Consider the following 47,578-nt stretch of genomic DNA (forward strand, 5'->3'; position numbering starts at 1 on the left):
CGCCCGCCACCGTGCTGAGCCAACATCCCGGGCGCAGCCGTTCCCATTGAGTGGCCCTGCCGGATTCCACGTCCCACATCGCCGTACGCCGCCCGCTGCCGCGGTAAATCAGGGCGCCTTCCGTGGCCGCGTAAGTTGCGCAACCTTCGTGGCGGGCCATCTGGTCCGTAACGCGCGCTCCCGTGGCCAGGTCATAGCCGCACGGCTCGAGGAATACCGTGTTTGCAACCACTACGGGATGCTGCATGTGACCGCTGTGGTCCTGCCCTGTCCAGTCATGTTCTGCGTGCCAAAGCTGTGTTCCATCGGCGGCATTGAAGCCGTAAAGATGGTACTTCTGGTTTGACAAGGCGATGACCAGCGTGCCGTTTGCATGGATAAGATAGAACACAACCGTACCGTCCTCGGTGTCAATCGGCTGCTCCCACACCACCCCGCCCGTGAGTGCATCGAGGGCAACCAGATACTGGTCCTTCCAGAGTTCCGGCGCGCCGACGCGGCGCTCGTCGCCCGCCACAACATCTTTGTTGCGGCACTCGACGAAGAACATACGGCCGTTGGCGATGGTAATCGTCGTGTCGAGAATAGTCCCGACTCCGTAACTCCAGCGCATCTCGCCGGAGGCCTTGTCCAACGCGAAGACGGCGTCGCTGCACACTTTGTGCGTTACGTCGCCCACCGCGGAATCGTACCAGCCCGACGTGGCGCCGCCCCAGTAATTGGTGTAGTGCGCGCCATCCTTGACGGAGCTGCCGTAGAGCACGTCGTCGACGTTGGCCACATACCCCCACGAGAACCCCCATCGCCCATGCGGAGCGATAACCGGATAGACCCTCGAAATGCGGCCCGCCGCCCCGTCAATCCGCCAGCAGGCATCCTCGACGGCGGCATAGACCGCCTCGCCGTCCACACACCAGTTGCTGCAGTCGCGCGGCATGTTGTAGCGCTTGAACGGCGGAACTTCCAACGACCACAGGATGGCGCCGTTGTACCCGTCCTGGGCAATGATCCGCTGCAATCCCTGCGTGAAAAGGCGGCCGTTAGCGTAGAGCGGCGCGGGAGTTCGGGGGTTTCTGTCCACCATGGCGCGCGAGCCGGGCCGCCCTATCCACTGCACCTCGAGCTGGTCGGCGCCCGTCGCGCCCAACAACGTGTCGTGGCTCCGCGCCGAGTTGTCCGGCGTGCCGTACTGATGGGTCCAGGCTCCCGCGCCGTCCAACGGAGGCCGCTCGACACGGACCCATCCGCCAATATCCTCTTCCGTAATCTCGAAGATCTTGCCGCCATCGGGACGCAGCACACGCGCGAGCTCATCGGCCATGCCCTCGGGCGAGTCACCCATGAGCCCGCGGTCAAGAACGACAAGGTTTGCGAAGAATTTCGTAAACGGCAGCTTCGCGTACGATTCCACCGCGTGCAGCGTGAGGCGCGGACCATACAGACCCGCTTCCTGAAGCGTTGTCCGGGCCGCCTCGACCTTTTCATCCCCCAGTTCCACCCCAAGAACATTTAGCTGCGTCCGCCCGGCGAGTTCACACGCTACGCCGCCATCGCCCGCGCCCAGGATGACCGCATATCCCGAGGTAATGCCGGTCTGGTCAACGATGCGCTGCGCAACCTTGGCGTTCCGGGCCGCGGCCTCCCCGTTGCCGCGCGGACCACGGGCATCCGGCAGGGATGGCACGCTGTAATTGAACATCGTGTCGCATTCGTACCATTCGGTCGCCGGCCCCTCTGCCGAGCCATCAACCGCGATACGGTACCGGTAGACGGTGTTTCGCTTGACACCCGCCACCTCAAGCGTGTGCTCGGTCCCGGGGACCTCGTCAACGATACGCTCGACCGCGTCCCCATTGCGCCACTCAAGCGCGGACGGCGCCGGTTTCGAGGTTCGCCATCCGATCCGAGCCTTCAAAGCACCTTCAAACTGCAAATAGGGACCAAGGGCGAGTCGAGTCACCCCAGGAACCAAATCGGAGTGTTCCGCGAAGTTAGCCGCAATCTCCGGTTCGGCCAGGGCCCGCTCATAGACACGCACCGCAAGCACACTGCCCTTGGTGCGAAAAAACTCGTTGTCGTCGTGATAAGCCCCGATTTCGAAAAAGGCCTTCTCGGGATACAGGACCGGTCCCGATTGTTCCCGCGACGACGCAGACAGCGAGCCGTCGACGTACAGCCGCATCTCTTTGCCATCGTACACGCCCGCGACGTGATGCCATTCGCCGCCTATAAACGGTTTCGCGGCCATCAAATACGTAAGTTTGCCGTTGCCGTCGTCCGCCCCTTTGGTCGATAGAGCCAGACAGAACCGGTCGTCGCGGAACCCGAGCATCCAGCCGGATTCCTCGGGCCCGTTGTCGCGAATAACGCCAATGAACGCCCCCCACTCCTCGGGGACATTCACTTTGACCCAGGATTCTACCGTAAACTGAGTCCGCGGCAGTCGGGCTGATTCGAGGTTTTCCGTAATCAGAAGCTGGTTCGTCTCTCCGTCCAGCCGCAGGGCCGCGGGCATATCGTCGAACTGAATGGGGCCGGCAATGGTGATGTCCATGCCGCCGGCCAGTGCTTTGGCGCGCTCGAAGTCGAGGTGCTCGGGCGTAAACTCCCAATGATGGATCAAGCCGGTCGTGACTGGCGCCGCCCACGCGGAAACACCCGCCACAACACTGGCCGCGATGACGGCAAAGATGTGCTTCATGTTCTCTCCGTTACACGTAACTTCTTCTTCAGCGCGCGAACACGCTCGTTGCCGCGCATCCCGCCGCACGGCCAACGCGGGCGCTCAAGCAAGTATCGCCGCACGAACCGCTCAGATCAAGGCCGCCCTGACTGCCCCTATCCGGATACTGTGAAGCAGGGCGGCAGGGGCACTTTGCCGTTCGGGGGGCAGTCGAGGATTTCGAGACCCCCATCGGCTGAAATAAGACCGGCGCGCCTGTATCGGGCTACAGCGCCGACGGCGCGAAACATACCAGCCCAGACCGAAGGTCTGGGGAAGCAAATCCCTCATACCACCCGGGCTGAAGGCCAGGCACATCGTTAAACCATGCGTGGAGACATTCGCATTTTACGTTGACGGGGCTGAGCGGCTTTGGCACGGTGATGTTTCGGGCCTTCAGCCCTTCCATTTTGGATTGCCGTCTTCCCGGCCCTTCGGGCCAGGCTGGTATGGGACGCGCCGTTGGCGCTGAAGAAGGCCGGGCAGTCGGGTCACATGAGCCGTGTGGTGCTGCAGCCCATCTTTCCCAGCGCTTACCGGCCGATTAAGGCGACTGCCCGGGGGCTCCGAAGAGCATTACTGCCTTTCCCGAACATCCTCCTGCCTGCTATTCTTGCATTCGCGGCATTGCATCACTCGAAATAGCAGAAGGAGCAACCAGTGATACAGGCGCGGGGAATACTGTTTTTGATGGGGGCCTTCGCGGCCGCGGCATGCGCTGAAAACCTTACCGTCACGCTCCAGCGTGGCGCTGAATTGTATGACGGCGTCGACGACGTGTTCCTATACTCGCCGCCGGTCGTGGCAAACGTCAACTACGGCGGAAATTCATCTCTCCAGGCTGGCATAAACCGTTGGAACGAACGCTATGCCGGGCTCATTCGTTTCGACCGCGGCCCCATACCCCCGAATGCCAAGGTGCTGAGCGCTTCCTTGTTTCTCTACGAACATTCCGGAGACTACCCCTCCGAAGACGTGACCATTCACGCCTGCGCTATTGCTCCCGCAAACGCCGGGTGGCTCGAGGGCGAGAATACCGGTGACCGCGTCCCTGTAGCGGGCACGCCTTGCTGGACCTTCCTGAGCTACGACGACAGGCCGTGGGCGGGGGCGCCGGGCCTCGACCAAGAAGGCGCCGACTACCTGGTTCCGCCCGCAGGAAGCGCCACCCTTCCAAAAGGCCATGACGGCTGGGTCGAATTCAAGCTCCAACCGGGTGTTGTGCAGCAATGGATCAGCCAACCCGAGACCAATGCGGGACTGCGCCTCTATCCGCTCGAAGACAAGGCACGCGGCCAGTGCATCGTGGCGTGGAGTTCTGACACCGCGGAGAACCCGTCTCTGCGGCCCAAACTGGTCGTCGAACTGGCGTTGGACGACAACGCCTGGCGCGAGTACGAGCGAGCCAGGGGCAAACAGCGGCTTGCGGCCATCATGAAACGGGCGGATGCGCTCCATGGAAAAGCAGCGGCATTCGGCTCCCCTCCCAGAACGAAAGCCGCTCTCGGCCAGCTGGACGCATCGCTTGCGAAGCTCACACAGGCTTTGAACGCGCCGGATGCCTCCGTCGACGCATTGCGAACCGCGGCCCAGGACCTACAGACCCTGGAAGAAGCCCTCAGCCGTGCTTACGACAACCTCACTGCCGCCCGCGCTGCAGCTGCCAACCAGAAGCGCGGCCTGGCAACCGACTACGCGCTCGGAGTCGCCGACAGCATGACCAACGTGCTGCGCTTGCCCGGGATGTTCGAGGGAGAATTCCCGGACTCGGCAACGATTGCCATGGCCAGAAACGAGTTCGAGCCGCTCCAAATCGTGCTCGTGCCGATTGACGACCCGCTCGAGATTGTGCGGTGGTCGGCAACGCCTTTGCAGGGGCCGGATGGAGCGGTTATCCCGGCGGAAGATGTAGCCATTTCGGTCATGGGTTACGCCAAGAAGATAAAGCCCGCCATCAACACCGAAGTCGAATGGTGGCCCGTGCCCATTCTCGATTTCATGGCGTCCGTGGATGTGCCCGCCGGCGAAGTTCAGTCCCTGTGGGTTTGCGTTCGCACGCGCGAGACCACCCCGCCGGGCGTCTACCACGGGGCCATCAAAATCGCGCCCGCGAACGTCCCCGCCAAAACCATTGGGCTGGAGGTGGAGGTATGGGATTTCGACGTGCCCAAAGAACAGCACCTGCTCACGGTCTGGGGAAATAACGAGAAGACGTTTCGCGGCATATACGGTGACCGATTTGATGATGCAATGGCACACGCCATGTTCCGGTTCTTCCTTGACCATCGTCTCGCCGTAAACACCCTGTACATGCCCCAATCCGCGGGCAAACCCATCGTTCTCGACGTCGGCTATCCCACACTCTCCGAGCCCGCCGAGTTGCGCGCCTTGTGGGACGCCGGCTCGCGCTGGTGGAACCTCGGCTACCTGCATCCCACGTTCGCAAAGGAAGCCGGTCTGTCCTTCGACGACTACATTCCCCGATTCATCGAGATGATGCGCGAATCGTTGCGCGTCGCCCAGGAAGCCGGATGGCCCAAGACCAATCTGGCCATCTATTGCTTCGATGAGGCCAAGGAGATGGACGCTGTCGCCAAGGCCGCGGCGAAACTAAAGGAGGCGTTTCCCGACATCGCGCTCATGACCACGGCCTATGACCGCAGTTATGGCGTAAAGGGAGGGCCGCTCGACGCGGCCATGGACATCTGGTGCCCTCTCACCCCGCGCTATGCCGAAGACTGGGAGCTCATCAAGGAGGGCCGAGCAAAGGGCAAGAAAGCCTGGTGGTATGTGTGTTGCGGTCCCGCCGGAAGCCATCTCAACTTTTTCAGCCAGTTTCCCGCCATTCGGCCCCGGCTCCTGATGGGCGCCGCCACATGGAAGTACCAGCCCGACGGGTTCCTTTACTACCGCGTCTCGGGATGGCGAAACTACGAGAAACCTATCGGGAGCGGGCCGCTCGCTAACGATTACAGACCGTATTACCTCCCGGGTCCAGACGGCGACGGCGAGCTGATTTGCCCCGGCCCCAACGGCCCCCTGAGCACCCTGCAATTCGAGAACATCAGGGACGGCATCGAGGATTATGAATACTACTGGGTGCTCCAGAACCTCGTGAGCAAAGTCCAAGCCACGGGCCGCACGGCCGAATCGGAAGCGCGGTTGTTGACGATCCCCGAAGATCTTCTGGCGTCGCTCACCGAGTATACCGGAGAGCCCGCGCGGCTGCGTGCCGAACGCCGCAGCATAGCCGAGGCTATCGTGCGTCTGAAAAACGCATTGAATCAATAAGCGCCGAATTCCTCGAGCGCTTCGTACATGGCGATGATGTTGCCCGGCGGCACGTCGCTCTGGATGTTGTGGATAGTGTTAAACACGTATCCGCCGCCCGGCGCCAGCGCCTCGACGTTGCGCCGGACGTCATCCTTCACTTCCTGTGGCGTCCCATGGGGCAGGACGTGCTGGGTGTCTACCCCTCCGCCCCAGAACGTGATCGCATCCCCAAAATCCCGTTTCAACGCCTGCGGCTCCATGCCCGCGGCGCTCACGTGGACCGGGTTGAGAATGTCCACGCCCGCTTCGATAAACCCCGGCAGATAGGGACGGACGTTGCCGCACGAATGGAAGAACAGCCGTGCATTCGGCGCGGCTTTCTTGATGGCCGCAAATACTCGCTCAAGATGAGGCCGGATCGTGGCCGAATACAGCTCGAACGAAATGAGCTGCGAATGCTGGGTGCCGTAGTCGTCATTTTCAACCACGATATCCACCTCGCCGCCCAACTCTCCCAGCGCCATCTGCCAGAAAGCGATTTTGAGATCCGCGAGCCTGCCGTACAGACGGTCAGCAAACTCGGGGAACATCATCGGGTCCGTCAGGGCGTTTCCCATGCCGCGAAGCCGCTGCGCCATCTCGAAAATGCCCGCGCAAAGGCCTTTGATCATCACCGCCTTGCCCTTCTGATGGAATTCGGCTGCCCGTGCGCGCAACCCCCGCACGCGAACCGGATTCCCCGCATCGGGCCAGGGATACGCCTCAATGGCCGCTGTTTCCGCAGGACGAATCCCGAGCGGGTGCTCGACTATGCTGAACCATAACCCATCTCGCTTGGGGAAATGCTGCGTCATGCCCCACTCATCGCGATAGACCCAGGTATTTCCACCATCTTCAAGTTTCTCGAACACGTCCCAATTATGACTCGTCAGCGGGAAAAGACCACGGGTATCTACGCCAAAACGATCCAGAAAATCGTCCGAGGGAATCACGGTCTGCTGCACCACATCCTGCCAGCAGGGCGCGTGCGACGGCATACCCAGATACGCCCGTACCGCTTCGTAAGCAACCCTGCTGATCCCCGTCACATGCGTGCCCGCAAGGTCCAGGGGCACTCGGTCCGGCTCGCGGTGTTCAATAGCGGTCAGAATCCGCTCGCGAGAGGTCATGTATCGCATTCTCCGCTTTCAGAACGATTAAACCCGGACAAACCAGAGCCGCCGCGGACCGCGAGAGCTCCCCGGCACATGAACCGGTTTCCTTCACCCGGATCGTACCGACCTGCCCGGGATTCCGCAACTCGCCCATCCGGGTTTCTTTCCTTCGGGTAGAGGGAACCAAACCCGCAGTTTGGAGATAGACATGTGCGTCCGGTTGTGCTTGGTTTGCTGAGCGAGTACTATGAGAATACGTGTCCAACCGGCGGCTGGGCGCATCAGAGGAGCGGGCTGCCCGGGGAAATCTGATGAGCGGCCGGTGCTAATGAAGGGGACAATCCCATGAAGACAACTGCGGGCCTTTTGGTTCTGGCAACAATACTGGTTCTCTCTCTCCCAGCCTGGGCGAAACCCAACGAGGTGCCGTTACCGTTGGGCAAAAAACTCATTGAATACGGTTGGGACGTGCCGACGGCCGAACAAGTGCGCAAGAATATCGACAAGATGGAAAAGCGCCCCTTTGATGGCGTGATTTTCCGGCTTGATGGCGGCGGCAACGTCCTTGTTCCAGAGCCCTGGACCGAAGAACGCTTCAAAAAGGATTACGAAAACGCCGAGCGCATCAAGTGGGAACGCTTCACGGACAATTTCGTCATCATGTGGGCGGCCTCCAATCAGGACTGGTTCAACGACAACCAATGGACCGTCATTATCAACAATGTTCAGCTGGTTGCTCGGGCTGCCCGGCTCGCCCGGTGCGCCGGGATCTGCTTTGACGCCGAGCCTTATGGGGACAACCCATGGGATTACGGCAAGACCGCCCACCGCGACACGCGTTCGTTCGAAGAGTATCAGGCCAAGGTGCGCCAGCGAGGCGCTCAGTTCATCCGCGCGGTCGAGACCGAGCTGCCCGACCCGCAGATCCTCACATTCTTCCTGTTGAGTTACTTCGCGGACCTGTGCCTTCCCATGGACCCGGCGTTCCGGCAGGAAAAACTCTCGAAGGAGCATTATGCGCTGCTGCCGGCATTCCTCGAGGGGATGCTCGAAGGGTCTCAGCCCGGCACCCGCATCGTTGACGGAAACGAGGGCGCTTACTATTACAAGGATTGGCAACAGTACTTCGAGAAATACCACCAAATGACCCAGCGGGGCCTGTATCTCATCCCCGACGAACTTCAGGCCCTGTACCGCGAAAAGGTGCTTGTGGGTCAGGCCCTGTACGTCGACCAGTATTTCGGATTGCGTGAACAGAAGGTGCTGGGACATTTCCTGACGCCGGAACAGCGCCCCCTCTGGTTCGAACACAATGTGTACTGGGCACTCTATACCAGCGACAAATACGTCTGGTGCTATAGCGAGCGCATGAACTGGTGGGAAGACGGGAATGTGCCCCAGGGATGCGAGGAAGCCATCCTTTCGGCGCGGCGCAAACTTGCCAACGGCCAGAATCTCGATATCGACCTCGTCCCGATCATCGAAACCGCCCAGAAACGCGAGCAGGACGCCATTACGGGAGACTTGGCCATTCGAACCGCCGAAATCAAGGCCATCGAGAACGGCGTGTCCAGGCCCAAGATAGACGGCAACCTCGAGGACGAAGTGTGGCTCAAGACCGAACCGTTGGACCCCTTCGTGCCGATGAAAGCCGCCCAGGAAACGGTATCCGCGCAAACACAGACCAAGGTCACGTATGACAACGAGTATCTTTACATCGCGTTCCGGTGCGAAGAGCCCAAGGCCGCTGAACTGCAGGTCGTCGGCGAGAACCGTGACGACTACGTGTTTACCGGCGACGTGGTCGAGGTATTCATCAAACCCAGTGAACAATCGGCCTCGTTCTACCATTTCGCCATCAACCCCGCAAACGTGGTGTGGGAGGGGCTTCACATAGACGTGCTGCAGACCGAGTTCAGCCCCGTATGGGAACATGCCGCCCAGCGGGGGGCCGATTTCTGGTCCGTGGAAATCGCCCTCCCCTGGAAAGCCATCAACATGGAAACGCCCAAGACCGGCAGCCAGGTCAAGGTAAATCTCTGCAGGGAACGGTACACCGAGCGCGAATGGACCTTGTGGTCGCAGACCGTTTACCATTTCCTCGAGCCCGAACATTTCGGCACGTTCATCTTCAAGTGACGAATTCAGCAAGCAACCGGCGCCGGCGCAATGCCGCAGCCCCGATTTCCAGGCGTGCTCACGAAAGGATTTGCCCCAACTCGCATGCGGCTCAGGCACATGCTATGATCGTTCAGTGATTGCATCGAAGGCGCCGGCGTTTTGTGAACAAACACCTCTGACTCGAAGTGAATCATTCCTGATGTACCGGGTCCTGACACCGCTGTTCCGTCCCCTGGGCGCATGCGCCCTCATGGCCCTCATTTTCGCTCCTGCGGCCTGTGCATGGGCCTGCGAGGGGCTTACCGTGGGTTTGGCCCTGTTCCAGAACCGTCGGGACATGCATTCCCTGCTGGTTATAGGACCGGAGAAAGACCCACAGACCCAGGAACTCTACGATAACCTGGTCTCCTGGTCCCGCGGCGCCGCAGAAGACCTGAATCTCTCACCTCTGCGGATTGCGTCCGGCGACCCGGCCGTTGTGTGGAGCGATCACGGGTTTCAGGAGCCGCCGGACGCAGCGCGGGCGGTCTACCTGGTCGCGCGGCATCCCGCCAGCGGTCTGAGCCTTATCGTGGACCGCTGGGACCATGCCCCTACGGCGGAGGACCTCGAGGTCCTTCGCGAATCGCCGCTGCGAGAGCGTCTGCGCCACGAAACAGTCGCGAACCTCGCTGTTATTGTCCACTCGCCCGGAGCAGACACGCAGGCCGCCGCGAATACCAGGGCGCTCCTCCAGGAAATCGTAGCCGCCTGGAAAAACGAGCAGGGCCAGAACATCGCGCTCTTGACTCTGGACCGTTCCGATCCGCGCGAACGGACCCTGGTCCACTTCGCGAAACTCAACGAAACGGATGCCGAATGGGCGGCCGTATTCGCCGGACGGGGCACCATGCTCTTCCCTCCCCTCGAAGGCGAGGCCCTGACGCGCGAGAACCTGAGCCGCCTGTTGGAAAAACTCGCCGGACCCTGCACCTGTATCGAGAATCCCTATGCGCTTGGCGTCGAAATCCCTACTCTGTGGACGGACGCGGACGATAAACGTGCGTCTGAACTCGCACCGCCTCTTTACACCGAGCAAGTCGTCGGGGAACCGCGCGAGGCAACCGTTACCGGTTCCGAAACACCTGCTGTGCCCTCCGTTCTGGCCCTTGGGGGAATCGCGGCGGGCATCATGTGTATCGTGTCCCTGGGCGCCGTCGCCGCCGTATTGTGGCAGTATCGCCGGCGCTCTCACGCGCCTACGGAGGAAGCATGAAACGCAACCTGACCCTGTACCGCATGATCTGGCGTGAGATTCAACGCTCGAAATGGAGCACCCTGCTGTGCTTCGGCATCGTCGTCCTGGCGACCGGCCTGCTGGTTGTCATGATCGCCGTCGGACGAAGCTCCGTGGACGCTACGCGCATCCAGATGAAAGACATGGGGTTCAACATTCTGATCACCCCGCCGGACGCGGATCTCGCGCAGTACCAGGCGCTCAATTTCGATGGTCCGGACATGCCTGAAAGCTATGTCGAAAAGCTCGCCGGCAGCACCGTATTGGCCCAGCATTTCGTCGGCAAGTATCAGAAGACCCTTCAAGTCGAGGGCAAAACCATTGTCCTGACGGGACTCAGATCCGAGCTGCCGCGCCGGGGTTCCTCCCGCCCACCCATGCCGACAGCCTACGTTGTGCCGGCCGGCAAAGTGTTTGTAGGCGCTGCCGCCGCTAAAGCGCTTGACCTTGAGCCCGGCGATGAAGTGGCCATCCTCGGGAAATCGTTCGAGGTCGCCAAGGTGATCGAACCCAAAGGAGCCATGCCCGAAGATATTCGCGTGTTTACGCTTCTCAGCGATGCGCAGGCTCTCCTGGGCGCCGAGGGCCGTGTCAATGCCATAGACGCGCTCGCCTGCCTCTGTCCTGTCGAGACAACCGACATTCTCGGCGCGCTTCAAAAGAGCATTCGCACGGTCCTTCCCGACGTTGGCGTACAGCCTTACCGGGACATCCTTCTGGCCCGCCACGAGCAACGCAATATGGTATACCGGCTGCAATTGGCGACCGTGGCCATCGTAATCGCGGGCGCCGCCACTGCAATCTGGGGGCTGACCTATCTGAATGTCCGGAACCGCCGTTCGGAGATCGGCGTGTTCCGCGCTTTGGGAATCCCCGGCGCGCGCATCGCAAGCCTCTTCGTCGCGAAGGTCGCCCTGTACGGTCTCGCCGGCGGTATTGCCGGCTGCGCGCTGGGCTACCTGCTTGCGCCCGCCATCGTCGTAACCGAAGGCATCGTGATGCCGGATATCTGGGCGCTCGTTCTCATCGCCGGCGCTACGCCGCTCGCGGCGATTGTGTTTGGCCTACCGCCCATCGTTGCGGGCCTGCTTCAGGACCCCGTCGATGTGCTCCGGGAGGCAGCGGCATGATTCGGTTCAATGGCGTATCCAAGCAGTTTCGCAAAGGGGACACAACGGTGCGCGCCCTCGACAATGTCACCTTCGAGGTCGAGCCGGGCCAACTGGCTCTCGTACGCGGACCATCGGGAAGCGGCAAGACGACCCTGATCAATCTTGCGGCCGGACTCAGTCGCGCATCGCTCGGAAGCATCCACGTGGCCGGAACATGTATCGATGAGCTGTCCCTTCGCGAGCGCGCGGACTTGCGGGCCCGTGAAGTCGCGGTAGTCTTCCAGTTGTTCCACCTCGTGCCTTACCTCACCGCGCTCGAGAACGTTCTATTGCCGACATTGGCAACACCAGGCGCCGGCAACGCGCCTGAGCGCGCCCGGGGTCTACTGGCGGAGCTGGGCCTGGAATCTCGTGGTAATCACTATCCGGACGAAATGTCGGCGGGCGAGCGGCAACGGTGTGCTCTGGCAAGAGCATTGCTCAACGAACCCGCGGTCATTCTGGCCGACGAACCCACCGGAAACCTGGATCCCGCCAGCGCGGAAACCGTTCTGGCGCATCTGGACAACGCACGAAAGCGCGGCGCCACTGTGCTCCTCGTCAGCCATCAACCTGTCGACAGTATTCGCCCGGACGTCGTTTTCGAGCTGCGTGAAGGCAGGCTCCTCCCCTGAGTCTCCGTCAAACCGCCATGAACGCTTGGACGGGCGGTCGTACGGAGCTGCTGAAAGAGCCTGACGTCGATAGCGCGACCTCGATTTGTCCTGAGATTGCGGGGTCGGGCGTGTGGTTGGCGGCAACGTCCGGCACAAGGCCGGACGCTACAGCCGGAATCTCCATTCCTGTCCTCATCGCAATAGCTATACACCAGCGCGCGCCCCAAAGAACCCAAAAGCCGCTCCCCGAATCTTGTGGGGAACGGCTTGGGAAAACCCAGAAGGGCTCCTGATTAGCTTTCGCTCGTCTGTACAACAGCGCCAACCCAACTGCCGAAGTTCTCACCGTAGGTGCCTGCGGGGCCATTGGCAATCGGGTATTCACTCGGATAGCGCAGAAACGCCACATGGCCATCCATAAAGAGCACGTTTCCGCCGCCCGGCACGTGATTGTATGCGCCGATCGCGGGGAAGGGGTCGGGAAAGACACCCAACTTGAGCGAGTCACCCCACGCGTCGAACATCACCGGCAGCTCGCTTTGTGCCATGGCACTTCCCGCGGGATTGTTGATATCCGTAACGAAGAACCGTTCAATACCCTCACGAAGGTGCTGGTATTCTTTGGGCAACGCGGCGCCGTCATCATCAACAGGGCTGGTGGTGGCGCCGTCACCGCCAAGAAGGAGAGGCGTGATGCCGTTGCCCGCCGTGTCGCTCAGCGTGGGGGGATTGACCCAAGTCTTCGACTTCGTGATACCCCACGGGCACCCGTAGCCTATCACTGACGATTCAGAGTATGCGACGAAACCACCCCCAAAGTACGCGTCGTAAAACTGGCTGTACGTGAGGCCAAAAATGATGTCTTTCCCCTGAGCGCAGGACTTCGTCGCATAGGGGATATACAGGTACGACGGTAGGAGCGACGTGAGGGCTTCCAAACACGCCAGGGCTTCAGGGGTCTGGTTTACAGAGGCCATCTGAATGCGCGCATTCATGTCCCAGTCCGCGGCGTCCGACGGGCACACCGCGATCTGCATGTCCGTGCAGTATTCGGGATACACGGCACTACCCAGGATGCCCATCGGGTAGCCTCCGATATTGAGCTCCGTTCGCGCAATTCCCGGGAACATCTCGCCCTTGCTCTCATTGGCGTACATCTTCAGAACAAGACCCCATTGTTTGAGGTTGTTGGCACAGCTTGCACGCCGTGCAGCCTCGCGCGCCCGTGACAAAGCCGGCAGTAGAATGGCGGCGAGGATACCGATGATCGCAATAACTACGAGCAATTCAATTAGTGTGAATCCATGCCTTTTTCTCATGTCTTGCCTCCCTTCAATCAATCGCATAAGCTGCCTGTACTCTAATCTCACTGAACCAGACACCAAATGCACTATTGCCGCGCCCGCGCCCTAGGCGGTTTCGCCCGCACGCGTCTGTATCCTCCTTTCTTCGGGTGCTGCTTCCCTGCTGACCGGCGCGTGAACACGGAGTTCAGCCTTGAGAAAACGCTGCTGGACGGTGCGCTGCGGCGATTCAATGCGTTCCAGCAGTATTTCAGCGCTCTGACGGCCCATCTCGTCGCCAGCCTGTACCGCGCTGATCATCGGGATGCCAAGCGCCTCCGTCAGTTCATTGTCATCAACCAGAGCCACTTGCACGTCGCCCGGGACGTCAAATCCGAGTTCGGCCAGTTCGTCGAGCAGATTCGCGGCGATCCCATCATCGGCGCAAAGAAACGCCGTCGGCCGGCTGCGATACGCCATGATGCGGCTCACTACACTTGCCGGAGACCCGCCCGACGAGCCGAAAATCCCCATCAAATCCACGTTAAAAAGAATCGCTGCCTCTTTCAGGGCGCGCCGGTATCCCGAGAAGCGGTCTTCGGCCGCCGTGTTGTCGAGTCCCGACGTGATATACGCGATATTCTTGTGTTTGCGTCTGACAAGTGCCTTCGTCAACTGATACGCGATGTCTTCGTTATCCGTTACCACAAAATCGGTTTGAAATCCCCGCACGTACCGGTCCACCAGCACGAACGGGTAGCCTGATTTCTGGAATTTCCGGAGCAGATCCAGCGTCTTCTCGGCGGCATGTTGCAGCCAGAACGCCACGCCCTCGACGCCGCTGTTGCGCATGTTTGCCAGAAACTCGAACTCCGTCTCGTGACTGAAGCGGAGAAAATAGAACATGGTGTGAAAACCCTTGTCGGCCGCCGTTTGATTGAACCGGCGCACCACGCTCCGAGTGTAGTGGCATTCAAATTCGGGACATGCCAGAGCAACCGTCCGCCAGCCTTCGATCCGCAACGGTTTCTGCCACTGTGCCTTCGGGGCCACAAACGACCCGCGGCCGGGGCTGCGCACGATGTAACCTTCCAGTTCGAGGTCGCGCATGGCCTGCCGCGTAGGGTTGCGGCTGACATTGTACTGCCGCGCCAGTTCATGTTCCGATGCAAGCCGCGTCCCCTCGGCCAATTCCCCGCTTTCAATCTGGTTCTTCAGCTCGCGCTTGATGAAGGCGTACACAGGTATTTCGCGCGGAGTTTCCATCTGCTGTTATCCCTGTCCTGCCTCCCATGGTCTCAGATTTGTAATTACATCTATCCACACAATGTGATGACATTCTGACACACCAAACCGCAGGCGTCAACAGGTTCTGCCGCAAATATCCTAAGTCGCTCAATTCCAATGGTTTAGAAAGACGCCACCGTCCTCTGCGAACCTGTGATTACAGCTTCTTGCGGGGTGAGTGGCGATGCACCATTCCCTCATCAGGGCGGCAAATGGCATCAGAGGACAACGCCGCTGCTTCCGGTTGCCGGATGTCCGAGACGAGACTACTGTTCTGCAGGTACCGGAAGGATCAGAGCGCTGGGATACGCTGCGCTCATGTGCACCGCGTTGTGCGCTACCCGCATTTCCTCAGGAGCCTCTGGCGGAAAATCGGCCCCTGTGTTCGGGTTGATTTCAAATCGGGGGAAGTTGCTGCTTGACACATGCACCCCGATGCGATGCCCAGCGTTGAAAATCATGCTGATGGACCACAAATCGACGGTCAATTCGCCGAGCTCGCCGGGCGGAAGCGGCTGGGGTCGCTCAAACCCGTTGCGGAATTTGACCCGTTGGATGTTGTCGAGGAGCAGAATCTCCTTGCCGTCCGGATAGATGTCCACCAGTTTGGCCGTGAAATCCGTGTCCGGCGCATCCGAGGAGACAAATAGACGCAGCCTCACGCGGCCCGTCACTTCCATGGGCGCTTCGAGAGGAGCGGTGGCAAAACGAAGCACGTCGGGCCGCTTCCCCAATTCGCTCTGATCGAATGGCCCCGCCGGAAGGATAAGGTTTTGCCCGCCGTGAGTCGGGCAGGGGTTCTTCGGATCAAAGTCGTATTCGAGCGCGTCATCACCGGCGACAGGGGATTCAGCCGAAAGGCTCCTGTCCTTGTGCAGGAACAGCGCCTCGTCCCGGGTTTCGAAAGGAGGCCAATTCTGCGCCGTGCGCCATTCCTTGCCAGGCGCGTTGGGATCCGAGAAATCGCCGAGCGTGTAGTATCGCACGACAGCTTCGGTCCACGGCTGCGATTGGCCACCCAGAAGCCAGTGTTTCAGGAATCGCAGAGACGTGCCGTTGAGGTCGGCATCCATGAAATTGTCCGGAAGTTCGACGTCGCCGAATTTCTTTGTGGGCGCGTGCCCCCACGGCCCCATGATAAGCACTTGATTGCCGCGGGCGCGTTCTCCCCCTCTGTTTTGTCTGGAAGTGAAACTATCGATGGTTCCCTGGGCAAAAATGTCCCACCATCCCCCGACATGCAGCGTCGGGGCGTTAATATCGGGCGCACGTTTGTCGAGGTCATAAAGACTCCAAAACGAGTCATCGGTGGGATGGCTTTTCCATTCATCAATCACATGGGAGCTGCCCTGTTCCGATATCCATTTTTCGCAGAGGTTCTTTCGCCACACGCCGCCTTGATACGACAATTGACCATAGAATCGCGAAGGAGAGACCCAAATCACCTGGCATGAGAGATCCGGACACAACGGCGCGAGCAGCTCCGTCGAGATTCCCAGCGCCGACATACCGAACGTCCCGACCACGCCGTTGGACCAGGACTGCTCCTTGATCCATTCCACGGTGTGAAAACCGTCCTGGTGTTCGCCCCAACCATCGTCGCCAAAGACCATGTCGGCGCCTTCGCTGCCGTCGCGCCCCCGGGTGCTTTGAATCACGAAAGCGATGCCCTGCGAGGTGAACAGCGCTCCGAACGCCGCCCCTTCATCGCGGCTGTAGGGAGTGCGGGTCAGCACCGTGCATGCCGGCTCTTGACCCGCCGGAAGGTACACGTCCGTGGCCAGTTTGACACCGTCGGGCATGGCGACCTGGAGATTATGGCGGCCAGCGCCCAAACGTTCGGAAGGCGCCTCGGGCGCTTCGACTGGCGCCCCTGCGCCGCTCCCTTCCGCGTCGGCGTCTTGCGATACAACACCAGCGTTGCTTGTGACAGCCGGTTCACCCCCGCACCCGGCAATTCCACCCACCATGACAAACAATGCCGCGATGGCGCCAAAGCGCTTAAAGAAGTCTGCCGTCCACCGCAAAGTCAAACGCGAATTCAACAGTCTCATCTCACTCATCCTCCTCCCGCACACTCAGGCCGGCTTGGAGGGATTGTAATGACAATTCCGGCAAACGGTCAAGACAGTCGAAGCAGAATCATTACGTCCCCACCGAATCGGCCCTTCCCCACGCTAGCCAGGAATCCGCAGCGCGAGACCTTTGAAGTGTCTCTGGGCGCGGCTGCAAAATACGAATTCCCAGGCCGCCGTTGACGCGGCCTCCCTCGGCATTCCGTCAGGATCAAACCTCAGATGTTCGCGGCTGTGGCCTGGCAAATCTCGAAGAACCGCCACGGCTCCTCGCGACTCTTTGCACTCCAGCAGGCGAATCTGTCTTTTGGCCGAATCGTGACCTTCCGTCGCCCCCCCTTGGGCCGCCTGGCTGATGACCGCAGTCTACAACCGGAAGTATCCCTTTTCCGGCAGAATTCGCGTTTTTCTAAACTTAAGTACCATTTTCCGCGTGTCTTACGCAGCTTAGAAACTCTTAATTCCAAAAAACAGCGAAACCAAAGTCAGGACCAGCTTATCTATGCTACTTGACTTTTGGTATGTCCATACGATACCCTAATGTGAAGATACGGAGCGATACCCCTGCATCAACGGTTTTAGACCCCAACGTGACAGGCATATTTGGGGACTCACTGGATAGTAGAAATGCAGTGAATGCAGCCAAGCAGGCTGGAACTTCTGGCGGACGTGAGGGATTAAGTGTGAACGGGAGGCCAGAGAACACGTATCCCTAAAAGTATGTTTTGTGATAAGGTTACTAACTTTTGTCGTGATGTAGCGAAGTTAGCGGTGAGGGAGAAGTGCCGCGGGCTGAAAGTGGCGCCGATGTACGTCCCGCATCGGCAAACGGAAAGCCTTAAACTCAGAGGTGGAATATGACCAACAGTAACGATGTGACGTACTCCGTGAATCTAGACAGTCCTATCGCTGTCTATGTGCAAATCGAGAACCAGATCCAGTTCGCTATAGCATCCGGCCGTATCAAGCCGGGGTTCACCCTGCCGTCGGTGCGTGAAATGTCCCAGCTGCTCGACGTCAATCCGAACACGGTGACCAAGGCCTACCGGGATCTCGAGTTGCTTGAACTCGTTCATACACGGCGTGGCGTCGGCGTGACGATCGCGGAGAAGGCTCCGAAGATCTGCCGTGACAGAACGCGTCCCATGGTTAAGCACCATCTTGTCGACGCAGTTTCCGAGTGCATTGCGTGCGGATTGAGCGAAAGCGACGTGCGCAATATCGTCGAGAGCACAATCAGCAGCGGCACAAAGCCGTACGAAGCCCCGAAGAAAAAGAAATAGGGCTCCCCACAGTCTCAACAATAGATTAACCGCGCGGGGCGGGTACTATTTTCAGCGTGTAGGTCCCGCGCGTTTTTTGTACACAGCAGGGAGCTCCGAAAGCCTTCGACAGTATTGAGGCGCGCAGTAGAGTGTTGCGGCTGCCCTGCGCGAGGACGCCGCCACTCTTCAGGATGAGCACGTTTTCAATCCAGTCGCCAATCTCCTCTATGTGGTGGGTGACATAGATGATGGTGGGCATTTCGTGTGCCGCGGCAAGAAGCGACAAGTCATCGAGAAGGCGGTGGCGTGCCGCGGGGTCCAACCCGGCGCACGGCTCATCGAGCACCATCAATTGAGGATTGCAGACGAGTGCTCGGGCAATCAGTACGCGCTGGCGTTCGCCTTGCGACAGCGTCGCATACGCATGCCCTCCCAGGTGCTGTGCATTAACGCGCCCGAGAGCCCCCCGCGCCCTTTCATATTCGGGCTCCGAGAGAATACGGTATACGCCCATGGACGCATCCAGTCCTGAAGCGACAACATCCAACGCCCTGTCACCCTGAGGAAATCGAGACTCGATGGAGCTGCTGACCCATCCGACGGTTTTTCGGAGTTCAGGGATGTTGTAGGCGCCGAAACGCTTGCCCAACACGCGCACGCTGCCCCGGGTGGGCCATTCGTATCCCGTCACGATTTTGAGAAGGGTTGTCTTGCCCGCGCCATTAGACCCGAGCAAGGCCCAATGGCTGCCCCGTTCGATCCGCCACGAAACCCCGCGTAAGATGGCGGTTCCGTTGCGCTCGAACCAGATATCCTCCACATGCACGATGCCCATGGTGTCTCCTGCGTATTTCGGGGGAACCTGCTGCCGGACTCAGGCGGACCAGCCATCCCGGCCCACAAGCGGAACAAACATACAGCGAATGCTGTCGCGTTCGAAATACCGATCATCACCTTCACGCACGACCACTTTGAGCTGCTGCAAATCGCGGCTTCCCACAGGGCATACCAGGCGCCCCCCGAGCGCTAGCTGAGACCGCAGGGATGGCGGGATCGCGGGCGCGGCCGCGGTGACAACGATTGCGTCGTACGGGGCATGCTCCGGCCAACCCAGGGTGCCGTCCCCCACCACGACCGTCACGTTGTGATACTCGAGCGCGCGCAGCCTCTCCCTCGCGCTATCCGCCAGATTCTCAAAACGCTCGACCGAGATGACCTCCCCCGCAAGCTCGGCCAGGATCGCAGCCTGGTAGCCGGAACCGGTGCCCACTTCGAGGACCTTGCTCTGAGGCGTCACTTCGAGCAGTTCCGTCATCTTAGCCACCATGTACGGCTGGGAGATGGTCTGGCCGGAGCCGATTTCCAGCGGACGGTCTTCGTAAGCGCGCTGTTGTTTCGCGAGGGGCACGAAGTAATGGCGAGGCACGGCGCGCATCGCGGCAAGCAAACGCTGGCCAGTGATGCCGCGGTTCGCGATCTGATGCCGCACCATCGCCTCGCGCTCGCCCGCGTATGGATCGGATGGAATCATAAAGCCCTGCCTGCTACAAGAGGGGCATGCCGCGCGCCGGCCCGTGGTCCATTGTCAACAAAGCCACTACGACAGTACGCACCACCCAAATCAAAAACAACGTGGCAAGAGGACCAAAATCGACCGGCCCCATGTGAGGCAGCAACCGCCGCATGCGCTGAATCAAGGGCTCCGTGATGCGCCCAACCCAGGCCAGCCGCCCCGCATCGGTATTGACTTCAAGCCAGGGCCCGAACCACCGGAGCAGAATCAGGATCATGTACAAGGTCAGTATGCTGAAAACCGCATGTGCCACCATTAGAATCTACACTCCCGAATGCGCTCATAGAGCGGCCCCTGGGGCGTCAGGGTGCTCGAAAAAAGCGTTACACCAGCCACGCGGAACGGGCGCCCGTGAAAGTCCGCCAACGGCGCCAGAGCAGGCCCGAGTTGGCCCGCCTCCTCAGGCCTCCGAATCCGGCCCAACGTCAGATGCGGGCGAAAGGGCCGGTTCTCGGGTTTCAAGTCAATGCTTGCAGCAGCCTTTTCGGCCACAGTCTGGACTTCCGATAGCCCGCCCTCGAGCGGACCAACCCCCGCCCAGATTACGCTGGGATGCCGTACGTCAGGGAATGCCCCGGCACCCTGCACCGCGCACTCGAAAGCGCTTATGCCCGAGCATCCCTTTGCAAGAAACTCGCCGGCTATTCCGGCCTGATCGTCGTCGATCTCGCCCAGAAAACGCAAGGTCAGATGCATGCGGTCCGGCCGCACCCACGAAGCACGAATACCTGAGCGGCGCAGATGCTCGACCATTCCCTGTAATTCCCGCCGGGTGGCCTCCGGCAACTCGATGGCGATAAACGTCCGCATAACGGTATTACGAGCCGGCTCGGGCGCGTTCGAGGCGTATCCAAGCTTCGTCGTCCCCGCATACCTTGGGAATCCCGATATCCGCCACGACGAGACGCCCTACGTAGCGTTTGGCCTCGGGCATCACCAAGCCCTGCTTGGCGTACTGAAACGTGACCGTGATGTCAGCACGCACACAATTCCCGCAGACGGCGCCTGTGTCGGCATCGAGGCCGGACGGCAGGTCCACCGCCACGGTGTAGACCTCCGGCCAGGCATCGATGGCCGCCCGGATCGGGCCGGTAACCTCGCCTTTGACTCCCGTCCCCAGTAAAGCGTCGATCAGCACAGCGCAATCGCCCAGGGACATGACGTGTTTCCTCGCGGCGGCTTCGTCTTGCGCCGCAATGACCTTTCCCCCCAGATTCCGGTAGGCCTGAAGAAAGATCGCCGGGTCTCCCGTCAACTCGCCGGGATCGGCAATGACAACGACCCGCGGCTCGTACCCAGCCAGAAGGGCGAGACGTGCAACCACGAAACCATCGCCGCCATTGTTACCCTTTCCACAGACAATCCCGACGGGGCCGCGGTTCACGTGTTCGAACACCCGCGTGCCTGCCGTATTCATCAATACCACACTCGGGATCCCCACCTCCTCTATGCAACGGCGGTCGGCTTCCCGCATTTGATTCGCTGTCAATGCCTTCATGTGCGCATCTCCTCACATCCGGGCGGATTACCGCGGTAAAAAGGGCGGCCCGGAAGCATTCGGTGCCACTCCGTTATCCCTGACCACCTGCGCGAACCAGCGGCCGCTTTCTTTCACCGTCCGTTTCTGGCTGGCAAAATCGACATAGACCAGTCCAAAACGCATGGTATGCCCAAACGCCCACTCGAAATTATCGGTCATCGTCCAGTGGAAATAACCCTGAACCGGCACGTCATCCTCGATGGCCCGATAGACCTGCACGAGATTATCCCGCACGTAACGAATCCGGCGGTAGTCCCGCACGTTGCCATCAAAGTCCTTTCCATCAGGCACCGGAATGCCGTTCTCGGTGATGAGGATCTTCCCGGGGCTGTAATCCGCTTTCAGCCGCGTGAGCAGTTCGTACATCCCCGGCTCGTAGATCTCCCACATGCCCGAGTATTCCCTGCCCTCGGGATATACCTCCTCAGCCTGCAGAGGGAAAACATCGGGCTCGTGTTTCATCACATGGCGCGTATAGTAATTGACGCCCAGAAAATCGAGCGGCGCCGAGATGATGTCCATGTCCCCCGCCTCAGTTTTGGGCATGATGATCTCGAGCAGCCGTCCGATATCCTCCGGATAACTCCCTCTGTAGACAGGATCCAGGAACATGCGGTTGAACACCCCGTCAAACCGCCGCGCGGCTTCGCGGTCCGCGTCCGTATCCGTGGCGGGATGCACGGGCGCCAGGTTATGCGTAATCCCCACTTCAGGCAGCTTTCTAGCGGCGGCCCGGACGGCCTTCATGGCAAGCCCATGAGACAGGAGAAGATGGTGGATGGTCTGAAACGTAGCCATGGGGTCCGTCAGGCCCGGCGCATGGACCCCCAGGAAATGGCCCAGGAAACTATGTACCGCCGGCTCGTTGTGCGTGATCCAGTGCGAGACGCGATCGCCCAAACGCTCGACAACAACGGCCGCATAGTCGGCAAACTGCTGGCAGATGTCGCGATTGGCCCAGCCGCCCGCGTTCTGCAGCGCCTGCGGCAGGTCCCAATGGAAAAGCGTGGTATATGGGGTGACGTTCTTTTCGAGGAGCGCATCCACAAGGCGGTCATAGAAGTCCAGGCCCGCCTCGTTCACGGCGCCCACGCCCTCGGGAATAATCCGCGGCCAGGCGATGGAAAAGCGGTAGGCGTTCAAGCCCAACCCCGCCATGAGGTTCACGTCTTCCTGATAGCGGTGGTAGTGGTCTACCGCAACGTCGCCCGTCGTGCCGTCGCAAACCTTTCCGGGCGTGTGTACGAACGTGTCCCAGATCGACGGTCCGCGGCCGTCCTCGTTCCAAGCACCTTCAATTTGGTACGACGCCGTTGCCGTACCCCAAACGAATCCGTCCGGAAATCGCAGAAAACTGCCTTCCGCCATCTTCATAGACTCCTGTGCTACCCGTAAGCTCGCCGCATCCCATAACGGAGGTTGCCCTACTTTAGACCATTTCCCCGGGCCGCGCCAAATTGTTCGCCCCAGAACGGTCTGCAACGTCCTGTCACGAACACACAAGAGACGCAAGGGCTCTCTCTGTGGCTTGTCTGCCTATGCCCGTATGGCTGCGGTTCCAGACCAGACCATGAGCATGCTGGTCAGGCGGGCATTACGGTGGCTTTGCTCCGGGTGTGCTGAAGCTCGACCGCCGAGATGCGCCGCTCGAGCTGCGACCGGGAAATTTCAATCGCTTCCCGCGCTTCGTCGGCCGTCATCGTACCCACGGCAACCATGTCCTGATCGCGGATGGTCGCCCACGAGAAAGCCAGTCCCACAAGCGGAATGAGACGCCCGGCAGCCATGGGCTTGATGGTCAGAACCGGTTTCTTCGCGCCCGAGATGATGCGCTGAACCCAGTCGACCTCGAGCTGCATCATGAACCCGGCGGCGTTGTAAATCTGCACATACGTTTGCACATCCAGCCCCGCATCGTCGGCGTACAGGATGCTCTCGGGCATATGCGTCGAAAGCCCCGGGATCATGCCCCGCTCGCGAATCATCGAGCAGTAGGTGTCCATGCGCCGGATCTGCCGGCTGAGCCGGTCTACAAGAACGTCGGTTGTGGATTGGTGAGGCATGCAGATCGCCGTGCCGGCCTCGGCCTGTTGATCGAGAATCCCGGCCGTGTTCGAATCGGCGTGGGGATGATCCGAGATGTCCAGGGCAGGGGTGCCGATCCGGACGATGCGGCGGCCAACGCGATCCTCGGCGTCTTTGACCGCCTCGAGCATGTGCGCTTCGGTCATCAGGCCAATGGTGGTGTCAACGCCTTCCTTAAGGAACACTTCGAGGATATCCGCGATCCGGCGCGCGGACATGGTCTCGCGGATAAAGCTGTCCTTCGCGAGGCTGGTATGGGAATAGCCCAGGAACCAGTTCGTCCCAATCACCATCCGGGACACTGAAAGTCCGTCGATTTCAGTCCGTGGGAAGTCTGCCATTGTGTGCGCCTCCATTGTGCCGCTCGCCGCAAGTATATCCGAATCGGCGGAATTCTGGGAATTCTGGGGACACAATACTCAATTCCGGTCTTGCGCAGGTCAGTTGCCATAAGCGTATGGAGCATTTGCAGTCACAATTGAGTATTGTGTCCCCAGAATCCCGAGTATTGTGTCCCCAGAATCCCCCCGGTCTCGCGCAGGTCAGCTGCCATAAGCGCATGGAGCATTTGCAGTCACAATTGAGTATTGTGTCCCCAGAATCCCGCATGGGATATACTGGACGTTGACGCCGGGTTCCGGCCTCCAAGGGAGAACAGCGATGACAGCGGAGCGATGCATTCTCTTCATTGCGACGTCTTTGTTGATGTACGCCGCAGTAGTCCCGGCACAGGGGGGGGCGACCGTGACCGATGCGAACTCGCAACTGGTCTTGGGCATTGGCGGCAAGGCCCTCGCGGAATACCGGTACACGCTGGTTCCATACAAACCCTATATTTCGATATTCCGCACGCCGGAGGGCATAAACGTCCTGCGCGACGCCCCCCACGACCACCTGCACCACCACGCGCTGATGTTTGCCATCGGCGTGGACGGCGTGGATTTCTGGCAGGAAGGAAACGCCCCGGGCCGGCAGCTCCACCGGGAATTCGTCAACACAGGGGATCTGAGTCCCCGGCATGATACCGTGGGGTTCGTCGAGCGGCTCGACTGGCTCGGGCCCGAATCCGATAACCCGATACTTCACGAGAAGCGTACCGTCGAGATATTCGATCCGAAAGCGTTCGGCGCGTCGGTAATGACATGGGAAACCGAACTGACCGTGCCGGAAGGGAAAGAGAACGCCTCGCTGACCGGCTCGCATTATTTCGGACTGGGCATGCGGTTTCTTGAATCCATGGATAAGGAAGGCGCGTTCTTCAACGCAGACAACGCTGAGGGCGATTTGGTGAGGGGAGACGAGCACGTCACGCGCTCCCGGTGGTGCGCGTACACCTCGATGGCCGACGGGAAGCCGGTCTCGGTGGCCATGTTCGATTCTCCGGACAACCCGCGCCATCCCGCCTGGTGGTTCACCATGAGCACGCCGTTTGACTATCTCTCCGCCACGCTGAACCTCTACCGCGAGCCCATGGAACTGAAAGCGGATGCGCCGCTACGGCTGCGTTACGGAGTGGCCCTGTGGGATGAACGTGTGGACGCGGCCACGGTCGAGCGGACCTGCAAGAAATGGGTCGAAGCCCAGCAACCGGCCAAGAGCAACTGAGTCATTTCGAACGTTCGAGGATAACGATTTGATACCGGAAGAGGAGGAGCACACAGTGGACAGCAAACAAGCGAATAGCGGAACTTCCCTGACCCGGCGGACGTTTATCGGCCGCAGTGCATCTATCGCCGCGGGCATGGCGGCCCTGAAAGCGGGCCCGGCCATCGCGCAAACAGCCAAGAGCGCCAACGAGAAACTTGGCGTCGGCCTCATCGGTTGCGGCGGGCGCGGCATGGGCCATATGGGTACGTGGAAATGGCTGGCCGAGAACGGAGGCAACGTCGAGGTCGTGGCAGTATGCGACGTGTACCGGCCCCGCCTGGAACGGGCGGCTCAAGCCGCTGGAAAAGCCAAGAGCTACATGGATTACCGCGAACTCCTCGCCAATCGGAACGTTGACATTGTCAGCATCGCCACACCTGACCACCATCACGGTCACCAGGCCATCGACGCCATGCGCGCGGGCAAAGCGGTCTATTGCGAGAAACCCCTGACCCATTGGAGCCAGTTCGAGGTTGCCAAGGAGATCGCCAAGACCGCCCGCGAGACCGGGCGGGTTTTCCAGTTGGGTACGCAGGGCATGTCCGACCCTGCGTGGTGGCAAATGAAGGCGCTGGTCGACGAAGGCCTCATCGGGCAGCCGCTTCACGCCGAGTGCGGTCTTTTCCGCGTAGGCGATTGGGGCGAGCGCGGCATGTCCGTTGACGACCCGAACGCCAAACCGGGCAAGGAACTCCACTGGGATGCCTTCTTGGGGGACCGCCCGAAGCGGGATTTCGATGTCAGCCGGTTCTTCCGCTGGCGCATGTACGAAGACTACGCAGGAGGGCCAAGCACGGACCTCTTCCCCCACTCGTTCACGCCCGTCACAACGATGTTTGACCTGAAAGCCCCCGCGTTTGCCGTGGGAACGGGCGGCATCTACCGGTATCCATTGAATGAAACGCAAAAGGAAGACCCAAACGAAAAGGTCGAGCGCGAGGTGCCGGACACGTTCAACATGCTGGTCGATTATCCCGGCGGCATAACATGCGCAATCCTCGGCACGCAGGGCAATGGCTACCAGGGCACCGGCGGGCGCGGGTCAGGCGCCAAGGTCCCGGTGTTGCGAGGATGGGAGGGCTCACTCACCCTCCAGGGCAATGAAATCGTGTTCGACGCGTCGGGCACGTCAAAGAAAGAACCCCAGAAGTTTCCCGTCCAGGGCGAGGAGAATATGGGCGAGTACTTCCGCAAATTCGTGGAATGCGTGCGTGCCGGCAACACCGAAACGCAGAGCCCGGCCGAACGCGCGTACTATACCCAGACCGCCCTCATCATGGGTTACCTGGCTCTGCGCAACGGCAAGACCGTGCGGTTCGACCCGGACAACGAAACGTTGATCCTGTAAAGCATGCGCCTCCCGGAGGCGCGCATATGAGTGAATTTGACAAGCCGCGACGAGATTTCGCATGATATGGCACTGTGTGCGGCGGCGGATTGTGCGAGAGGCCCGCGCATACCGATTAGGAAACAACGCACCCACTGCGTATAGCCTTATGAACGGAGGATTCGACTGTGGCGAAGAAAGAAAACCGCATGCAGGTCATCCTGGAGTGCACCGAGGCGCCGGGCACCTCAAGGTATCACACATTCAAGAACGTGCGTAACACCACAGGCCGCCTGGAGTTAAAGAAATACAACCCGCGCCTGCGCAAGTACACGGTCCACCGCGAGAAAAAGTAGCACCACACACAACGCCCTACGCATTCCATATCGCCGCTCCGAGGTCTTCCGGAGGCCTCCAGCGGCGTTACATTGGGCCCGCTTCCCGGCGTCCCGCGTGCCAGACACGCGCGACGGCCTCTGCTGTTGCGGCGAGCAGTTCCGGGGCGCGCTCCATTGCAGCCGCGAGAGACATCGGTCCGGACGCGATCGAAAACACGGCATCGATCCCACACTCGTAGACGGTTTCGTAGCCGGGTCCGAGACTGCCGGCAATCGCCACCACGGGGATGCCGCGCTCCCTCGCCACCTTCGCGACGCCCGCCGGGGTCTTGCCAAACGGCGTCTGGCTGTCGATGCGGCCCTCGCCGGTGATAACCAGCTCCGCCCCGGCAATCCGCGCCATTAGACTGCACGCTTCGGCCACGAGTTCCACGCCGGGACGCAGCACTCCGCCCGCAAAGGCCAGCAACCCGGCACCGAGGCCTCCCGCCGCCCCCGCGCCGGGGGCCTCAAGCACTGATACCCCTGTTTCCGCCTCGACAACCTCTCCAAAATGCCGCAGTGCGGCGTCCAGTTCATCGACCATCTCCGGCGTAGCGCCCTTCTGAGGACCATATGTGCGGCTCGCTCCGCAGGGTCCGCAGAGGGGATTATCCACATCGCAGGCGACTTCGATCGCGCATTCCCGAAGGCCGGGATGCCGGTTCGAGAGGTCAATCGTGGCCAACCGGGCCAAGGCCGCCCCTCCACGGGGCAGTTCACGGCCCCGGGCGTCGCGCAGTGACACGCCCAAGGCCTGGGCCATGCCCGCGCCGCCATCGTTGGTCGCGCTGCCGCCGATCCCGATGATGATGCGCGAGACCCCCCGCCTCAGGGCGTCGCGCATTACTTCACCCGTCCCATAAGTGGTTGCGATACGCGGATCCCGGTCTTCAGGACGCACAAGCGGAAGCCCGGATACCGCTGCCATCTCGATAACGGCGGTTGTCCCGTCGCCCAGCAGTCCGTACCGCGTCGAGACCGGCTCACCCATCGGCCCGGTCGCCGTCAACTCGACAATACCCCCGTTCGTGGCCGCGACCAAGGCGTCCACGGTGCCCTCACCCCCATCCGCCATGGGGACACACACAATCTCACTGTCCGGAAGCGCGCGACGGACGCCTTCGGCAAGAGCACGAGCTGCTTCCGCGGCTGTCAGGCATTCCTTGAACGAATCCGGCGCAATAGCAATCATCTTGCGATATTCCCTTCAGACCGTACGGAAGTAAGACCCCCCGGTCCGTTTTTCGACGTTGGGGAATGATTGTGCCGCTTGGTATGCGGATTGCGCAAATCGACGTGGTATGATGCCTGCCAACGGGACCGTGCAATTCTCTGAACCAGGGAATGACCCATGCCTCAGAGACCCCTGACAACGACCGAAAACGGCGTGCTCACGATGCTGCCTTACGAATGTATGTGCGCGCCTGCGCGAAAGTTACGCGACACATACGCCATTACCCGCGGAGCCCCGCTATTCAAACGCGAATTCGGCTACTACTCGCTCGAAGCCTGGCGCGCCCAGGGTCTGCCGGAAAGTGCCGACCTGGCGCAGGTGTTCGATTACGACCCGCCGGGGAACCATTCGCTCAACCAATTGGGCTGGTGCGAAGCGGCGTTCGTGCCCGAATTCGAGGTTAAGGTCATCGAGAGCCGCGGCGGTTACGAAGTCGAACAAGATCGTGCCGGCCGCCACGTGCTGTATTTCAAAGGCCGCCGTAACGGGTTTATGCCGGACTACCTCGAACACCCCGTGAAAGACCAGCGAACCTGGGAAGAAAACGTCCAATGGCGGATGGACCCCACCTCGCCCGAACGGTACGCTGACCTGCGCGAACGCATGTCCGAGGCCCGTGCCTGCGCCGCCCAGGGAATGATGATTGTCCAGAACGTCATCGGCGGATACATGTATCTGAGAAGCCTCATGGGACCCGAGCCCGTGCTATGCGTGTTCTACGAGGCGCCCGAATTGATCCACGACTGTATGCGGGCTTGGTTTGCGCTTGCCGACGCCGTCATCGCACGCCACCAGGAGTTCGTCACCATCGACGAATTGTTCCTGGCCGAGGACATCTGCTACAACCATGGCGCGCTCATCGGCCCCGAGACCATGCGCGAATTCCTCCTGCCCTATTACCAGCAACTCATCGCCAACGTACGGGCTCGACAGCCCGATCAAGGCAGGAAACTCTACATCCAAATCGATACCGACGGCCACGCGCCGGCTGTCATCGACGTATACCGCGAGATGGGCATGAATGTCATGAGCCCCTTCGAGGTCGCCGCGGGGTGCGATGTGGTCGAACTGGGGCAGCGCTACCCGGACCTTGTCATGTTCGGGGGCATCGACAAGCGCGTCTTGGCTCATTCGAAAGCAGCCATCGACGCACACCTCGAACGCATTCTGCCGCCGATGCGCGCCCGAGGAGGCTACATCCCCACTTGCGACCACGGCGTCCCGGAGGAAGTCACCCTCGACAACTACCTTCACTACAGAAAACGGTGCGTGGAGCTGGGCGGGTGATGCCGTTATCCGAGTTTGCGAGACGCCACCGAGTTGCCCTGCTGGCCGTCCTGGCCACCGTGTGCGTCACCGTGTTCCTGGGAGCCGGCACGCTCGGAGTAACCTTCCTGAGCGACGATGTGGCCCTTATCACCTGGGGACGCGAAGCCATCGGACCTGGTTTCTGGAGACCCTGGCTCGGGAACCAGCTCACCGGCGAGGCCGGCTCCCCCCCGTACTATCGCCCGCTGACCCTCGTGTCTCACGGCGTCGACGCTGCCCTGTGGGGATGGACGCCCGCGGGCCACCGCCTTACCAGTTTGATACTGCATTTCCTCGACACCCTGCTCGTTTTCGCGCTGGTACGGGTGGTCTTGCCTGACCGGCCCAAGATGCTTGCCTTCTGGACCGCGGTGTTGTTCGCGATTCACCCCGTCCACGAGACCGCGCTCTGGTGGATATCCTGCCGGATGGAACTGCTCTGCGCGTTCTTCTACCTCACATGCGTAATTCTGTTCGGCGTGTTTATGAAAGAGCGGAAAGGCTGGTTCCTGTTCCTGAGCACGTTGGCTGGCGTATTGGCGTTAACCGCCAAGGAAATGGCATACACCCTTCCATGCATATGTTTCGCGCTGGCCCTGCTGAAGGCGGGTCCACGGCCCCCGGCCGCACGATTCCGAACGGCCTTCCTTTGCGCGTTGCCCATGGCCATCGTCGCGGCAGGATTCATGGCCCTGCGCCTGACACGAATGCCTGTGGGAAACACCCTCTTCGCTCTCGACGTGACCCCAAGGTATGTTCTGGCGGTCATCCGGCTCACGGCCCGCTACCTGGCGTTTCCATTTCACCTCTCGCTTCGCCAGTTGTTGCGCGAACTGCCCATGGCCATCCTGGCAGGATTTGCGGCGCTGGCCGGACTGCTTTGGCCCGTGCGGCGCCGCTTGTTCTCGTTGCCCGTGGCACTCGGGACCGCGTGGACCCTGGCCACCGCCATCCTATTGGTCCGGACCATGAGCCCATGGACACTTTACCTGCCTTCGGCGGGGTTTTGCCTGGCGCTGGCGGCGTTTGCACCAATGACCCTCAGACCACGGGAATGGACCGCGGCGGTCCTGACGTTGCTGGTGCTGGCAGCCTATACGCTGCAACTCGAGACGCGGAAAGACGCGTGGCGAGAGACTGACCGCGTTACCCGCGCGTTCATCGAGGAATTCAAGGCCGTCACGGCTGAAGAAGGCGCAAGAAAGCCCGTCATCGTGTGCGCTCCGGGGGCAGTAGCCGATATCCCGGCGCTCTTACATTATTTCGAAATGCGCATGCGGCTCGAAACCGGGCTGCGGGACCTCGATCCGACGGCCCTGACCTTCGTCATGCTCCCCGCCGATCACAACCGCCAAGCCATAACGTTCAAGAAAACGAGCGATACCGGATGGCTTGTGAAACCAGGAGACCCGGAGACTACATTCTTGTTTCCTCACAGGGGCTACGAATTTCAGCAGTATCCGTCAGGCACTCTGGTCAAAGAGCCGTGGGGGACCCTGCGCCTTCGCGGCGCCAATGTCCCCGGCGAATCCGCCGCCCTCGAGGTTCAACTCACGCCATCCGTCGCAAAGGAATGGAAGAACCGCGAATGGTACGGGTTCAACGGCAAGAAGCTCATCGCTTTCCCTGCTATCACAATGCCTTGACGGCCTGCGAGCCTTTCACAAATGCCCCCTGCAAGCGCTACACGCCGGTACCTGCTATAATTCAATTGGATTCCGAGCACAGATGGGAGATGCATTGATGCAACGGTATGTGTGCGACGGCTGCGGCAAGGAAATGAAGCGAACCGACACCCGCTACAAAGTGAAGATCGACGTTCGCATTGCCAAAGGCGACCTCGAATTCTCACTCCTTGACCTGTTCCGCGACCACAAGAAGGAGTTGGAGGACCTGGTCAGGCAATTCGCAGACAAGGACCCCAAAGAGCTCGAAGAGACCATCTACAAGGGATTTGAGCTGGACTTGTGCCCCGCGTGCCAGCGCGCTTATATCCGCGCCCCCCTGCGATTCCATCCCGAGCAGGGTCTTCCGGACACCGGCATCGACATTGACGCGTTTCTGCGTTCCCTGGAAGCGGCCAAAGACGAGGATGCACCGCCCGAAGAATGAGCCCTGGTCATGGCCGGAAGGCTATGTAACGGCGGGAACGATTGCCATAAACGCGCACACGGGATGGCGGGGATCAGTACCCGCACACGTCAGACAGGCGTCGCGTAGACCCAACATGGCGAAAAAGGGCGGCGCCGTCTTTGATCAGCGTTGTTTCTCGTCGGATGGGAGTGCGTCTTGTTCCCCTTGGGGCTCTGAGGAAGCGGTCTCCGTGTCTTTGACCGCTTGTTCGGGCGCAGACTCATCGTCCTCGGAGACGCCCTGTCCGTCGTCGCGAATCGCCACAATGGCCCATAGCGTCAACGTGGTGCAAAGAAGACCCATGAAGAGTAAGTAGCCAATATTCATAGCCAATCCTCAGCTGAGAGCGTCTCGAATGTCCCTTTACGTCCCGTTCGAATCCTTGCGGCCGATCATATCACCGCACCGGATCGCGCGCAACAGACCGGGCAAGCAATCATTTAGGCAGAAACGGACCTTACGCAAGCACGGATCCCACGCGCCGTGAACCAGAATGGGCGGAAATTTCCCCGCGCGGCCTGATCGTGCTACACTCTCTCCGTGATAAAGGAGATTTATTCGATGAGGCACTCATTCCCCGTTATGCAGTTAAGCAACGCCGTCCTTGCAGTGGTCCTCGTATGCGTCATCGCTTCATGCGGAGGCATCGTCGACAAAGACCGTATCCGCATCGCCAAAGTGGGCGAGCGTTACATTACCCGGGGCGATCTCTTCCGCCATCTGCGGGTGATGACGCCCGAGGAACGCCCCCATATCAATAACCGGGGCGATCTGCTCAAGGTTCTTGAGAAATACATCGACGAGGAATTGCAGAAGCAGGTGCTCGCCAGCGCGCTCACGGAAGGCGCGCTCGAGGAACCTCCCGGCGAGCAGGTTGCCCGCCTCTTCGACGCGCAACACCCCGAGATGAGCGTTCTCCCAGACGATCCCGAGCAGTTCGGCATGACCCAGGCCGACATCGACGCGATCAAACAGAAACGCCTGCAGGGCATCGAGGAGTTGAAACAGGTTCTGCTCCGCCAAGAGGCGGTGATACGGGCGGTCCAGCAGGCCGTGGAGGCCAAGGAAATCGAGATCTCCCCGGAAGAGCTGCAGAAAGAATACGATATGCGCAAGAGCGAGCTCTTCAACCCCGAAAAAGCAACCTTCCGAGGGCTGATCTTCCCCGTTCAAACAGCAGACGCCGGCCCCAACTCAGCGGAGGCGCGCAAGCGCCTCGTCATGGGAGACGCATGGGACGAGGTTCTCAAGTCGTTTCTCGAAGCGCGTAAGGCCATCCCGCTCCAGACTACCTTCGTCAACAGCGGCCAGCAGAAGTTCCAGTCATTCTGGGAACAGGCATCAGGAACGCAGAAGGGCCGCATATTGGGTCCCATGATTATCGAGAATTGGGAAATGGTGATCCCCGGCGCCGAAAAAGAGCCGCAACGCACAGCTCTCACGGGCTACCTCGTCGCCGAGATCCTCGAAATCACGCCGCCTTCCCAGAAGACCCTCGAGGAGGCCGAACAAGACTTGGCCCCCGCGCTCTATTACGTCAAATTCATGAAGGCTTTGCGCCAGAAGCTAGGGGTCGAGATTTACGAAGACAGGCTACCCGAACCAAGCCTTTTCCGTGAGAAGTCGGACGACCCGCTCGTCAACTCGCTGTAGACATTCTCCGCCTCAGATTGTCTGGTCAGTGTGCTCGCCAATTCCGTAAACGGCAACCGCATTGTCGTTCAGGAAGGCCTGTGCGACGCGGTGGAGAGCGTCGGGCTTCAAACCAAGGCGGTGCGATTGCCCCGCGAGCGCTTCCGTAACAATTTCCCGCGTGAACAAGGACGCGCCAACCGCCATCTCGACCGATGTCGCGTCGTTACCAGCCATGACCTTGTTCGATGGCACATAGCTCAGCCACGATTCCAACGCATCGCGCAGGAACACCGGGTTCAGGATAGGCATCCAGCAGGTGTCAAGATACACGTTGGGATGGTACTTGGCCAGCCAGCCCGCCTCCCGGGTATAGGGCCAGCAGTGCAGAAGCACGATCTTCTGCTTTCCATAGCGCTTCGCAAGCGCCGCAAGCGGCATGGGCGAAGATTGGGTCAGGTTGTGCGTGCCCGTGTGAATCTGATGCGCCCACCCGCGATCATCGGCCTGCCGGCAGCATTCGTGAACCACCCAGTCCTCAAACACCCGCACCTGTCCGCCGTCCAGCGCGCCAGTCCACGCGACATCCTTGTCTTCAACTGGCAAGAATTCGAGGGAGCGCTTATACGCCTGCAACTGCTTTATCCCAACGGCCCCCTTTGCCGCGGCAAGATCGAGCAGCGTGCCAATGAACCGGCGCCAGCTGGCGGCGTCGCGCGGTACGACGCCCAAGGTCTGTTCGAGCGTATCCCGCCGGGGGCACTCCTCTTTCCAGAACGTCAGGAGCGGATCGATACGCATCACGCTGTGCGTGAAGGATGCTTCGAGGCGAGCGGTTTCATTCGTCGCATCATGTAGGTAGAACTCCGGGTGGACCGGGCGTATCAGCTCCGAGAACGCCGCCCGTTTCATGACTTCCAGGTACCACTGAAACACCCTAGAATAGTTGCGGCAGATCGCCTCGTCCAGGGCCAGCCAGCTGCTTGTAGAAACTTGCATGATATCCACATCATAAAGATCGGCGAGCCCGCGCCGGATGCACTGAAACGTCCCCGTCAGCTGCTCGCGCTCGAGCGCCGGCCGGAGAGCCTCGTACGCTTCCGAAGGGCGCTCGTGCGCCCAATCATGGAAACTTGCCGCCTTCGCCTGCCGGGCCCACCCATCGAGGTCCTCGCCTCCCGAGGCCAGCATTCCGCGAAAATACGGGTCGAGCAGGATATCCATGAGGCCCGTATCCCGGTCAGGCACTGCCCCCCTTTCCATGTCCGCGCGAAACCCGCCCTCCACGGCGCCTATCGAGTCAATACTGCCCCAGTGTTCGTGGGAACAGAAAATGGGGACGCGCGACAGGTTCGGCATTGACTGTTCTCCTTCACCTGACGTCTCTAGACGTTCCGCGCGGGCCGGGCGATGCTCAGGATTCTTCGGACTTGTTCAGCGCGGCGATCCGCTCGTACACATCCTGTTTGTCTTTCTCGATATCGTAGTCCATGTCAATGTGGCGGATAATCCCTTTCTTGTCAATCAGGAATACCGACCGTTTGGCATAGCCGTTGCCGTCCTGGTCGCGCACCGGCACCTTGAAGGCCTTCACGATCCTGCGCTCGCCGTCGCCCACTACGTTGAACGGCAGCTGGTACTCTTTCTTGAAGCGGTCGCTGGAATCCTGGGGCTCGACGCTGATCGCGAACACCTCGGTGTCGGCATCCTTGAAACGCGAAAAATCGTCGCGGTACCCGCACATCTGTTTCGTGCAGCCCGCCGTGAACGTCCTGGGATAGAAGGCAAGCAGCACATTCTTCTTGCCCTGGAACGATTTCAGTTCCACCTGGTTCTTCTCGCCTTCCGTGTTCGTTGCCACAAGCTTGACGTTCGGCGCAACGTCTCCCACCCGCAGCGCCTCTTCCTTCGCGCTATCCCCGGCAGTCTCGACCTCGCCAGCCAGAACCTGTAACGACAGCCCGGTGCACACAAGAATAGCTACGGCTCCCAATACAAGCATGTTTCCCATATGGAACCTCCTTCAAGTCGACGAAAACACGAGCATCGCGGACCTAAAGGAAACGCTTGGAGGACAAGTCCTATTTCAGCCCGGGCCGGCCGGATTCGTCCAGCGGCGGTACATAGCGCCCCCGGGCGATGATGTCGCCGGGGTCCAGGGCCTGCTTGATCTCGCGGGCCACTTGCCAGAACACGTCTCCCCCATTCCGAATCTTTTCCATTCCGCGAAGCCCCGTCCGGTACGGGACGTAGCCGTCCTGAATAAGGATTTTCATGGCGGCATCATAGCATTCCATGGCGCGGGCCGTCTCTTCGGGCGCCGATTTGTCGAAGGCCACATTGAGGATGCCGATCATCGAGCGCTCGTTGAGCAGCGTGAACGTCGCCAGCAGGTCGAAATCGTATTGCGCAAGGACCGGCCCGACCAAGTCCAGCACGCGGCGGGCGTCGCGCCCGGTCACGGGCAGCACTGGCGAAAACCACATCAGCCCGCAACCTGTCTCGAGGGGATCCTTCGGGTCGGATTCATGCTCGGGAGGGTGCCGCAGACGCCACTGGGTGCCGTGGACCGATTCGCCGGCCGGTGCGCCTTTCATCTGGGCGTATACAGGCCGCAACGATGCAAGCTGTTCGGAGAGTTTGCGCATCCCGAAGCGTTCCGCGGCGCGCGCGATGCGTTCGCCGAGTGCCAGCTTCGCGTCACTTACGAAGACCAGCTTTCCAATGGGCCCAAGCGCGCGCCGGAGATGCCGCCGCATACCGCGCACGTGCCCGCGCGTGCCCGTCAGCGCCCCGCCCACGCTCCACGGGCCGATGCCGTGCATATGCCGCAATTGCTGCCTGAAACGCTCCGGAAGCGCCCCCAATTCGCCCGCGGACTCCCAGGGGTAGTGAATCCTGCTGCTGAGCACGCGCAGATCGTTTCCGATGTGAATGGCCGAATCGAGCATCTTGCGCAGGCGGAACGGGCGCAATGCATCTATCAGACGCTCGAGATCCCCGTCCTCTTTCACTGTGCAGAAGAAGAAACAGAAGGCTTCCGGCTGCGGCATGAGCCAAAGGCCAATCTTCGTCACGATGCCGAAATTCGATTGGCAGAAGATCCCGTCGAGAAACGGACCCACCCCGTAACGGTACACGCGGCCGGCTTTGGCATTCGCAAAATGGCCGAATCCGGTCTCGAGTACACGGCCGTCGGCAAGCACCACTTCCATCCCGCAGCAGGTCTCGAAATGGTCGCCGTAACGCGTGTGCCCGAAACCCCGGTCGAGCGTATTGCCCACCAGGCTGGCTTCCGGGCCCGCACCAGTGCTATCCATCCACAATCCGGTCTCATGCTCTGCCAGATACTCGTACAATTGACCCTGCGTCACCCCCGGCTGGATGACCGCGTACGCCAGCTCGGTGTTCACCTCGAGGATCTGGTTCATTCGCGAGAGATCGACGATCGCCGCGCCCGGCGTAGGCGCGCAGGCATCGCCGTATCCCCAGTTCCGGCCGCGTGATATTGGATAGACCACCGCGCCGTGCCGCCCGGCGATGCGCACGATCTCCTGCACCTGCGCGGTGGATTCCGGAAACAGGATGCAAGCGGGACGCGGCGCGGTGTCCTGCGTGGTCCTCGAGTAGCGCTCGAGCGTTTCCTCGTCCGTCCGGACATGCGCCTCGCCCAAGGCGCGTGTCCACGCGCCGATAGCCGCATGCAACGAATCCGCCGTGGACATGGGCCCCCCTTTCACGAATGGCATCGGCGATCAGTATACCCTCACGGCCTATGAGAGGGAAAAGGAACGCTCGCGCCGCCTCAAGAGCGCCAAGGCGCAACGTGAACAAAAGCAACCGCCCGGAAACCGCGCCTCCGGGCGGAAACAGTGAGCGGTATGCAAACGGGCTTACGCCATCGCGGCCAGTTCCTGCTCGGCCAGAGCGACCGCTTCGAGGGCGGATTCCGGCGTCACAAGCGACGGTTTCTCGCCCTTGTCAATGCACTCAAGAAAATACTTCTCTTCGAGCAGGTACCCGTCGGCAGGATCAAGTTCGGGAGTCAGCGCCCCCCCGTCCTCGGGATACACGTGCAGGTTCATGTCCACCGTCGAGTTGAACTCGAACGAGGCCTTCTCGAGCGCTATTCGGAACGCCATCCGGAACGGAAACTTGGGCATGAAGTTCCAGGCGCCATGCAGGCTGACCACAGGACCGTCCTTATACGTATACAGCGCCATGATGTCGCCCACGCCTTCGCCCGGGATGTTTACGCCCGCCGCTTCGAGCTTCGCCGGTTTCCCGAAGCAGTAGTTGACGAAATCCACGTCGTGGATGTGCAGGTCCACGAGCGCGCCGCCGCCGCGAGGATTGTCCAGAAGCCAGTTGTCCCAGCTCCACGTGGGTTTGGGACTGTTGCGCACGAAATGGGCCGACAGCACCTTGCCGTATTCGCCCGACTCGATCAGCTCGTACGCCTTGGCATATGCCGGCCAGAACCGGATGCATTGGAGCACCATGAAGTTCTTGTCGTACCCTTTGAGCGCCTCAAGGATCTCCTTGCCCTCTTTCGCGTGGCGCACAAACGGCTTCTCGCACATCACGTGCTTGCCCGCCTTGATGGCCTTCAACGAGTACTCCTTGTGCAGATTGGTCGGCAGGCCGATCAACACGATCTCGACGTCCGGATCGGCCAGCAGTTCGTCGCCGTCGCTGTAAGTCTTGACCCCGTCGAGGCTCAGATCGCCCCCGAGCGCAATATTGCCTTCCTGTACGGCCCCTTTGCCCAGGTTTGCAGGGTTCTTGTCGGCGACGGCCACGACTTCCGCCATACCCGTCCTGCGCAACGAGCCGAGGTGCATCTTCCCGATGAACCCGAGTCCGATAATTCCCACCTTGTGCATGATCCTCTCCTTTTTTCGCTTCTCTAACCCGCGGAGCGCCGCTTTCTCAACCATACTGTTCGAGCAGCTGGCGCATATCCTTGGCAACCTGGCGCGCCAGCTGGGGATCGGGCAAGCCCTTGTCGCTCACGAGCATCTCCGAGGTGATGTACCCGTCGTAACCGGCCTTCTTGAGCGCCCCGAACACGGCCTTCCAGTCCAAGGTGCCTTTCATAAGGCTGTCGGTGAAGTCCGCCAGCGTGCCGCCGCCGTCGTGGGCCGTGAAGTTCTTGACGTGCACCCGGCCGATGCGTTTGCCGCCCAGAATCTCGATCCAGTGCTCGGGATAGCCCGTCAGCAAAACGTTGCCCGCATCGAAATAGGATTTCACGTACGGCGAATCGAACGAATCGATGTACTGGACAAGCTCAAACGGCCCCGTCAAGAACTTGTTCCAGACGTTCTCGATGCAAAGGGCCACGCCCGCCGCCTTCGCTGCCGGCAGGAGTTCCTTGATGGACTTCTGCGAGACCTCCCACACGGTCTTCGACGGCACAACCGGCCGCGACGGATCGAACGGCACATTCACGGCGCCCGGTACCACAAGGATCGCATCGACCCCGAATATCCTCGCCGCGTTGATGTAAGCCTTCGTGAACTCGACGGCCTCCCGGCGCTCGGCCTCGTCCGGACTCGACAACGACTTTCCCCAATAGAATCCAGTCGCCATGGACGAGATCGAAAAGCCCATCGCATCGATGCCCTTCTTCAATGCGGCCAGGGACGATTCGGAGGCTTCCGGACTCAGCTCCCCCGCGCCGAAACACAGCTCGATGGCATCGTACCCCGCGTCCTGGGCAAGTCTGGCCGCTTCGAGCACGGGCGTCTCGTTATTGAACCCCCCAACGGTCCATCCGCTTACGCTAATCTTCATGGCACAACTCCCTTGGATAAAGGTTCCAACCTTCCGGCTGAATGCTTGCGTTTTTGCGCCCCCGGCACGCCCCGCGGAAACAGACCACCTTCCGCCAACGCGCCGGGATACCTTTCAGCACCTCTAAAGTACCCCAATCTGGCAGGAGGATCAATCTGGGGAGCGGCTCGCGTCAGGCGGGCGTGGCGGTTCCGGCCTTGCCGACGGCGTTGATGTGGTCGATCACGCCGTCGAGTTCTCCCCGGTTAAGGAACCCGATGGTCATGGCGTCGACGGTGCCGAGTCCTATGACGAACGTGAGCGATTCGGGGATCTTGGCAACGATGTTGGGGTCGCCTTCGCCGAGGATCTTCATACCGAGGACGCCTTTGCCGGCGTCGTGAATGGCTTTGATTACGGGGACGACTTCCTCGACGGGGCCGTCCATATGGCTGTTGAATGGGTTGATTCGGACCAGGACCACGTCGGCCCATTCGGTGGTGGGAACCTGTTTCAAGGAGGCCAAGGTATGGCAGGACACACCGACGGCGCGTATCTGGCCTTTGGCTTTGGCTTCGGACAGGACGTCGCGGGTGGCCTTGAACTGGTCAGGCCAGTTCTCTTCGCCGTTGCGCAAGCAGTGCATGAGGACAACGTCGAGGACGTCGGTGTCTATCTCCTTGCGGATGCGCTCGATGTCGGCCCGGACGGTTTCGGGCTCGCGCTCCCATACTTTGGTGGAAAGCATGACTTTCTCGCGGGGGATGGAATTCTTGAGTGCTTTGTTCATGAAGGGATGCGAACCGTAACGGTCGGCGAGGTCGAAATAGGTGATGCCGCGCTCGTACGCGTACTCGAGGAGTTTGACCAGTTCGCCTTCGGGAAGCAGGGTCTGATCGGTGATGCCGGGGCCCTTTCCCCGGGTGCCGGTGCCGATGCCGAGCAGGGTGCATGTGATTCCGGTTTTGCCCAGGGTGCGCATAGTGGTGGCGGTCAGGGAGGCGGTCTCGGCGACCGATGTGGCAAGGGGCAGAGCGGCGGTCGCAGCCAACAGGCCGGCGGTGGTCTTCAGGAAATCGCGGCGTTTCATGCTGTCCACGGTGATTCCTCTCTTACGGGCTGTCAAGCCCCTCGTTGCAGTGCTCCAATGGCAACGAAGATGACTTTACGAGGGAAAGGCAGCAGTGTCAAGTCAACAACACGAGGACCGCAGGGGTGGCGCGGCCAAGCCGCTGCGGCCGAGATGACCGGCACGGGCAATCACCCCCCAAACGGGGTCTCAAAGCCCCTGTTTCCTTTATGGGCTGACGCTGCCGCCGGCGTATTTGTAAGCCTCCGAGACGGGCGGCTCGTAGGGCATGGTGTTCGGGGTGACGCGCAATTCGGTGCAGAAGGCATGAAGAATGCCGCCGTGATTGAACGTGAGTTCCACAAAGAAGCCGGTCCACGTACTTGGCGCCGCGGGAGTGGTGACGGCGGCGATGTACACGCCGTCATCATCGGGATCGCTGAGGGGCGCCGAAGACCAGATTGGACCGACGGTTTCATAGCGGAAATCGCGCGCCGGCCCGTTCACGGTGGCGGACCAGAGCCTGACTTCGGTGGGTGGAAACGCGCTGTCCGTCTGAACCCGGATTTCGTTGTCGGCCGTCACTTCCCAAGTGAAGGACGGCAAGGGCGCGTCCGTGGTAACTTCTTCAAAGAAACTGAAGATGCTGGCGGCGAGTTCCTCGTAGGCGGTGCCCTGCTCGAGGCTGTGATCGGTATTGGGCATGTAGCGCAACCGGGTTTCTCCCGGAAGGTCATGGACATAGAACTGGGCGGAATCGGGCAGGAAGAACTGGTCTCCAGTCGAGTTGATGATAAGTTTGGGCATGGTCAATAGCGACAGGTAGGAATACGGGTCGACGATCCCGAGCAGTTGCTGGCCCTCTACCGTGCCAAACCGGCCGAAGATGTTGAAATCGACATAGTCGTGGACCGCGGCGGAGTAGCCGTTGTAGGCCTGGTAGTGGTAGTCCATTTGCGTCTTCATGTTGAGGACATCGATCACGAGCGGAGCGATGGCTCTCACGCGGTCATCCGCGACGGCGGTGAGCCAGGTGGTCCAGCCGCGTTTGGAGGCGCCCGTGACGACAAAATCGTTGACGGCAAGGCCGAGAGTTGCTCCAAATTGCTGCGTGACGTCCATGGCCGATACCGCGCTCTTGGTCATGGGCAGCAGGAGGGGCCAGAATTCGTCGCCGCCATTCAGGTATTGGTCATAGGTATATGCGATGGCTTCGTCTTCGTAGCGGCCAACACCGTCGTTATGGAATACAAGGGGCTGGTTGGGAACCGTTGGGAGAACTACGGCAACCGCACCCATCTGAGCCACGAAATCGAGGGCGATCAGGGCCTCGGTCGGCAGGTTTGCAGGATCGAAGTTGGGCGTGTCGGAATTCGAGCCGCCGGCGATGATCATGAGCGCGGTATTGGAGGCAGCAACGGAAGGAGTCGCAACCAGCATCCAATGTCGCCATTGAGCAGGCGCCACTTCGCCGGACCGGAAGGTTTGCGACCTCAAATCCAGCACGGTCAGGGTAATGGTTTGGTCCTCGTAAGGAACCGCGACGGACGAGTAGACGGAGTAGCTTGGCGGGCCGGATTCGATGATGTAGCGTTCCAGGGTCGACAAGGCCGATACCGTGATGTAGTTGGTTTTGACCTCGGTATCGGAACCGTAAGCGTTGGCGACTCGGAGGGTCACGGTGTACACGCCTTCCTCGCTGTAGGCATGCCTGGGGTTAGCCATGCTGCTGGCGCCGCCGTCCCCGAAGTCCCATAACCATGAGGTAATGGGCGGAGGGATGGCGTACGAGGCGTCGGTAAACTGGATTTCCTGCTCGGTATAGGCGTTCTGGGTGTCAGCGGTGAACTCTGCCACGATGGTGTTTTCGATCACTCTGACGTAGTTGGCGATTGTGGCGGTGTTCGTCTGGCCGTTTTGTGCGGTAACGGTCAAGGAGACCGTGAAAGAGCCCGTTTTCTGGTAGGTATGGAGGGGGCTCGTCACGGTGCTGGTAGCGCCATCGCCGAATTCCCAGAACCATTCAACGATAGGAAATGTTCCGGCCTGCGACAGGTCCTGGAATTGCACCTTTGCTCCGGATGATACCAAGACGACTTCGCGGACATCCGCCGAGAATGCGGCTTGGGGCGCCACGGGCGACACGGTTATGTAGTTCTGTTTGGTCTTGGTGTCTTGGCCATGGGCCGACTGAACAGTCAACGTGACGGCATATGTGCCGACCTCGGCGTACGCGTAGCTGGGATTCTGGAGGCGGCTGGTTCTCCCGTCCCCGAAATCCCAGCTGTATGAGGTTATGGGGCTTGTTCCCGGCTCGGCGAGACTCGTGAAATAGATGGTTTCGCCGGGTATAGTGTTGAGCGGCTCGGCACTGAAGTCGGCAATTGGAGGTTCTTTAGCGCGGATGAACACGTAATCCCGGCGCGTCAGGGTTGCCGTTTTGTCGCCGGTGGACACGGTGAGCGACACATCGTACGACCCCGTGGAAGCATAAGCGTGCGGGGGGTTCTGCTCGGTACTCGATGCGCCATCTCCGAAGTCCCACTGCCAGCTGATGATAGAGGGCGTTCCGGAAACGGTCCGGGACTCGTCCTTAAACTGGAGCAATTCGTCTACAAACGCCGAATTGCTGCTTACGGCAAAGGCCGCGGTAACCTCGCGAACCGCTTGCACCGAGACCTGCACCCGTGAAGCGCCCTCAGCGGTAATGCTGACAGTGGCCAGATTGGTTCCGATGGACATGAGGTCGCGGTTGACGGATATGCTTATCGTAGCGGGGTCATCGGGGCCTGAACTGGTTCCTGTCTCGGGAGAAACAGTAGCCCAGGAAACGTTGCTGCTGGCAAGGAACCGGCCCAGCGGCACGCTGGTATAGTTCTTGCACACCTGCACAGTCAGAGACGTCTCGTCGGTGCCAAAATCGAGCGATGCCGGAGACACCATGAGCGCCAATGTGGCATCAGGCGGGGCGGAGGGGCAACCCGTAACCGCTGCCGCCAACAGCCCCCCGAGCATCAACACACCGATTGCAGACCACAAACGCCTTTTCATGGGTGCTGTCCCCCGAGTTGCATTGTTGCCGACTTCGCTTACACCTCTTGAAATGACGGCCAATACACAATCCCTACAGTGCATAGCCTGCTCGCCGGGAGCCATGATGCCAAGGATTTGCAGAAAGGTCAACAGTTTTCCCAAGAAGCCGGCCTGCAACTCCCCCGCCTGCCCGAGGGCTTACCATTTCTTGCGGATGGGGATGCCGGCCTGAAGCAGCTCTTCTTTGATCTGAGCAATTGTGAATTCGCCCGTATGGACCATGCTGGCGACGATGGCAGCGTCAGCGTGGGCCTTCGTGAAGGCATCGACGATATGTTGGCAGGTTCCTGCGCCGCCGGAGGCGACTGTGGGGATACTGGTGTTTGTGGCAATCAACCGGGTCAGGGTCAATTCGTAGCCCGCCCGGGTACCGTCAGCATCAACCGAATTGACTACGATTTCGCCGGCGCCAAGGTCTTCGGCGCGTCTGGCCCATTCGAGAGCGTCGAGACCGGTGCATTCACGAAATCCGCGGGTCGTGACCTCATAGCCGCTGGGAAATGACCGAGCATCTTCGGCGCGGACGGGGTCCATGCCCAAAACGATATTCTGGCGGCCCAAGGCTTTAGCCATCTCGGAGATAATGAGCGGATTCTTCACGGCCAGCGAGTTAACGGAGACCTTCTCGGCGCCGGCGTCGAGAACGTTGTACATGTCGCGGATGCTGTGAAGCCCTCCCCCGACGGCAAAAGGGATGTGGATAACCTTGCCGATTTCGCGGACCATCTCGAGATCGATGGGCCGCTCTTCGGCTGATGCCGTAATATCGTAAAAGACAAGCTCGTCGGCACCGCCTTCGCTATAGGCGACGGCGAGCTCGATGGGGTCGCCTAAATCAAGGTTGTTCTGGAACTTAACGCCCTTGGTCACCTTGCGGTTGCGAATGTCCAGACAGGGTATGATGCGCTTTGTCAGCATGTTCCCTCCCACATACTGAAGTTCTTGAGGAGCTGAAGGCCGATTCGTCCTGAGCGCTCGGGATGAAACTGGGTTGCCGCGAGATTGTCCTTTCCGATAACGGAGGCGAACCGGGTGCCCGCGTATTCGGTTTCGGCGAGGATGTACGATGGGTCCGAGGGCACGGGGTAGTAGCTGTGAACGAAATAGAACTCGCTTTCGTTCTCGATGTCGCGGAAAAGGGGGTGTTCTCGCCGGATTTGGATGGTGTTCCAGCCCATCTGAGGGATTTTGCACAGAGGGTCCGGCGGCGCAAATCTCTTGACGCTTCCGGGGACGAGGCAGAGGCAATCAACTCCCCCATCTTCCTCCGAGTGCTCGAAGATGACCTGTGTCCCGAGACAGATGCCGAGGAAGGGGATGCCCTTTCGCACCACACCGCGGAGCGCATCAATAAGTTCCAGCTGGTTCAGGTTTTTCATGGCGGAACCGGCCGCGCCCACGCCGGGGAAGATTACGTGGTCCGCAGAGGCGATCTCTCGCGGATCTTGAGTAACCTTGGCAGGCAACCCCAAGTGCTCAAGGGCCAGCCGCACGCTGGTCAAGTTGCCTGCTCTGTAGTCGACAATGGCTATCACCACATGCTCCCCGCGCTTGGCGCGGCCAGGGTAAATTCGTGAAATCGGGTATTCCAACGCGCCTCGAAGCGCAATACTATACTGGACGTCCTGGGCCAACGCAAATTGGCAAATCCCGCCTGTATCCGGCGGAATATGCGCATAGGGACAAGGCTCGCATGTCTAGGGAACCCAGCAATGTCCATACGCGGAGACGCCAACAACATGGGGAAAAAGGACGGTAGATAAGACCTTTGCTTTGGGAAAACCAGCCTTGCAGCCGGAGTGCGCAGTCAGGACATCGGAGAAGACGCAGCAGGGCTGGGCGCATCATTACCCAGCGGCGCAAGTCATTCATTTGCAGTTGTTTGTGCGGGGGGGAGAGGATATTTGATCATTTTCGCTCACTGAATCATACTATTTACAGTTTGGATGGGAGACGTATCGAGGAGATTGCGGCATGAAAGCACGCAAGAAGTCAGAATGGAAGATGGCTATTCGCGAAGAGGCAAAGCGCAAGGTGCGGGGGCCTCACTGCGACGTGTCCACGCGCGGCGACTACTCGAGGCAGGTCGAGGCGGGATTGCGGGAACTTCGGACGAAAATGAGCGAGGCCGGCGACGGAAAAGCGAAACGCATCAAGAGCGAGCTTACCTATCTTCTCAACAACTACGCCCCCCGGTACGACGCCCGCATAGAACAGCTTATTGACGATTGGCGGCGCAGCGGCGACCCTGAATACGACCCCGGCATTCGAATCAAGCACAGGAAGGCCAGCCAGATTCATATGCGGGATAGCGGACGTCTTTAGCCAACTGAGTTGACTCGTTTGTAGCGTACACGCGGGGGAAAACGTGCCCTTTCTTGTGGTGCAGGCGAAGACGCCAGGGTCCCAGCAACCCGCATCGTCGATGCCCAGTCCCTTCGTGAACGGCAATCAATGCATGGCCGTACGCGATAAACAGCCCGGTCCTGTCGCGAAAAAGACCCCTCAGCGTGCGCCGGGGATTACTGAGGCCTGCCGAAGGCGAAGGCTATGGTTTGAACGAGACTGGTCCAGGATCGTTTTATCTGCAGGAGGATGGAGACGCAAACCGCGGATAACACGCATTAGAGGGGCGCGCTCGGCTGCCTGGCCGACTGCGGTCTCGTGCCGGCGGTTGAGAGGCGGCGAGAGAGGAGGCTTCTATGAAGTGGGCGTGGTTCTGCGGAAGCTCTTTTGTCGCGATTTTGGCTGGCATAGCCTTGGCCGCGGCGTCTCTTGGGGAGCAGGGCGCGAAACCTGTCTCTGGCCAAGCGCCGCTATTGCTGGCGCCCCTCTTTTCGACGGCGTTGGATGGGCCGGAATTCACGCTCAATTACAGGAACGACACAAGCGAGCCCGTCGATATTATCGATTTGCTGGCGGGATCTTATGCCACGCTTGATGGCAGGGTATATCCTCGCACTTCCGTCGCGTTCGTGGGAAATCCGGATGTCGCTCCCGGCCAAACCTGGGCCGGCGACGTCTCGTTGGCCGAATACCTTCCGGGATGGGAAAAGAAGGGGTACAGCGAGACGCTGAAGCGATGGCGGTGGAAGATTCCGCTGGAATCGGGAAGGCATACCTTGTCCGTCACGTTGGGCGCAAAGGAATACGGGCCGATTGCTTTTGTTTGGAAGGGAGATGTTGCGCTGCTTTACGAGTAGAATCGCCGATATGGCCTGTCTGAAACCACAGATGATAGCGGCCGCGGAAGATGACCGCCGAGGGCGGCGGTCCCACACGGTCCCACAACGAGAAAGGCCCCCGTATTCGCCTGTTGCGTTCTACCCGCGTGCGTGAGTTGCAGACCGCCGCGAAAAGTGACTCCGTACAAGAAGCCGGCTACTACTGGAGCATGAGCTTGAGTGCCTCCGCGAACTCGATGTGCTCTTTGCCAGCAAGCAGATGGTCGCCCCCGGGGATCTCTATCAGCCGGGAAGATTCCAAGGCAGTATGAACGGACCGATTGACCTCCATCGGCACGATGGGATCGTCACTGCCGTGCAGCATGACGAGGTGTGGCCATGAGAGGTGCGTCATGCTTGCGGGGTCTTCCGCACGCCAATCATCGCCGAACCCCGTCACGAGGTCCGCGTGGGGCCATGAGGCCTCCCAATCCGCGAAACTCAGCGGCGCACTGACGGCCACCACGGCTTCGATGCCGGGATTGTCCAGGGCGTACTTGACGGCCAACGCGCCTCCAGCGGAGTATCCGTACAGGTACACGGGGCCGCTTACAGCGGGCAGTTCTTCGCCGAGAGCAAAATCGACGGCCTGCTGGATATCGTAACGAGCTTGCGGCCAACAGGGCGCCTCGCGCGTGCCCAACGAGTAATCGATGTTCAGACAAGTGATGCCCGTACGGTTGACAAACCCTTTGACTTTCTCCTCGATATCCTTGCGGCTCCCGCTGGACCATCCCCCGCCGTGGATCCAAATCACCACGGGGCTGTTTGAGTTGATTGGGTAGTCATAGGGGTGAGGGAAGACGATGTCCGCCACTTGCCAGGGATGGGGACCATACTGAACTTCGCGCGTGGATACGTCCAGCAGAAATGCATCCTCAGACTCTGGCGGCTGGACAGGGTTGCCCCCTGAACCCGCCAGCCACACTATTGCCCCTATCCCCCCGGCAACGACGGATAGGGAAATAGCGACATAGAGAATTCGACGCATTTATAGCCACCTACCATCTCCTTTTTATCATACTCCCGCGATTATTTCAAGGTGCGATTCAACCGGGCAAATACGGGGATTGACCGGGTTCGTGGACCTTCAGCAACGGGCCGGGGCTTACTCCTTCAGGGCCAAACACGCGTCGACGATGCGTTGGCGGGCATCCTGCAGGGCTTGGGTGGCCTCCTCATACGCTGGTACGCTGTCAGGACTCAGGCGAAGCCGTCTGCCCGTTGCGCGGAGGGTCTCCTCCATCGACGGCGGCATTTCGTCCAGGAGCTTCTTGAAACCGGCGAGAGCGCCCTCCGCCACGCCGCGCGCTTCGGCATCACGAATCGCC

General features: G+C 60.3%; 40 protein-coding genes (1 of these 40 cut by a window edge). 15 read left to right on the top strand and 25 right to left on the bottom strand.

Features of this window, described 5'->3' with window-relative positions; all coding sequences use genetic code 11:
- On the bottom strand, positions 1–2,701 hold the 5' portion of the coding sequence (locus PLJ71_05315; protein ID HQM48084.1) for a PQQ-binding-like beta-propeller repeat protein. 119 nt of this gene lie to the left of the window's left edge; only the first 2,701 of its 2,820 coding nucleotides appear in the window; its start codon is at positions 2,699–2,701; the stop codon falls past the left edge of the window.
- Positions 2,702–3,382: 681 nt separating this feature from the next.
- Here PLJ71_05315 and PLJ71_05320 point away from each other — a divergent pair.
- Positions 3,383–6,013: a DUF6067 family protein gene (locus tag PLJ71_05320; GenBank protein ID HQM48085.1), complete on the top strand. Its 2,631-nt coding sequence runs from the start codon at positions 3,383–3,385 to the stop codon at positions 6,011–6,013.
- Here PLJ71_05320 and PLJ71_05325 read toward each other — a convergent pair.
- A complete protein-coding gene (locus PLJ71_05325) occupies positions 6,007–7,164 on the bottom strand; it encodes a uroporphyrinogen decarboxylase family protein (protein ID HQM48086.1) in 1,158 nt (385 codons plus the stop codon). The two genes, PLJ71_05320 and PLJ71_05325, sit on opposite strands and share 7 nt — an antisense overlap.
- A gap of 330 nt (positions 7,165–7,494) precedes the next feature.
- On the opposite strand from PLJ71_05325, the gene PLJ71_05330 reads away from it, so the two are divergent.
- From PLJ71_05330 to PLJ71_05345, 4 genes are all read left to right on the top strand, one after another.
- A complete protein-coding gene (locus PLJ71_05330) occupies positions 7,495–9,288 on the top strand; it encodes a sugar-binding protein (protein ID HQM48087.1) in 1,794 nt (597 codons plus the stop codon).
- A gap of 181 nt (positions 9,289–9,469) precedes the next feature.
- Entirely contained in the window at positions 9,470–10,525 is a 1,056-nt protein-coding gene (locus tag PLJ71_05335) for a hypothetical protein (GenBank protein HQM48088.1), read from the top strand.
- Complete coding sequence (locus PLJ71_05340) at positions 10,522–11,676, top strand: hypothetical protein (GenBank protein ID HQM48089.1); 1,155 nt, start codon at positions 10,522–10,524, stop codon at positions 11,674–11,676. Before PLJ71_05335 ends, PLJ71_05340 begins: the two co-directional genes overlap by 4 nt.
- A complete protein-coding gene (locus PLJ71_05345) occupies positions 11,673–12,332 on the top strand; it encodes an ABC transporter ATP-binding protein (GenBank protein ID HQM48090.1) in 660 nt (219 codons plus the stop codon). Before PLJ71_05340 ends, PLJ71_05345 begins: the two co-directional genes overlap by 4 nt.
- A 275-nt stretch (positions 12,333–12,607) precedes the next feature.
- Here PLJ71_05345 and PLJ71_05350 read toward each other — a convergent pair whose 3' ends face one another.
- The 3 genes from PLJ71_05350 to PLJ71_05360 form a co-directional block, all read right to left on the bottom strand.
- On the bottom strand, positions 12,608–13,633 hold the full coding sequence (locus PLJ71_05350; protein ID HQM48091.1) for a prepilin-type N-terminal cleavage/methylation domain-containing protein: 1,026 nt from the start codon (positions 13,631–13,633) through the stop codon (positions 12,608–12,610).
- Between the two features lie 90 nt (positions 13,634–13,723).
- Positions 13,724–14,863 (bottom strand): GntR family transcriptional regulator, encoded by a 1,140-nt coding sequence (locus PLJ71_05355; GenBank protein HQM48092.1) that lies wholly within the window; start codon positions 14,861–14,863, stop codon positions 13,724–13,726.
- A gap of 287 nt (positions 14,864–15,150) precedes the next feature.
- A complete protein-coding gene (locus PLJ71_05360) occupies positions 15,151–16,938 on the bottom strand; it encodes a CocE/NonD family hydrolase (protein HQM48093.1) in 1,788 nt (595 codons plus the stop codon).
- Between the two features lie 878 nt (positions 16,939–17,816).
- On the opposite strand from PLJ71_05360, the gene PLJ71_05365 reads away from it, so the two are divergent.
- Positions 17,817–18,242 carry a GntR family transcriptional regulator gene (locus PLJ71_05365; GenBank protein ID HQM48094.1) on the top strand — a complete coding sequence of 142 codons (426 nt, stop codon included), beginning with the start codon at positions 17,817–17,819 and terminating at the stop codon, positions 18,240–18,242.
- Positions 18,243–18,267: 25 nt separating this feature from the next.
- Here the strand turns inward: PLJ71_05365 and PLJ71_05370 are convergent, their stop codons facing one another.
- The 7 genes from PLJ71_05370 to PLJ71_05400 form a co-directional block, all read right to left on the bottom strand.
- A complete protein-coding gene (locus PLJ71_05370; GenBank protein HQM48095.1) occupies positions 18,268–19,059 on the bottom strand; it encodes an ATP-binding cassette domain-containing protein in 792 nt (263 codons plus the stop codon).
- Positions 19,060–19,098: 39 nt separating this feature from the next.
- Positions 19,099–19,755 (bottom strand): protein-L-isoaspartate(D-aspartate) O-methyltransferase, encoded by a 657-nt coding sequence (locus PLJ71_05375; protein ID HQM48096.1) that lies wholly within the window; start codon positions 19,753–19,755, stop codon positions 19,099–19,101.
- 13 nt (positions 19,756–19,768) lie between these two features.
- Positions 19,769–20,053 carry a YggT family protein gene (locus PLJ71_05380; GenBank protein ID HQM48097.1) on the bottom strand — a complete coding sequence of 95 codons (285 nt, stop codon included), beginning with the start codon at positions 20,051–20,053 and terminating at the stop codon, positions 19,769–19,771.
- Positions 20,053–20,607 carry an RNA 2',3'-cyclic phosphodiesterase gene (gene thpR, locus PLJ71_05385; GenBank protein ID HQM48098.1) on the bottom strand — a complete coding sequence of 185 codons (555 nt, stop codon included), beginning with the start codon at positions 20,605–20,607 and terminating at the stop codon, positions 20,053–20,055. The genes PLJ71_05380 and thpR overlap by 1 nt, the downstream gene beginning before the upstream one ends.
- A gap of 7 nt (positions 20,608–20,614) precedes the next feature.
- Entirely contained in the window at positions 20,615–21,295 is a 681-nt protein-coding gene (locus tag PLJ71_05390) for an NAD(P)H-hydrate epimerase (protein ID HQM48099.1), read from the bottom strand.
- 27 nt (positions 21,296–21,322) lie between these two features.
- Positions 21,323–22,711: a GH1 family beta-glucosidase gene (locus tag PLJ71_05395; protein ID HQM48100.1), complete on the bottom strand. Its 1,389-nt coding sequence runs from the start codon at positions 22,709–22,711 to the stop codon at positions 21,323–21,325.
- A gap of 209 nt (positions 22,712–22,920) precedes the next feature.
- Positions 22,921–23,763, bottom strand: coding sequence for a hypothetical protein (locus PLJ71_05400; GenBank protein HQM48101.1), 843 nt, complete (start codon positions 23,761–23,763; stop codon positions 22,921–22,923).
- A gap of 319 nt (positions 23,764–24,082) precedes the next feature.
- On the opposite strand from PLJ71_05400, the gene PLJ71_05405 reads away from it, so the two are divergent.
- From PLJ71_05405 to rpmG, 3 genes are all read left to right on the top strand, one after another.
- Positions 24,083–25,027, top strand: a complete 945-nt coding sequence (locus PLJ71_05405) for a PmoA family protein (GenBank protein HQM48102.1) — start codon at positions 24,083–24,085, stop codon at positions 25,025–25,027.
- Between the two features lie 55 nt (positions 25,028–25,082).
- Entirely contained in the window at positions 25,083–26,417 is a 1,335-nt protein-coding gene (locus tag PLJ71_05410) for a Gfo/Idh/MocA family oxidoreductase (GenBank protein ID HQM48103.1), read from the top strand.
- Between the two features lie 167 nt (positions 26,418–26,584).
- The gene (rpmG, locus tag PLJ71_05415) at positions 26,585–26,752 is read left to right on the top strand and encodes a 50S ribosomal protein L33 (GenBank protein ID HQM48104.1); all 168 of its coding nucleotides are present in this window, start codon (positions 26,585–26,587) and stop codon (positions 26,750–26,752) included.
- A gap of 67 nt (positions 26,753–26,819) precedes the next feature.
- On the opposite strand, the gene PLJ71_05420 is transcribed toward rpmG, so the two are convergent.
- Complete coding sequence (locus tag PLJ71_05420) at positions 26,820–27,968, bottom strand: glycerate kinase (protein HQM48105.1); 1,149 nt, start codon at positions 27,966–27,968, stop codon at positions 26,820–26,822.
- Between the two features lie 159 nt (positions 27,969–28,127).
- Between PLJ71_05420 and PLJ71_05425 the strand changes: the two genes are divergently transcribed.
- The 3 genes from PLJ71_05425 to PLJ71_05435 all read left to right on the top strand — a co-directional run bounded on the left by PLJ71_05425 (position 28,128) and on the right by PLJ71_05435 (position 31,430).
- Positions 28,128–29,297 (top strand): uroporphyrinogen decarboxylase family protein, encoded by a 1,170-nt coding sequence (locus PLJ71_05425; GenBank protein HQM48106.1) that lies wholly within the window; start codon positions 28,128–28,130, stop codon positions 29,295–29,297.
- Positions 29,294–30,964, top strand: a complete 1,671-nt coding sequence (locus tag PLJ71_05430) for a hypothetical protein (protein ID HQM48107.1) — start codon at positions 29,294–29,296, stop codon at positions 30,962–30,964. Before PLJ71_05425 ends, PLJ71_05430 begins: the two co-directional genes overlap by 4 nt.
- A 97-nt stretch (positions 30,965–31,061) precedes the next feature.
- Positions 31,062–31,430, top strand: coding sequence for a hypothetical protein (locus PLJ71_05435; protein ID HQM48108.1), 369 nt, complete (start codon positions 31,062–31,064; stop codon positions 31,428–31,430).
- Between the two features lie 144 nt (positions 31,431–31,574).
- On the opposite strand, the gene PLJ71_05440 is transcribed toward PLJ71_05435, so the two are convergent.
- Positions 31,575–31,778: a hypothetical protein gene (locus PLJ71_05440; protein HQM48109.1), complete on the bottom strand. Its 204-nt coding sequence runs from the start codon at positions 31,776–31,778 to the stop codon at positions 31,575–31,577.
- Between the two features lie 234 nt (positions 31,779–32,012).
- Between PLJ71_05440 and PLJ71_05445 the strand changes: the two genes are divergently transcribed.
- Positions 32,013–33,104 (top strand): hypothetical protein, encoded by a 1,092-nt coding sequence (locus tag PLJ71_05445; protein ID HQM48110.1) that lies wholly within the window; start codon positions 32,013–32,015, stop codon positions 33,102–33,104.
- A 12-nt stretch (positions 33,105–33,116) separates the two neighbouring features.
- On the opposite strand, the gene PLJ71_05450 is transcribed toward PLJ71_05445, so the two are convergent.
- The 9 genes from PLJ71_05450 to hisH form a co-directional block, all read right to left on the bottom strand.
- Positions 33,117–34,442 carry an amidohydrolase family protein gene (locus PLJ71_05450; protein ID HQM48111.1) on the bottom strand — a complete coding sequence of 442 codons (1,326 nt, stop codon included), beginning with the start codon at positions 34,440–34,442 and terminating at the stop codon, positions 33,117–33,119.
- A 55-nt stretch (positions 34,443–34,497) separates the two neighbouring features.
- Positions 34,498–35,094, bottom strand: a complete 597-nt coding sequence (locus tag PLJ71_05455) for a redoxin domain-containing protein (protein HQM48112.1) — start codon at positions 35,092–35,094, stop codon at positions 34,498–34,500.
- A 70-nt stretch (positions 35,095–35,164) separates the two neighbouring features.
- On the bottom strand, positions 35,165–36,808 hold the full coding sequence (locus PLJ71_05460; protein HQM48113.1) for an FAD-binding protein: 1,644 nt from the start codon (positions 36,806–36,808) through the stop codon (positions 35,165–35,167).
- Between the two features lie 168 nt (positions 36,809–36,976).
- Positions 36,977–37,969, bottom strand: coding sequence for a Gfo/Idh/MocA family oxidoreductase (locus PLJ71_05465; protein ID HQM48114.1), 993 nt, complete (start codon positions 37,967–37,969; stop codon positions 36,977–36,979).
- Between the two features lie 46 nt (positions 37,970–38,015).
- Positions 38,016–38,882, bottom strand: a complete 867-nt coding sequence (locus tag PLJ71_05470) for a sugar phosphate isomerase/epimerase family protein (protein ID HQM48115.1) — start codon at positions 38,880–38,882, stop codon at positions 38,016–38,018.
- 172 nt (positions 38,883–39,054) lie between these two features.
- On the bottom strand, positions 39,055–39,951 hold the full coding sequence (locus PLJ71_05475; GenBank protein HQM48116.1) for an aldo/keto reductase: 897 nt from the start codon (positions 39,949–39,951) through the stop codon (positions 39,055–39,057).
- Positions 39,952–40,158: 207 nt separating this feature from the next.
- Positions 40,159–42,981 carry a PhoPQ-activated protein PqaA family protein gene (locus PLJ71_05480; GenBank protein HQM48117.1) on the bottom strand — a complete coding sequence of 941 codons (2,823 nt, stop codon included), beginning with the start codon at positions 42,979–42,981 and terminating at the stop codon, positions 40,159–40,161.
- 180 nt (positions 42,982–43,161) lie between these two features.
- Positions 43,162–43,941, bottom strand: a complete 780-nt coding sequence (gene hisF, locus PLJ71_05485; protein HQM48118.1) for an imidazole glycerol phosphate synthase subunit HisF — start codon at positions 43,939–43,941, stop codon at positions 43,162–43,164.
- Complete coding sequence (gene hisH / locus PLJ71_05490; protein HQM48119.1) at positions 43,935–44,558, bottom strand: imidazole glycerol phosphate synthase subunit HisH; 624 nt, start codon at positions 44,556–44,558, stop codon at positions 43,935–43,937. The genes hisF and hisH overlap by 7 nt, the downstream gene beginning before the upstream one ends.
- A 439-nt stretch (positions 44,559–44,997) precedes the next feature.
- Here hisH and PLJ71_05495 point away from each other — a divergent pair, with 439 nt between their 5' ends.
- Together PLJ71_05495 and PLJ71_05500 are read left to right on the top strand one after the other, a co-directional pair.
- Positions 44,998–45,348, top strand: coding sequence for a hypothetical protein (locus PLJ71_05495; GenBank protein ID HQM48120.1), 351 nt, complete (start codon positions 44,998–45,000; stop codon positions 45,346–45,348).
- A gap of 377 nt (positions 45,349–45,725) precedes the next feature.
- Positions 45,726–46,226, top strand: a complete 501-nt coding sequence (locus PLJ71_05500) for a hypothetical protein (GenBank protein HQM48121.1) — start codon at positions 45,726–45,728, stop codon at positions 46,224–46,226.
- A gap of 181 nt (positions 46,227–46,407) precedes the next feature.
- On the opposite strand, the gene PLJ71_05505 is transcribed toward PLJ71_05500, so the two are convergent.
- Together PLJ71_05505 and PLJ71_05510 are read right to left on the bottom strand one after the other, a co-directional pair.
- Complete coding sequence (locus PLJ71_05505; GenBank protein ID HQM48122.1) at positions 46,408–47,238, bottom strand: alpha/beta fold hydrolase; 831 nt, start codon at positions 47,236–47,238, stop codon at positions 46,408–46,410.
- A 117-nt stretch (positions 47,239–47,355) separates the two neighbouring features.
- The coding region (locus tag PLJ71_05510; protein ID HQM48123.1) for a hypothetical protein at positions 47,356–47,578 on the bottom strand (223 nt) is incomplete at its 5' end.

The organism is Candidatus Hydrogenedentota bacterium (assembly GCA_035416745.1).
In the GTDB taxonomy this organism is placed as follows: Bacteria; Hydrogenedentota; Hydrogenedentia; order Hydrogenedentales; family SLHB01; genus UBA2224.

Excerpts from the sequence above, each read along its gene's own strand:
- PLJ71_05475 (HQM48116.1), bottom strand. The coding sequence starts at position 39,951 with ATGAAACGCCGCGATTTCCTGAAGACCACCGCCGGCCTGTTGGCTGCG.
- PLJ71_05395 (HQM48100.1), bottom strand. The coding sequence starts at position 22,711 with ATGAAGATGGCGGAAGGCAGTTTTCTGCGATTTCCGGACGGATTCGTT.
- PLJ71_05355 (HQM48092.1), bottom strand. The coding sequence starts at position 14,863 with ATGGAAACTCCGCGCGAAATACCTGTGTACGCCTTCATCAAGCGCGAG.
- PLJ71_05375 (HQM48096.1), bottom strand. The coding sequence starts at position 19,755 with ATGATTCCATCCGATCCATACGCGGGCGAGCGCGAGGCGATGGTGCGG.
- PLJ71_05345 (HQM48090.1), top strand. The coding sequence starts at position 11,673 with ATGATTCGGTTCAATGGCGTATCCAAGCAGTTTCGCAAAGGGGACACA.
- PLJ71_05425 (HQM48106.1), top strand. The coding sequence starts at position 28,128 with ATGCCTCAGAGACCCCTGACAACGACCGAAAACGGCGTGCTCACGATG.
- PLJ71_05330 (HQM48087.1), top strand. The coding sequence starts at position 7,495 with ATGAAGACAACTGCGGGCCTTTTGGTTCTGGCAACAATACTGGTTCTC.
- PLJ71_05450 (HQM48111.1), bottom strand. The coding sequence starts at position 34,442 with ATGCCGAACCTGTCGCGCGTCCCCATTTTCTGTTCCCACGAACACTGG.
- hisF (HQM48118.1), bottom strand. The coding sequence starts at position 43,941 with ATGCTGACAAAGCGCATCATACCCTGTCTGGACATTCGCAACCGCAAG.
- PLJ71_05335 (HQM48088.1), top strand. The coding sequence starts at position 9,470 with ATGTACCGGGTCCTGACACCGCTGTTCCGTCCCCTGGGCGCATGCGCC.
- thpR (HQM48098.1), bottom strand. The coding sequence starts at position 20,607 with ATGCGGACGTTTATCGCCATCGAGTTGCCGGAGGCCACCCGGCGGGAA.
- PLJ71_05470 (HQM48115.1), bottom strand. The coding sequence starts at position 38,882 with ATGAAGATTAGCGTAAGCGGATGGACCGTTGGGGGGTTCAATAACGAG.
- PLJ71_05420 (HQM48105.1), bottom strand. The coding sequence starts at position 27,968 with ATGATTGCTATTGCGCCGGATTCGTTCAAGGAATGCCTGACAGCCGCG.
- PLJ71_05370 (HQM48095.1), bottom strand. The coding sequence starts at position 19,059 with ATGGGCATCGTGCATGTGGAGGATATCTGGTTCGAGCGCAACGGAACC.
- PLJ71_05360 (HQM48093.1), bottom strand. The coding sequence starts at position 16,938 with ATGAGACTGTTGAATTCGCGTTTGACTTTGCGGTGGACGGCAGACTTC.
- PLJ71_05400 (HQM48101.1), bottom strand. The coding sequence starts at position 23,763 with ATGGCAGACTTCCCACGGACTGAAATCGACGGACTTTCAGTGTCCCGG.
- PLJ71_05500 (HQM48121.1), top strand. The coding sequence starts at position 45,726 with ATGAAGTGGGCGTGGTTCTGCGGAAGCTCTTTTGTCGCGATTTTGGCT.
- PLJ71_05340 (HQM48089.1), top strand. The coding sequence starts at position 10,522 with ATGAAACGCAACCTGACCCTGTACCGCATGATCTGGCGTGAGATTCAA.
- PLJ71_05455 (HQM48112.1), bottom strand. The coding sequence starts at position 35,094 with ATGGGAAACATGCTTGTATTGGGAGCCGTAGCTATTCTTGTGTGCACC.
- PLJ71_05480 (HQM48117.1), bottom strand. The coding sequence starts at position 42,981 with ATGAAAAGGCGTTTGTGGTCTGCAATCGGTGTGTTGATGCTCGGGGGG.
- PLJ71_05405 (HQM48102.1), top strand. The coding sequence starts at position 24,083 with ATGACAGCGGAGCGATGCATTCTCTTCATTGCGACGTCTTTGTTGATG.
- PLJ71_05380 (HQM48097.1), bottom strand. The coding sequence starts at position 20,053 with ATGGTGGCACATGCGGTTTTCAGCATACTGACCTTGTACATGATCCTG.
- PLJ71_05325 (HQM48086.1), bottom strand. The coding sequence starts at position 7,164 with ATGACCTCTCGCGAGCGGATTCTGACCGCTATTGAACACCGCGAGCCG.
- PLJ71_05435 (HQM48108.1), top strand. The coding sequence starts at position 31,062 with ATGCAACGGTATGTGTGCGACGGCTGCGGCAAGGAAATGAAGCGAACC.
- PLJ71_05460 (HQM48113.1), bottom strand. The coding sequence starts at position 36,808 with ATGTCCACGGCGGATTCGTTGCATGCGGCTATCGGCGCGTGGACACGC.
- PLJ71_05505 (HQM48122.1), bottom strand. The coding sequence starts at position 47,238 with ATGCGTCGAATTCTCTATGTCGCTATTTCCCTATCCGTCGTTGCCGGG.
- PLJ71_05495 (HQM48120.1), top strand. The coding sequence starts at position 44,998 with ATGAAAGCACGCAAGAAGTCAGAATGGAAGATGGCTATTCGCGAAGAG.
- PLJ71_05465 (HQM48114.1), bottom strand. The coding sequence starts at position 37,969 with ATGCACAAGGTGGGAATTATCGGACTCGGGTTCATCGGGAAGATGCAC.
- PLJ71_05445 (HQM48110.1), top strand. The coding sequence starts at position 32,013 with ATGAGGCACTCATTCCCCGTTATGCAGTTAAGCAACGCCGTCCTTGCA.
- PLJ71_05440 (HQM48109.1), bottom strand. The coding sequence starts at position 31,778 with ATGAATATTGGCTACTTACTCTTCATGGGTCTTCTTTGCACCACGTTG.
- PLJ71_05350 (HQM48091.1), bottom strand. The coding sequence starts at position 13,633 with ATGAGAAAAAGGCATGGATTCACACTAATTGAATTGCTCGTAGTTATT.
- PLJ71_05390 (HQM48099.1), bottom strand. The coding sequence starts at position 21,295 with ATGAAGGCATTGACAGCGAATCAAATGCGGGAAGCCGACCGCCGTTGC.
- PLJ71_05365 (HQM48094.1), top strand. The coding sequence starts at position 17,817 with ATGACCAACAGTAACGATGTGACGTACTCCGTGAATCTAGACAGTCCT.